Origin of the sequence: Agaribacterium haliotis (assembly GCF_002312815.1) — a bacterium.
Lineage (GTDB): Bacteria > Pseudomonadota > Gammaproteobacteria > Pseudomonadales > Cellvibrionaceae > Agaribacterium > Agaribacterium haliotis.
In genome coordinates, this window is the sequence record NZ_NKQJ01000010.1 from 1 (window position 1) to 57,671 (window position 57,671).

Genomic DNA, 57,671 nt, shown 5'->3' on the forward strand with positions numbered 1-57,671 from the left:
GGGGGGGATTTTAATACCACAGCCAAGATCACCCCGGCCAAAGCAAATAACGCCAGCGAGGCGGAGCCGGCCCACCAGTTTTGCCAGCCATTTGATAGTTTTAACAGCATTGTCGCTGCGACTTCAGCAATAATCGCCAAGCTCAACAAAAAATACAGCATGTGCTCTCCCTGCGCATTATTTATATATTAAACAAGCCTGAAATAAGGCCTGCATCTGCAAACCACCTTAAATTGATGTGTCGGTAGGTACAAGCGCAAACAAGGTAAGAGGCGCCAATGATTTCAAGGCCAGCGCCCTGCCTGCCCCTCCCTCTGGCATTAAAAATTGACTAACATATAAGTGCCGCAGGGCTGTTTTTCAGCAGCGCTAGCAGCTTCCCAGCACAAGCTAATATCAGAGCCCTTTATTACTCATACAACAAACGAGGCAAAGCAACGTCCAGATGCGCAGCATTATCGCTCTAGTTCTTATTTGTTTTAGTGTACTTAGCCAAAGCGCTCGCGCCGAGCGCTTGCAGATCGCCATGAAAGTCTACGACGGCGCCGAACGGCAGGTCTTTTCCGAGCTGATGTATGAATTTCGTCAGCAGCACCCCGGCGTAGAGATCGATATTGTTTTTTCCGCCGGCGACGCCTATCACCAGCAAATCAACGACTGGCTTGAAGGCCAAAGCGGCCCCGACTTGATGTTCTGGTACGGCGGCAGCCGCATCAAGTACCCGGCCAAGCTCGGTCAGCTAAAAAAGCTCGACAGCATTTATCAGCAGCATCAACTCGCACAAAATTTTAGCGCCTTTACTCGCGACGCCGTGAGCTACAAAGGCCAGTATTACGGGGTGCCAATCGCGTATTACCACTGGGCTTTTTATTATCGGCCCTCGCAATTTGCCAAACAGCAGTTAAGCCCACCTGCAACCTGGGCGGAATTTTTGCAGCAGTGTCGCGTGCTGCGCACACGGGGCATCGACCTGGTTGCCCTCGGCAGCAAACAGCACTGGATTACCCACGCCTGGTTTGACTACATCAACTTGCGCTTAAACGGCATCGACTTCTACCGCAACTTACTTGCAGGCAAAATTACCTACAGCGACCAGCGAGTAAAAGACGCTCTGGCAACGTGGTATCAAGCCATCGACGCCGGTTGCTTTAACAGCAACCACGAGAAACTCGGTTACGAACGCGCCTTTCCCCGTATCTACCACGGTTTGAGCATGATGAACCTGATTGGTATTCGCCCCAAAGATCGCTTGCCGAGCAGCGTCGGTGACGACCTGGCCATCGCCCGCTTCCCGCAGATCAACCCGGCCCTGCCCTGGTACGAGCTCACGCCCGTCGATGCCTTTATTGTGCCGAACTACGCTAAGATGAGTGCCGGCCTTAACGCACTGCTGCTCTATATCAGCAGTGATAGTTTTCAGCAGCGCTTTAACTATTCGATATCCAAAGTACCGGCCGCCCTAAAAGCTCAGCAACACGTTGGTAGTTTTGCCAGGCAGAGCGAAATTTTTGTCAGCGAAGCTGCCGATAGAATTCAGTTTCTCGACCGCGATAGCAACCCGCTGTTTGCCGAACAGGTACCGGACATCTTGCACGCATTTATGAAACACGGCGATATCAATAAAACCACTTCGGAACTCGAAGCGGCGCGGCGCAGATATTTTGGTGCCCTGCCCGCGGGAGACTTACAGCTCGAGTCACTCAAATAATATTGAGCGCCAAGAACACTAAAACTTGCGCCAAATAAGCAGCGATTCGAGGCGATAAAGGCAATTAACGGAACTGGTTGGCGCCGGAAAAATAATCAAAACCGGCAGCTTTTAAGTGAGCAAGCAGTTTATCTTGGTCAAGATCATAATAACTAACAAGCGAGTCGAGGCTGCCAAATTCGTCTCGCAACTTCATATTAATCATGCTCATGAGCATGGTCGTATCCATATCGTAAATTTTGGCAGGGTCTAACATAACTATCTCTCTTCACTACAACATTTGAGGTCAATACATCCAGGCTTAATAGCAGCCGCTGCGCAGCGGCGATAGCTAAAGCCGAGGCAAACAAATTCTCATCAGTGCTTAATCTCGGCCTTCTCTTCGGTCTCAGAGCTGTTTTGAGCGGCCAAATCGCGATAGTGCTGCGCCAAGCTGTGTTTACCATAACACGGCGCAAGCATGTCCATCGCCAACACAGTAAGAAAAAATTCGATCGGCCCATAGTTTTTTGAACTCAGCAACGAGCGCGATAAAAACAAAATTAAACGGCGCAGCCAATCGGGAAGGTGACTAATGCGCACCGGCTTTCCCAGCGCCTCAAACGCAAGCCGCGCAACCTCGTTTTGGCTCATAATGCCCGGGCCGCCGATATTGATATTTTTTTCTGTGCCGCTTAATGCATCAACACAAAGCTCGGCTAAATCTGCGCCGTGAATTGGGTTGCTTTTATACTCACCATCGCCAAAAAGATAGACCCGACCGCGCTTGGCCATCGCAAAAAACTCTTCCATATCGGAGAAAAAACCATTGGGTCGAATCACACAGTGCTGTATATCGGAACCTTGCAAAGCTTCAACAAAGGCTTCTTTCGCCTGAAATATTTTTAGCTGCTTGAGTTTTTCACCGTTCAGCGCAGAAACATAAATAAACTTTTTAACCCCGGCGCGCTCGGCTTCGCGCAGTAGGTTGAGATTGGCCATATAGTCAACCTGCATATAGCTCAGGCCATCTTTTTGCCGGGTGATGCCGACACAGGAAATGACAACGTCTATGCCATCACAGCAGCCGGCGATGCTTTGAGCTTCAGTCAGCTCTGCCTCAATCACATCACTGGGCCTGAGCTGAAGCTGTTCGACTTTTGCGCAATTTCGCAATACCACACGATAATAGAGCGCTCGTTTTTGTAATTCCCTGGCGATGTGACTGCCTAAATAACCACTCGCCCCCGCTAACAATATACGATCCATATACCTGTCCTTGCAGCCTTTAGCGTTCAAGCCTTAGCCCTAGCGTAAAGATAAAATCCATCGCCGCCACAGTGGCGCCGCCAAACAAAAAAAATAATTTTCAATCGCGCAGGACAATATACGGCAAGCTTGTGACAACAGCACGGCCTAGGCGCTGCAAAACACAAAAAGCTGGCGCAAAAATCATGCAGCCAAAATCAGGGCCACTAAAAAAGAAACGAAACGTAAATAAAGACAAGCCAGATCTGTCTACAAAAGACCGGCAAAAAAAAGCTCCTTTGCGTCACACGCAAAGGAGCTTTTAAGAGCATTTGATCGACTACTGTTCGCCGTAAAGGCTCAGATCGAGCGCTTCAAGTTGTTGAAGCAGGATTTGCCTATCGGCGTGCCACAGATTCACATGGCCAACTTTCCTATTTGGCCTGAGGCTTTTGTTGTAGGCGTGCACCTGCATATTACCTTGCATCAACCAACTGACCTCAACGTCTTTGCCGAGTAAATTCACCATGCCGGCATAACAGGCGGGTTTACAGTGGCCGGGTTTGGCTCCGGTAATGGCCAGTAAATGGTTCTCAAACTGCGAGCACACACCGGCGCCCTGGGTCCAGTGGCCACTGTTATGCACACGCGGCGCCAACTCATTGACCAATAAGCGCCCATCGACAACAAAAAACTCGATCGCCAACACACCAACGTAATCGAGACTTTCCATTAGCTTAAGCGCAGCATTTTTAGCTTGCAGCTGCAGGCGATCGTCATCCATCTGCGCCGGCGCAATAGAGCGCAACAAAATACCGTCGCGGTGCAGGTTTTCGGTAAGTGGATAATACGCACACATGCCCGAAGACGAGCGCACAGCGATAATCGACAGCTCTCGGCTAAAGCTGACAAAGGCCTCGACGATAATATCAAAGTTCAACTCGGTCTCAGCTAAAAAAGCCTCGAGCTGATCGGCGCTTTTAATACGCCACTGGCCGCGGCCGTCATAACCCTCTTCACACGACTTTAACAGTACCGGATAACCGAGCTCGGCCACCGCTTGACGCAGGCCGTCGGCATCGTTGGCCAGGCGATACGGCGCTGTTTCGATGCCAAGATCGCTCAGGTAGTTTTTTTCGCGGCCGCGGTGCTGACTGACAGCAACGGCATCGGGGTTTGGGTGCACCTGACAAAAAGGCTGCAAGCTGCGAAGCAACGCAGTATCGACATGCTCGCGCTCTACCGTGACAACTTCCGGCTTGCCAAGCGCGTCGTAAAGCGCTTCGCCGCGAAGCCCCGGCGTCAGCTCAACCACACTGCCGAGCCCGTCAACGCAGGCGCTGTTCTCACCCGGGTCAGCGATAAAAGAAAAGCGCATGCCCACACGCCAACCGGCCAGGGCGAGCATACGAGCCAACTGCCCGCAGCCAACAATCGCTACATGCATTATTCGACCTCCGTCGGTACCGAGGCCGTTTGTTTTTGTCGCCACTGTTGCAGGCGCTGACTTAAGGCTTCATCTTTTAAGGCCAGCATTTGTGCGGCTAATAAGCCTGCATTGTAAGCACCGGCATTGCCGACAGCCTGGCAGGCAACGGCAACACCGCGAGGCATTTGCACCATGGACATCAAGCTGTCCATACCGTTGAAGTGCTTGCTCGGCACAGGTACAGCAATCACCGGCAGGTGGGTCATCGCCGCCGCCATACCGGCGAGGTGAGCTGAGCCGCCGGCACCGGCAATAATCACCTCAATACCGTGCTCGTGCGCGCTTGAAGCAAACTCGTGTAAACGATCCGGCGTGCGGTGGGCAGAGACCACTTTTGTCTCAAACTCGACACCGAGCTCTGTCAATACCCGGGTGGCCTCTTGCATGGTTGGCCAATCGGATTGAGAACCCATAATGATGCTTACAGAGGGAGAAGTCATAGTTGTTCCAATAAAATTATTTCAAGCCAGCTCAAAGCGCCGGGATTTTACAATATAATGCGGCGTTGATCGCCATTATTTTCAATTGAATCGTTTGCATACGGCAGCAATGCAAGTCTGGCCCAGCCAAACAGCAGCAAACAAGCGTCAAACCAGAGCTGGCGACACAGGCCGAATTTTCGCTCAATCAAAGCAATACTTCAATTTTGCCTACAAAACACACAGCGCCTAAGGACTAGACTCAGCGTTTTTGCTCAAATCTTGCTGCTGGGCTAAAACCACCCTGATGCAACAAGCCAGATGGAATTACCTGGGGCAGTTAGGCTTGGCTTGTATGGCTTGGCTTAGGTAGGTAGGTAGGTAGGCAAGAGCAAATTTCATACAGATGCGGTGCAAGTGGCACCGGCTCAGGCCCGCGCGGTGAATCAGCTTAAAGCGGGCACGTACACGGCCCCACTGACTCAACGTCGTATCGCAGGGCCGGTGCCAAGGGCGCTAATAATATTTTAAATCACTGGCTTTTCCGCGAAATACCCAGTAGGCGTAAACGGTGTAAAGCAAGATGCAAGGCACCACGACGACCGCGCCATATAAAATAAAGCGCAGTGATTCGGGGGCACTTGCCGCCTGCCATATATCGAGTTTTCCGGGCACGATATACGGAAAAAAGCTGTAAGCAATGCCACTAAAACACAGTAAAAAAATCAACGCGCAGCTCAGCAAAGGTCGCCAACAGTGGCTGTCGGCCAGAACTGTCTTGTTACGCAGCAGCTTTTCATTGTAGGCAAACAGCGCAAAACACAACAGCGGCACAGGCAACATATAAAGCGCCTCGGGAAAATCAAACCAGCGCTGAAAAACATCTTGATTCACCAAAGGGTTGGTCAGCGACACCAACAGCACACCGGCCAAACAAAAGCGCCCTGCTAACCGGGCCCAGCGCCTGGCTTGCTGCTGCAGTTGCCCTTGTGTTTTATAGAGCAGCCACGCGGCGCCAATATAACTGTAGGCGGCGCAAACCCCTGTGGCACTCAACACGGCAAACAACTGGGATTTAATATCGTAGCTAAAGCCAACAATATACAAACCGAGCATATACCCCTGGCTTAGCGCCGTAAGCAGAGATCCAAATTTAAAGCAGCGATCCCACAGGCTTTGATGGGCAATAGCGGCCTTTGCGCGAAAGTCAAAGGCAACACCGCGCAAAATTAGCGCAATCAACATCACCGCCACGGGCAAATAAAAATGGTGCAAAATTTCACTGTGAGCAAGTGGAAACGCAATTAACAATAAACCGACCGCCAACACCAACCACGTTTCATTGGCATCCCAAAACGGCCCGATTGAAGCGATCATACGATCGCGTTCATCACTGTGTTGATCCCCCAGCGGCAGTAAAATCCCCACCCCCAGATCGTAACCGTCAAGTATTGCGTAGACCAAAATAGCCAGCCCCATCAGGCCGACAAAAACTATAGGCAGCGTATAAGCATCCATCAGTTGAGCTCCGTCTTAGCGGTATTCATTAGCTTTGTCTGGTTTTTATTTGACGCATGCGCCAACGCGTGTTTTGAGCCGGGTGCCTGCAAGCGCGAACCCGATGCTGGCTGTGGTGAAATATCTTGTTGTTCGTACTCTTCAACGTCAACCGCGCGCCTGGCCATCAACCTCAAGGTGTGCAAATACGCCGCAAGCAATACCACATAGACCAGTGCGTACGCGGTTAATGACAAAGCGATATGCGCACTTGGCACCGTGGTCACTGCATCTTTGGTTTTTAGAATCCCTGTCACCAGCCAGGGTTGGCGCCCTACCTCACTGACATACCAACCTGCAAGCGTCGCAAGCCAGCCACTGAAGGTCGCTGCGACATACGCTTTTAATAACCAGCGCGGGAAATGTCGCTTGCGCAAAATAAGCAAAGCGCCAATCCAACTTAAAGCAAGCATAAGCAGGCCGACGCCAACCATAATACGAAAAGACCAAAACGTCGCCATCACCGGCGGGTGCAGGCCCTCGAACTCGTTGAGGCCCAAAATCGTGCCGTTGCTGTCGTGCGTTAAAATTAAGCTTGCCATTTTGGGCACAGACACAGCGTAGTCATTGCGCTTTTCTTTTTCGTTGGGCAGCGCAAACAATAATAGCGGCGCGCCCTGTTCCGTATGCCACACCGCTTCAACCGCGGCAATCTTTGCCGGCTGGTGCTCAAAACTATTCAGACCGTGTGCATCGCCGACGTAGATCTGCAGCGGCGTTAAAATGGCCGCCGCCATCACTGCGGTTTTTAAAGCCAGCCTGGGCGCATGTTTTTTATCGCCTTTTAACAGGCGGTAGGCGGAAATACCGGCAACAAAAAATGACGCCGTTAAACCCGAGGCTATCAGCATATGGGTAAAACGATAGGGAAAGGACGGGTTAAAAATAATTTCCATCCAATCTTTTGCATACACAACACCGTCGCGAATTTCGTGCCCAGCGGGTGTTTGCATCCACGAGTTTAAAGCTAAAATCCAGAAGGCACTTAAGGTTGTGCCAACGGCAACAATCAGTGTCGCCAGCGTGTGCACAGCATTGGGCACACGATTAAAGCCAAATAACATAATACCGAGAAACGTGGCCTCAAGAAAAAACGCCGTCAACACTTCGTAGCCAAGTAAAGGCCCGGCAATGTTGCCAACGGTCTCCATAAAACCGGGCCAGTTGGTGCCAAACTGGAACGACATAGTAATGCCACTGACAACCCCAAGGGCAAAGCTCAGAGCAAAAATTTTCACCCAGAAACGGTAGGCGCGCATCCATACCTGTTGGCCACTTAAGTTAAAGCGCAACTTAAAATAAAATAAGATCCAGCAAAGTGCGATAGTAATGCTCGGGAATAAAATGTGGAAACTGATATTCAGAGCAAATTGAATTCGAGATAGGTCGAGCGCGTCCATATACATCCTCTAAGTTTTGCTGCTGCCAAGTGCTTTATCTTTTAGTTCAATTAATTTTCCCAAACCTGAGCCCAGCGTCATTAGGCTCTGTAATTGCTTTTGACTCAAGCCGCTAACGGCGTTACTCCAGTCATTTGCCAACTCTAGAAGCTCGTAGATTTCTGCCATTTTTTCGTGGGCAAAAGCATCGTTCAGATCCTGACTCGGCTCGATCAATTGCGAGCGCAGCAGGCTCAGCGTCGGCACCAATTCGCGGCGACTGCGCTCTTCAAATACCATGCGCGCCATATCCCAAATTGAGCCGGCCGCCTGGTAGTAGTCTTTTCGGTCTCCGGCCACCTTGTGCACTTTGATCAAACGCCAGCTTTGCAGCTCTTTAATGCCCATGCTGACGTTACCACGGCTGATGCCCAGCTTTTGTGACACCTCGTCGGCACTGCTCGGCTCGGGGCTAATCACAATCAGAGCCAACATCTGGCCAACCGTACGGTTAAAACCCCAGCGACTGCCCATTTCACCAAAGTGGGTAACAAAGGCCTGGGCGTGAGAACTCAGCTGCATAAAAAAACCTGCGAAATCAAAACAAAAAACTTTCTGAACTTTCAGTAATTATTGAAACCATGCCAAGAAACTTGATCTGCGTCAATAAAAATTTGTGCCTCACATCACACAGGCAAGTGCCACAATAGTACTTCGCCCCCGATTTCGGGCATGATGCGCAAACCGCTTTTTTCCAAGCTCAGGTTCAATGGATGGCCCTCGATGCGCAGTTTGGTGCTCAACACAACACAGACCCTCTACTCACCAGCCCAAGTAACAACAATAAGGCTGGCGACTCAATGACATTAAGCCCAAAACAGACGCTAAAACGCTGCGTTGTTTTTGCCGCATTTGTGTGTGTGCTTGTGGCCAGCTGTGAGCTTCTTGCCTCCCACCGTCAACAACAACTGCCGCTCGCGGCTGCCAAGCATGTTGTTGATGCCTATAAGCGCCTTAGCAAAGGTAAAAAATGTTACGAAATTCAGCCAAAGCTCAATAACAACTACCACCGCGGCGCGCTCGAAATTGCCTTGATATGTAAAGCGTTGGCACTTGGCGGCATAAAAGTTGAACCGGAATTACAGGCGCGCCCAAACTACGCTCGGGCATTAAAATCCGTCGAACAGGGCCAGGCGCTGATGGCCGCCGAATCGATATGGAGTAAAGACATTAATCGCGAAGTGCTGTTTTATTCGCGCACAGTGATTCCGCGCAATAGTTTTGAAAAAGGCCTTTACGTACTCGAGCAACACCCGGCGTTAACAAACAGCGAAAGCGGCGCGGATATCTATCACCTTCGCGGCCTTACCGTGCAAAGCTGGCGGCTGGACTGGGAGGCCTTAAGCGCCATCACCCAATTCCCACAAAGCACCATTCGCTACGACGCGCGCTTGAATATGCTCAAGGCTCAGCGCGCCGATTTTAGCCCGATGAGTTTTTCCAACAATGAAGACCTGCACGTCAACATTGACGGCAATGTCTTAAGGCCGATAGACGGCGTAAAAATTGTGCTGCGCGAAAGCCGCCGCTTTGTTATTTCTGCCAAATACAAAAACGCGCAAACGATACAAAAAGCCTTAAACAAAGGCTTAACAAAACTCGAAAAAAGCGGCGAGCTGAACCACTACCTTCGCGCGATGAAAATTTACAACCCGGCGACCGCCAGCTGGCGAATATTAAATTAAAACCGGCCTAAGAATCTCAGCTCCGCCCCGGGCCCGAACAAGCCCTTTAACAGCGCCTTTTTGCAAACCGGGCGCGAGCTAACGGTTTAGACGACACGCGCTTTCTGCTATGGTTTTGATGTCGCTCCAGCAATCGATATTAATAATTCCAACGATGGCGATTCAGACACCAAGTACTATGCAACGCTGCGCCGCCTTTACGCTGGTCGAGCTCAGCGCAACACTCGTAATTATCGGCATCCTTGCGGCAGCGATCGTGCCCAAATTTATCGACTTAAGTGACGAAGCTGACAACGCTCATATCGACACCATCGTTGCGGCAATGAAGGCTGGCGAGCAGCAAGTACTGGCCTCGTATTATATTCAAGGCGCCCCCGGCCTCGGCCAAAACGGCGCCACCGTTGTCAGCATCGACAATATTCCGGTTCGTTTTAACAACGGCCAGATACGCACAACGGAGAGTTCTGACCACGTCCCCGCTGGCACCCAGAACCGCAACTCGGCCTACTCGCGGCTATTTTTCCTATTTCTAGAACAAGCACCGGGGCCGCTGGTTAACCGCAACAGCGCGGCAACAGGCTGGGTAATGCTCGGCAATAACAATCGCTGCGCGGCCGGCCAGAACCCGAGACGCTGCTGGGAATATCGCAAAAACGGCAATCGTCTTGCGCGCATCACCTATTATCCGCGAGAGCGCAGCTTTGTCCGCGATTAAAGCCAACTGCAAACAGCAGCTTTCAAACCCAGCGCCGCAAAGCATGCGAGCCAGCCGAGCACAACCCTGCCTTAGCGCTTTATCAACCCACTCAAAGCGCCCTCGAAAACAGCGGTGATAACAGCTCGTATTGTAAGAGCTCAACCGGACTAACGTGAGCAAAGCCAGAAAAACAGAGCGGGCAGGATAAGGCCAGAGCCAAGCGCCACGGGCCTGTCAGGCCGTTTATCTGAAAACAGTTATAAAACCCGCGCCCATAAGTAAATGTGTGACTTAGTGCCAAAACGACCACTATCAATACATTATTCTTGCCGCACGCCAGTTCATGGCAGACAAATCTTAGTGCGCAATTCTTACTTTCGTGGCAAGGGGGGAACATGAAGTTCGAGCACCGGCTAATCCAGCCGTATTTTTTTTCCAATCTGAGCAAGCTTTCAGCAGCGCTGCTTACCGCTAGCGTCTTGACGGCTTGTGGCGGAGCAGCTGTCGGCACCGACACGCCGCCGGGCTCTACCGCATCGCCCAGTCCCGATGCACAACCCAGCTCAAACCCGGGCTTTCCATCGCCTGCGCCGAGCATGAACCCCGGCCAGCCAAGCCCTGGCCCAAGCATGAATCCAGGTTTGCCCAGCCCCATGCCGAGCATGGACCCGGGTCTGCCGAGCCCTGCACCAAGTATGGATCCAGGCCAACCGAGCCCCGCTCCGAGCATGAACCCGGGCCAGCCAAGCCCGGCACCGAGCACGGCGCCTACTTATACCCTTGTGTACGCCATTAATGCCGGCGCCAACCAAGCTTCCAGCTTTGACGGCATGGCCTACGCCGCCGACAGCTACTACAACGGTGGCCAGACCTCAACAACCGACAAGCGCATTGAAGACAGCGACCAACAGGCTGTTCACCAGAGCGAGCGCTGGGGCGAAAACTTCTCTTACGCCCTGCCTCTCGGTGGCGGCACCTACGAAGTCACCCTGCAGTTTGCCGAGATTTACTGGAACAACCCCGGCGAGCGTGTGATGAACGTCGACATCGAAGGCCAGCGCGTTATTTCGGGCCTCGACCTTGTCGCCCAAGCCGGTAGTCTAAGTGCGTACGACCAGGTCATCACCAAGGTTCCGGTCAGCGACGGCACACTCGATCTCGCATTCTCGGCCAGCACCGACGCGGCAAAACTTTCAGGCATTGTGGTGCGCAAGATGGGCTCCGGCTCTGTGCCCTCACCACAGCCTTCAGTTGCGCCATCTGCGGCCCCATCTAGCGCACCGAGCCCGACACCGTCTCAGGCTCCATCGATAGCGCCGTCACCACTGCCGTCGATGCAGCCATCAATGGCCCCGTCGCCAGTGCCATCTATGCAGCCGTCCATGGCCCCGTCACCAACGCCGTCGCAGCCGCCCTCAGGTGAGCTGGCCGACTACTTAGCTGGTGAAGAGGTTTACAAAGCGAGCTGTGCATTCTGTCACGGCGGCCTTGAAGACTCTGAAAAGCGCGGTGCGACAAAAGCGCGTATCGAGTTCGGTATTCAGGCCGTACCTCAAATGCAGAACATCTCGCTGAGCGATGAACAGCTTCGCGTTCTGGTGTTTGCATTAAACAACGACAAGCCCGCAGGCCCGGTCGATCCAGATCCTGAGCCACCCGAGCCAATTGATGGCGCCGAAGCCTACACTCAGTACGGCTGTACCGCGTGTCACGGCAATGACGGCCTGCAGGAATCGCAACCTATTATCTTTGCAAACTACAGCTACGAGACCTTTGTTAAGAAGATTGCCGACGACATGCCACCTAAGGATCCGGGCTCGTGTGTTGGCGAATGCGCCGAAGCCGTTGCTCAACACATCTGGGCGCTGCGACCGCAGATTTCCTGTGATACCGAGCACGTGCTGCCCCGTCGCCTGCGTCAGCTGACCAAGTTTGAATACGTCAACACCATCAACGACCTGTTCTCGCGCAACGATGCGGCCTCGCTGGCCTCAGGCGTTGGCTCCGATACCACCGTTAAAGGTTTTGACACCAACGCCGACGCCAACCGCATCACCTCGATTCGTATGGATGCGTACTGGAATGCCGCCGAGAAAATTGCCGGGGCCGCGAACTTCAGCCCTTGGTTAAACACTCAAAACTGCAGTCAGAACGGCGTTGGCGCCTGTTTTGTTGAGAAATTTGGCCGCAGCGCTTTCCGTCGCGACTTAAGTTCCGAAGAGCAAAGCCAGTACACCGACCTGTTTAACGAAGGCAGCAACGATACTGAGGGTGCTCAAACCGTAGCTCAGGCCATGCTGGTATCGCCGAACTTCCTCTACCGCACCGAACTTGGCAACGGCGGCAACCTGACTCAGTACGAAATTGCCAACCTGCTCAGCTACACCTTCTGGGGCTCTATGCCGGATGCCGCGCTGCTCGAAAAAGCTAAGAACAACGGCTTGAGCAATACCGCGGCGCTGCGCAGTGAAGTTGAGCGCCTGATTGCCGACGACAAAGCCAAGAAGCAGTTTGTGCACTTTGGCCGCCAGTGGCTCGAGCTTGAAACAGTGCAAGGCCTCGACCGCGACGCCAACCACTTCCCAGGCTTTACCGATCAAGTGGCCGAAGCGATGGACGCCGAAGTGGATATGTTCCTCGCTGAAATCATGCTTGCCGACGGCTACAACATGGGCGACTTCTTCGAGAGCGACTTTGTTTACGCAAACCAGGCGCTGGCCAACTTCTACGGCCTGAGCGGCGCCAATGGCAACAGCATGCAGAAGATCGCCAGCAACAACCAGCGCGGTGGCCTGCTCTCACTCGGCGCCCTGCTCGCCCGCAACGCCAAGTTTGACGACACCCACCCAATCAAGCGCGGCTTGGTTGTGCGCCGAAACTTACTGTGTCAGGAGTTCGGTATTCCACCTGCAGTAATCGGTGAAGTTGAGCCATTTGACCCGAATAAACCGACGCGCGAGCGCTTTGCAGCGCACACGGCAAACGAAGCCTGTGCCTCGTGTCACCAGTTTATCGACGAAATTGGCTTTGCTTTCGAAAACTACGACGCCATCGGCAAGTTCCGCAACACCGAAGGCAACAACCTGGCGATTGATGCCTCTGGCAACATCAGCGGCCTCGAGCGTATGACCGATTCCGATACTCACAGCTTTATGAACCTGCAAGACCTCAACGGCATTCTCGCCGACGAAGGCCTGAACGCCACCTCACACTGCCTGGTCGAAACCTTCCAGCGCATGTCTCAAGGTGTCGGTTCACCGGACTCGTGTACCACAGACAATATCGCTATGAAGTGGACCTCTGGCTCACTGAAAGATCTGTGGGTTGAAATTGTTGCTTCTCAATCCTTTACCAAACGTCAATAGGAGGCCTGTCGATGAAACGTAGATCATTATTAAAAGCCATTGCCGCAGGCTCTGTTACCGCCGCTCACCCGTTGTCGTGCCTGTTGGCACGCAACGCCATGGCTGCCGAAGGCGACGCACCCGTTCGCACCATCTTTTTGTTCCACCCCAACGGTGCCGTACCCGATGTGTTTTTCCCGGCCGCAGGCAGCAGCGCGCTGCCGGCGATGTCGGCGCCACTGCAGTCGGTCTATGAAAACCTGGTCTTTCTCGACGGCATCGGTTATGCCGGCGCGGCCAACACCCACGAAGGTGGCGCAGCGAAGTGCTTAACCGGGCGCATGACCTTCGACGACAGAGAGTCTTCGATCGAAGTGTTGATGGGTAAAGAAGACTGGGCCAACCGCGCAAGCACTGGTATCAGTATCCCGTCGGTACAGATGGGTGTCGGCACCATGTGGGGCAACGACGACAACAAACGCATTAGTTTTGACGGCGCCACGTCGCTCGACTCGGCCTGTGACCCGCGCTTGGTTTACCCGCTGCTGTTTGGCTCTGCCCAAGCACCGGGCACCATGCCTCCAGCTGGTGGCGGCCTTGAAAGCAAAATGCTCTCTGCTGCACGCGAAGATTTAAACCGTCTCGAAAGCTCCATGGGCAGCATCGAGCGCGAGCGCATGCAGCAGCACAGCGACGCCCTGTCCGTGCTCGAAGCCAAGTTTGCTTCAGCTGGCGGCGGTGGCGGTGGCGGCATGGCCTGTATGGGCCCGGATATCAGCGCTTCGCCTGAATCTGATCGCGCCGACACCGACGAACTGCTGTCGCAGACCGACGTGCTTGATCTTGCCTCAGACCTGCAACAGGACATCGCCATCGCCGCTTTGTCCTGCGGTATTACCCGCACAATGGCCTTCAGCTACGGTGTATCTGTATCTCCAGTGAAAGTACCGGGGGCCAACCTCGGCGATCACGATGCTTCTCACCAGAACGCCGAAACCCACACTACCAGTAAGATCTGGTGGATGGGCCAGGTTGCCAAATTTATTGAAAAGCTGAAGAACACCCCGGAAGGCAATGGCTCGCTGTTCGATAACACCATCATTGTCACGGTTTCCGACTTGGGCCACGGCAACTACCACGACCACTACCGCATCCCGATGTTTTTAGCCAGCGGCAAAAACAACAACCTCGGTTTGGTCACCGGCCGCTCGTTGGACTTCCGCCCTTACGGCACTGAAAAGCAAATCGGCGATGGTCAGCAGCACCCGACCATCAACCACACCGACGTACTGGACACCATCCGCCAGGTCGCCGGTTATACAAGCTTTACAATGCCAAACAAAGAAGGCGATATTATGGCTGCTTGGCGCGGCGGCGACGCGCCGACCTAAGCCAAAAACCTTAATATCAAACAAGGCGCTCAGTAGTTACTGCGCGCCTTTTTTTTGCCCGCTCACAAGGGCTACTCCCCCCCCTAAAAACGACAACACAACAACAAAAAAGTACACGCCAGCTCAATAAACGCTAAAACACGGGCAAGAACAAGCGTGGCAATAAGTTAAATTTTATTGTTAAAAACCGGGTTTACAGACTCGTACATATCCATCAACTTAGCGGGTGCAAGCTCACCGGGATTAGCCGGGCCAAGCAAACTAAAAAGCTCTTGCATATGCGCATCGAGTGCGGCTTGATTTTGCCAGTGCTCACACAAGATAAACTCTGTTTTACAATCGCGACTTTGATAAAACTCGTAGTGTGTGCAGCCAGCTTTGGTGGTGTTGTCTTGCAAAAAATCAAGCAGCTTCACAAATGCATCCAGTTTTGACGGCTTCACGCGGGCGTGAATCAAAATATTTAACTCGGCCTCTGGCATGTTTTTCTCCTTTTCACTCTTTATTTTTCACTTTTCCTGCTCAATGCCCGGCGGCCACACACGACTAGCCTATTCCTACTGGTCTATCTTTACTGGTCTATTTTGATTCGTCTGTTTTATTAGCCTGTTTTTATTAACCTGCTTCTACTTGGCCTATCTCTAGCGGAGCCCTTCAGGATAAACTGAGCGAAATAATTTAATACGGCAAGCTTATGGCGCGCTTTAGCACCGCTTTTATCAGCATTAAATGTCTGTGCCTGGCAGTACTTATTCTGGCAAGCCCAATAAACCGCGCCTCAGAGTTACAGCCACGCTACGATCAGGCAATAAAATCCCTCTACGAGCAACTCGGCTTGGTTGGTATTGTTAGCTTGTTGAGCATCGATGGCGATATCCAGGCACAAGCGAGTTACGGTTCAACAAGTGTGCTATTTGGTGAGCCGCTTACAGCCGATATGTCATTTCACATTGGCTCTATCACTAAAAGTTTTACCGCAACACTGATGGCCAAACTTGTCGAACAGGGCCAACTCAACTGGCAGGATACACTTGGTGAGTTGTTTGCCGATGACAACATACTGCCGGCCTGGAAAGCGGTCACTGTTGCGCAATTACTCCAGCATCGCGGCGGTGTTCGAGCCAACCTAAATGTTATCGATATGCTGCGCTACAGCTATTACAGTGGTGACGCGGCTGCAACGCGCGAGCACAAGGCACTTGCTTACTTAAAAGAGCAGGCGCCCGAATATCCACCCGGCTCAACCATGCTCTATTCCAATTTGGGTTATATGATCGCAAGTGTCATTATTCAGCGCACAAGTGGCTTGAGCTGGGAACAGGCCATGCAAAAACATGTGTTCAACGCACTGCAACTCAATAGCGCAGGTTTTGGCCCACCCAAATCGACTAAAACACAAGCCCAGCCTCTAGGCCACAATCGCAACATGGGCATCGCCTTTCCCGATAGAAATAAAGTGCCGAGCATTATCGCCGCGGCCGGCGACATACATATGAACATTGCTGATCTTTGGCGCTATGGCGAGGCTCACCGCCTCGGCGCCGATGGCAAAAGCGCTTTATTAAAGCGGCAAAGTTTTCAAACACTGCATCAGCCCAGCGCCGATCACTACGCCATGGGCTGGGTGCTCGAAGATACACAAGACCGGCCCTTTTATTGGCACAACGGCTCGGACACACGCTGGTACGCACTGCTGCTTATCGTCCCTAAAATAGGCGCCAGCTATATTTTTGTCAGCAATGATGGCCTGTTAATGCGTAAACAAGCTGCGCTTTGGGAAATCATTAACCGCTTTAATCGACAGCTAGCCGAAGCTCATAATCAATAAGCGCAGCTTAGATTTCAACTAACCTGGACAGCGCTCAGAAAGACCGGCTTGTATTACTTTCATCTTTCCTTGTTTCTTTCTCCTTTCCCTTGTCCCAAGCCCTTAACTCTTACCCATCTTCTCTCAGTGCAACACAAGCAACCGGGCTTTTTCAGGTCACGACAGACCTATATCTTTGTTTCGCCAAACAAGCGCATGCAGCCAAAACCAAACAATACGCAAAAGCGCCAATACTGAACTAGTCTAAGTCAGGATGCATAACAATACGCTATAACGAGCTCATCGAAGATTTCCAGTGTTTGCTGCATCTGCTTAGCCTAACAACCCTTTGGAATCAGTATGCGCGACTTCAAAAACTATTTGTTAAACGGCCTCTTGATTGCCGCTCCAGCTCTGGCACATGCATCAGACTCAAGCCCTCACCCACTGGAGCTTAACTATGACAAAGGTTATTTAGTCTTTAGCTCACCGGATAAGTCGTATCAAATGAAGATCGACGGCCGCATTATGCTTGATACGGGTGCCGTGCAAGCAGAGAAAAACAACCTCAAAAGTGATTCGGAAATACGGCGAGCGCGCCTTGCATTTAAGACCGTATATGACAATACCTGGGCCGGGGAGTTTGATATCGATTTTGCCGGCAATGAGTCAAAAATAAAAGATATGTGGGTAGCCTATATCGCCATCCCCAATACCACTATCAAAATCGGCAACCACAAACCGCATTTCAGTCTCGCTGAATCAACCACCTCGCGCTGGTACCCACTTATGGAAACTCCGATGGTTTCCGATAGTTTTGGTGTCGGCAGAAGAATTGGCCTAAGTGCGAGCAACTGGAATAAAAGATATTTTATAGGTTTATCTGTGTTTGGCGACGACATCGGTGTCAGTAGTGCAGACGAAGATCAATCAGAAACCTTTGGTTATGCCAGCCGCGGTCTCTTTCGCCCACTATTAAGTGACGACGCTCGACGTTTTACCCATATCGGCTACAACTACCTGCATTATTCGCCACAGTCAGATGAAGATCGAGAGATAAAATTCAAGGCCGGCCTTGAAAACGAAGTCGCCGATTATAAATTCTTAGACACCGGTAAAATCGACAACGTCAAAGACATAAGCACCTACGGGCTTGAAATTGCCGGACAATTTGATCGCTGGATGTTCAGCGGCGAGTACCTTAATACAAGTGTCAGCAGAGACGAAGGTTCAGCAGACTACGAAAGCAGCGGTTTTTATCTTGAGAGCAGCTATTTTTTAACCGGCGATGGCCGTAGTTATAACTTGAGTGATGGTGAATTTGGCCCAGTTATACCAAGCTCTGAACACGGCGATTTAGAACTCATTCTGCGCTATAGCACGCTTGATTTAAGTGATGACAGCGCCGATATATATGGCGGTGCATCGGACAACGTCACCCTAGGGCTCAACTGGTACGCGCATAAAAACGTGGTCTTCAGGCTGAACTATATTCACGCGGCTATGGATGACAATGCCGACGACGACGGAGACCTAATCGGTGGTGATACTGTTGAAACCTACGCCATGCGTATTCAATATTTATTCTAGGTAGCGCTCTTATGCCTAAACTTCGATCGATAGGCTTGGCATTAGTGCTAAGTCCCAGCTTTGTTTTCGCCAGTGTTGAATTTCGTTTTGTCGATAAAGGCTCAACACCTAACTATCAATACAAGCAAAAAACGCATCAAGATTTAAGCGCCGCCGCCTACTACAACAAGCACGTGTTACTTGGTTTCGACGGGGGCAAGAACAGCGAGTTCCCCGAAATAAGGCTGAGCCAATACAGCCAAATCAATCAACCGGCAATAAAAATACAACGGCAAATGTCTCAACAAGATATCGAAGGCGCGACGTATGTCGACGGTGTATTTCTTATAAGTTCAAGCCTGAGTCAGGCTAACGAAGATACCTCAGAGTATCGCTTGTTGACGGGCATAGAATTTAATTCGGACTGGAGCATTCGCAAAGAACACAAGATGCCCATGCGCGACTTGATTTTATCAGCGCTGAATCAGCAACTAAAAGATCCGCATTGGTACGCCAGAATTGCTCCTTCGTTTGGCAAGTTAGGCGGCTTAAACGTAGAAGGCTTATCGGTATCACACAAGAACCCCAAACGAGTCATCTTTGGTTTACGCTCCCCCCTTTCCGGCGCAAGCTTTGGCGCACCCACATTTGGAGATGAATTCTCATTGTTTGAAGGCGATGCAATACTCGTGGAAGTAAGCTCGCCGTTGACATACCCGGCCGTCACGGATGTTATCACCCTACCCTTGAACGGCCACGGCATAAGAGGCATGGAGTATATCGACGCAATTAAAGGCTATTTGATTATCGGTGGCCCGGTACCCAAACAGACTCAGTTCAGTCTCTGGTTTTATCAGCCAGAAACCAAGACTCTAGAAAAGCTAAACATTAAACACTTTGAAAAACTGTGCAGGCCCGAAGCAGTATTAAGCAACCCAGACCTTAGAGAAATAATTATTTTAAGTGAGTCATCCGGAAAGGCCTGCCAAGGTTCAAGTATCAACTACATTAAATTGGCATATTAACGCTTTTAGATCTATGCGCGGCTTAAAATACAAATTCATATCCCGCCTGCTGCCAGTAGTTATCTTAGGCTTGATGGTCACCGGTTGGATGGTGACGAGCATCAGTCTAAATACCAACCGGGAAATAACTCAGCAAAAGAATGCCAGCAATAGTGCATTTTTGTTAATGAATATTACGCATTGGCGCCAATTTCATGAAAAGCTATTGCTGTCGCTCTCGGAAGATGCGCAAATTAACGAGGTGCTCACCCTACCGGAGGCAGCGACTGAACTTAATGCCCGCTGGTCAAGCTTAAAAGCTCAATTAAATTTAAGAAACATTGCTTTACTCAACGCCAACGGTACAGCAATTGCCGCCAGCAATAAAAACAGAGTCGGCCAATCCTATGCGTCAATGGAATATTTTCATGCTGCACGCACTGCAAATACCGTAGTGATATCAAGGCCAAGATATAGCCGCGTAGACGGTAAGCCGCTAGTCACTTTCGCCAAACGGCATGAACAAAGCAACGGAGTTATTTTTATCAGCGTGCCATTGGGTGATTTTTACAATGACTACGTCGACGTCTCCACTTATGATCGCTCAGCCAAAGCCTTTATTCTCACAGCAGACTGTAAGCTTTTGGCTCACTCTTCAATCGGAGCAGCGCCGCCAAAAGATCTGGTACTGACGCCGCTGTGTAATAGCGAAGGTAATATCGAGTTTAGCGAGAACGGTATTGTTTATCAGGGGGGCGTTTCCCAAGACCCCGCCACAGGCTGGTATATTGTTAGCGCAACAGACAAACAGTTATCCGAACAAAATCGCGCTGAAGTAATTAAAACCGGCCTGCAAATTGGCTTGTTGGTAACCATTATCGTGTGCACCGTTGTTTACCAGCTGGTCAGTTCAATCACCCTCTATATATCTTCCATTGTTAGAGCAATCAAAGACCTCTCCCGAGGAGACCTGTCACTTGCTAATGTCGAGAAAGACGAATGGGAGAAACTAAACAGCCGCAACGATGAGCTGGGAATGATTGGTTCTGCGCTGAACACACTTATCTACGAACAAAAAAAGCTCGTGACACTGGCTCAACGTGTTGCCGATGGAGATCTAACACACGAGATTACCCCTGCGAGCAGCGCCGATATTCTGGGCCAAGCCCTTGCCAGCATGCAACATAACTTAACAAACTTGGTCACAGCTCAGCAAACAATTGTGTTGGATATTAGTCAGGCAATTGAGTCCATCCATGCCAGCGGCACCCAACTGTCTCAGGGTACACTGAGTCAACACCACTCTATCTCTGCTATCAACGATGTGCTACAAAACTTTCAAACAAAGACGCTCAACATCGCAAGCTCGGCCAAGAACGTCAAGAATAAAGCAAACGGCGTGCTTGATGAAGCTGAGGGCGGAAAACAGCGTATGAAAGCGTTGATAAGCGCGCTCGAGGCTATCAATCAGTCCGGTAGCGATATCTCAGTGACAATGAAAGAAATCTCTGCCATCGCTGAACAAACAAATCTTATCGCACTAAACGCAGCCATTGAGGCAGCCAGAGCAGGCGAACACGGCCGGGGTTTTGCTGTGGTGGCCGATGAGGTGCGAGGGCTCGCTGCGAGAAGTGGGCTAGCGGCAGAAAAAAGCACAATGCTGATTGCCTCCACATTAGACAAAATGGCAGCTGGTAATCAGGCCTCAGATAAAACCGAACGCTCGCTCTTATCGATAGTCGACAATATTAACGTCACCGCAGACGATCTTAGTGAAATATCCCTAGGCGTGAGCGAACAAGCGACAGCGAGCAACGACCTTGCCAGCAGCTTGGCACAAATCAAATCGGTCACTGAATCAAATACCGAAATAGCAGAACAGGTCTCGCTACAGTGTGAACAGTTAGTTGAACTTGCCAAGAAATTAAAAGACGCCAGCCAAAGCTTCACCACCAACAAAACAGCGAAAGCGAATAAACCTTAGCTTTAGTTGTAGTTGTAATTGTAGTAGCGCCGTTAGCGTGACAAAACAGTGTGGCGCCCAAGTGCGCACAAATACAAATACAAGCGCCACACTGTTTCTTATTTAGGGCTCTTTTGATGCGCAGTATTTGTCAAAGGCTTCTGCAGTATTTTCAAAACCAACTTTACTGGCCAGCTCCCACGGGCGCTCACACTTGCCGGTGCGCTCGCACCAGCTAAAACCGGCCGAGCCAATACAGCCGTGCTCGTCTCTGTCGCCACCGACCATTTTAGCCTCATCCTGGCCCTTGTCTTTGTCAGCACAGCCCACTAAACCCGCCGCCATAAGCACTACTCCAAACAAAATCGTTTTCATCCTGATACTCCGTCAAATCCGTGAAAATACCTGCAATACCAACCACGTTTTAACAAGGTCAATATTCGGGCAGTCAGTATACATCATTGTAAGACCGGGCTTATTACAAACACCAGATTGCCCTCCATCAGTACAAAAGCCTAGATAACACTCGAGGCCAGCTTTATTCACCAGCTTTGTTCACCCAGGCACCACAACAAGCCCTTGGCCTGTGTATTTAGCACCGGCGCTTTTCTACAACTGTTACTGTGCTTAAGATTTACTGTGTTAGCGGCCAAGCATGGCTTAGCTACGCTTTGAATAGCGGCGTTTAAAGCGCTTAAGTTTGTACTTGAACGATTTTGCGTAGAAACTTAGTTTGTTATAGTGCATGGCTTTCTGAGCAGCTTTCTGAACCATTTGCTGAGCATCGCTCTGATCAGTTTGCGCCTCGAGCCGCGACAAGCAAGTAATCAAAGATTCGATTCGGTTGATATAGGTATGCTCGGCTTTAACTAGCTGCATCAAATCGACAATATCGGCGATTTTATTGTCAGTCAGCAACCAAGCTTCAGCTTTATCGACCATGACAGACACGTTTGAGTCATATATGGTTTTTTGATTAAGCACGCGGTGTACCGACATATTGTTTGTCACGCCCATTGCGCCGTAACTAATATTCTTAAAAATCCGACAGGGAATGTAGTTGCCAATATCATCTGTATTGTAAAGCTGCTTATAGCCTTGAATCGCAGGAGCAAGCTCGCTAGATCGAATAATCGCCTGGTTCTCTTCAAGGTCAACATTTCTTTTTTCAGACACCAACGCAGCCCAGGAAGTAACGGTATCAGGGTCTTTGATCAACGAGCCAAACTGATGAACGTGCTTACCCTTGTTCGCAACGGCACTAACAAAATCGTGAAATGCATCTTGGTTAGACTCCCATATAGAGCCAACAAAACTGTAGTTGTAGCGTTTCTCGTCGCTTGAGCTTTTTACCAGTTCAATATTTTTGTCAATTTCCTCGGGCAATAGGTCTGTACCCCAGGTAAGTATTGCGTTCTTTTCTTCGGCAGAATAAAAATGCGCATACTCGTTTTTTATGGCTAAGTAGCCATCTTTGGGCAAGCCTCGATATACCTCGTAGGTAATGGCGTGCATATTATCTAAGGCTTTTTGGTATTTATCAGGCTGCATGACTGCAGGCTTGTGATTGTGCACCAAATAAAAACTATTACTCAGCACAGGCAATCGAACATCCACTTTGCCTTTGTTGACGTTAGTCAGAATCAATGCATTTTCAAAAAAAGAAACCGGCTTAGTGTGTTCGTTGTCAAGCCAAACAAGCTCAAATTCGCGATCTAACATGTACGCTAAAGCGCGATAAAATGCGTTGTGGATCCAGTGGTGAGTGTGATCTTCTGGCTTACAATAACCGTAAACGATCACTTTACTCAGCTTCTTCAAACGCAGGAAGTTATTTAACGTCGACACAGCCTCGCCCTAACACAAAAAACGGATACAAAAACAAACTAACAACAAACTAAAACAACAAACAAAGCAGGCGCAAACATACGTGTCACCGAGTACCGGCTTTTTTCGGCGCCTAAATCAAAGGCGCCATTGTACATTAAGCCCACTCAAGTGTTTACAGACGACGCTTTTTCCGGCCAAAAACCTCGAACATTTAACTGCAGCCAAGCCCAGCTTAACCAGCGCAACAGCGAAAATGCCAACCATAGGGACCAAGCCAGCATCGCCACACGATAGGCCCACAGCGGCAATGAAAACACCCAAACATCTGAAAAAGCAGCCGCCGAGCGATCTTCGTACCAATTTAAATGCTGAGCGTAGCTGTTGGCATACGAGTTATTGCCACTTATCAGCATATCCGGGCTGGAAAGCAGCCCCATTGGAATGGTTGCCAACAGTAAGCACAGGCTAAGCGCCGCAAAACACAAAAGCGCAAGCTGCATCAATTTAAATTGTGTCGCGCTTAACTGTGTTTTTAACCGGCCCCTGGCTCCCAAAACCAGTAAACAAGCTGCAACCACCGCCGGCGTATATAAATTTGTACTGCAGATACCTAACCCCAATAAAAACCACTGCCAAAAACCCAGCGGCGTTAAGGCCAAGCGCGCCAAGATCCAGGAAAATAAAAGCAGTGATAAAACAATGCCCCAAAATAATACCACCGGGCCAATGCTCGGCCCGCCGAGCGCCAATACCCAGCGATCGCCGGGTAAAACAAGCTCGGTGTACAAATTGCTTAAGGCAAGCGGCATAGAAAAACTCGGGCTTTTACTAAGCGTGCCAATGCCGTCGTCAGAGCGCCATTTAAGCTCGATATTCTGCGCCCCTGGTGTTAACGAGAGATCAACCTTACCACTGCTATTAAGCAGCGGTTGCGCTCGCCCATCAATGCTAAGCGATTCAAGCACGGCGGCCTTGGGCAAGGTAAACGGCAGCACCACAGCGCGACTTGTGCGCGCAGAAAAATTCAGCTCAGTGTGGCTTGCGCGCTGCCCTAAGCGGTGCACAAGCTTAGCTTGCTCGATGGTCAAACTCTGCCCGGGTGCGGCCGCAGCGCGCTGAATACGAATATCCACACGCTCACCGGGCCACGGCCGCCAACTGGGCGTGTGCAGTAAAGCACTCGACTGTTTCAACGCGGCAATACCGGTAAAATCGACATGCCACACCGGTGATGCCGACAGCGTCCACAATTCGGAACTGTGGGTATTTTGCGCTGCAATTAAACTAAGCTGCTCGGTTTTTTCTAAAACACTGTCCCAACTGACACTTCGCTGTCTCGCCCCAAGCAGCACCTTCACACCAGCGGCATCGCGCTCGAGCTCAGTGACCGGGGATTCACCCTGAACAAGCGGCACCGTGATCGCCACCGCCGCATCGCGCGGTGCAATACGGCGAACGGTTGTTTTCATGCGCCACTGAAGCCCCAATAACAGCTCGCGCTTAATTTCCACAAAAGGCTCAATTGGGTCGGGCAATAACAACTCGCGCGCAACGCTATTTTTATTGAGACGCTGCAACTGCACAGTGCCACTTGCCGCAAAACGCTTGTTGACGCCACTTAATTGCCAGCCCTGAAGCTGGCTGCGCACATTGTGCAAAGGCCGAGAAAAATTAAGTGAGACCTGGTCGCGCTCGAGCTTTCCATGTAAAAAAATGCGGTGGCGACCGCGCTCTAAGGGAACATACAGTTGCCCCTGCGTCGAAAACTGTAATACAGCCGCTTGACCGTTGTGCTCAACACGCGTTGGCAGCCATTGCGTACGCCATGCCGGCAGTGCTAAAACAACGTGAGCCTGCGCATCAACAAACAGCTGCACACTCAGCACGTCGTCTTCTACATTGAGTTCAACCGCCTGTATCGATAGGCAATTGTCTAAACAATCTGGTTTGGCAATTAAACGCCGCTGGTACTCCGTCAGTAGTTTTTCACTGAGCAGGGTTTCGCCCACACTGATATTGTTTGCCGGCGGCTCTGGCGCAAGTGCTTTTGCCATCGACTGCGGCGCGTACAAACTCACAGCTACAATCAGTACGGCAATAAACAGCATCACAGGATTTAACTGCGCGGAAACACCCGGGTTATTATTTTTGTTGTTTGGGTCACTGTTTAAATCACCGTAATCTGCACGCTTGTTTTCCTTATCGCCTGTCGCAGCCGGCGCTGACGCCAGGCTTAAAAACTGCCAGCGCCCGCCTTTGAAAAAAGCGCTGTTACGCAAGAACAAAAATGCCAAAAGCATGCTCATCACAGCAGACAGCAAATAGCCCAGTCGATTTAACCACGGCGGCGCCAATACAAACGACATACGCTCAGCGCTAGTGATGGGGCCGCTCCAGTTTAGCCTTACTCGCTGCCAGCGCCACTGAGGCAAGCCCGGCCCGGTCTGCACCGCGGTATCCAGGTCGTACTGCTGGCTGACATTGCCCGCGCTATTATAAGGCGCAGGCCGAGTTTTTTCGCGCCCCTGCGCAATAGAATAGGCCTGCTCGGCAACGTCACTAAGTGCTGCGGCCGGCAGCGCACTGCGAGACTTCGCCGCCAGTGGCTTGTTAACATCTTGATAATTCATCGACGCCAAGTGGGGGTACACACTAAGGCGCAGCTGCTGCACAGCAAACGGCAATAACAAAATAATCAGCGCTAAGAATGAGAGCGCCTGGTAGCGCCTTAACCACAGCGCCAACTTAGCTTTGGCAAGCTCGGCAAGGGCAATGGCAGCCAGTAAATTTAACCAAATAAGAACGGGCGCGTGCTGGCGCTGAAAAATAAGTAAAAGCGTCACCAGCGCAAAACCCGCGGTGCGCCAACCCATCAAACGATAAACGGCAACAACAATCAAAGATAAAACAAAGATATTCCAAAGGCTCCAGCTCGACAGCCAGGAATCGCGAACCTTGTCGACCCCTGTGCTGGCAATTAACGACCACGCCGGCGGTAGATGTAACTCGGCCGAAACCGCATCAAAATCACTCAGCCAACCCGACACAGGCAAAGGGCCTTTTGCCGGCATGCGCGCAACACTCTGAAGTGAAACATCGCTGTGTCGCAACTCCAGCCCTTGGGTTTTACCGTCTTGCGAACGGGTGATTAACTGCGCCTGACCATCGACACGCACACTGCCAAGTTGCAGCTCGGGGCTCGAATCCAGGCGCCAGCTCTGTTTGAGCTGCCCTTGAATCGCATCGCTAACGGTAAATGCCGCACCGTCAAAATCCAGATACAACTTGCGCTTTAAATTCAGCTCATCGGCATCGGGCAACGAGGCGCCGCGATGCAACTCGGTTAAGGTTAACGTCTCGCCTGCTTGCAGCCTAAAACTTGGGAACTGTTTCCACGCTTCAGGTAACAGCGTTTGGCTCGGGTCAACGGCCGCAGCACCAGCTAATTGCACACTGCGCAGCGACCTATCTGCTACAAAAGCCCACAGCTCCGTTTCTGGCCAAAGCTCACTATTTTGTCGATAGCTAACACGACTAAGTGGCCCCACATGGCGAGCCTCAACGCTGAGCTGCCAGCGACCGGGTTTAACTTGCACACGCAAATCGCCGTTTTTCTCCAGGCGCGCAGGTAATTGACTGTTGAGCTTTAACGCAACAAAATTATCTAAAAGGACTTGCCCAAGCCGAAGTTCGCGAGCCTGACCACTGATATTTAACTGCAAGCGAGTTGTCAGGCGGGCGGGGTTGCCATCGTCCAACTTGCGAAATACCTGAATATCTTCGCTGTTGCGCTCCGATGTCAGGCCCGATTGTTGGCGGCGCAACCACAGCGCACCGTCGGCATCGATATCGGCTGGCACAGCCTTATTGTCAACAAATAAATGCACCAAACCACTGTTATTTGGCAGCGCCAGATTGGCTGGCATCGACGGCCAATTAATACGCCCGCGAATAACAAATGCGCCGTCGACTTGCACCTCTGGGCGACCTGATTTCGCTCGCACAGGTAGTGCTTTAGAAGATTGTGTTGCGCTAACGCGCACAAGCTGCTCGGGCCAGGCCTGCTCATCGCCTGGCAACAGCAGCCACTGTGGCGCAAAAGCCTGCCCTCTCACTGTAAAATCCAGGCCGCGTTGATCCGCCCTAAGTTCCGTTTCAGAAACCCAAAGACAGCTTCGTTCACCGCCTTCAAAACCCGCGCGCTCGCCGGCAATACTGATATAGGGGCAGTGGACATCGTCGTGATCAAAAAGCAACCAGTCGCGCCACTGCTCGAGTTCCGGCGGCGCCAAAACCTTAGGTGTGGCAATGGCCAGATGACTGATGCAAACAAAATAAGACGTAACAAATAGGCGAAAAAGCACGTGCTTCCCTCAATCGTTGCCAGGCCCCAGCGCAGATCAACAGCCGGAGCATATTTAATGCACAACTATGGGCCAAATAACGCAAATGCTCAACTGGCCAATGCGGGTTGAGCATTTGCTATTTAGAGCAGTGGCCGGGGAAGATTAAATAGCGGAGCCTAAATGCTTCTTAGGCAAACAAACACGGCGCAAGTACAACAATTAAAACCACTGCTATTTAAGATGCTTTGCCAAAAACGTATCGATCGCTTGAAGTTTCTGCAGCTGATGCTGCTCGCTTGTGTGCCAGTGTTCGCCGCCTTTAATTTTAATTAACTCAACATCATTCTTATTTCGCTTGAGCTTTTTATACAGTTTCTTACTGTGTTTGATTGGCACGACGGTGTCTTTGTCGCCGTGGATTAACAACAACGGTGCACGAATCTGATCGGCGAGGTGATAGGGACTCACCAATTTGGCTTCTTTCTTCTTATTTAAAATTGCTTTGTTAATGCCACTAAACATGTATTCGCCGCGATCGGCTATAAACTGTTTCATATCCAATACGCCGGCTACGGAAACACCGCAACGATATAACTCCGGTGTTTTTGCTAACCCCATAGCCGCGGCATAACCACCAAAACTCTCACCGACAATACAAATCTTATCGGGGTCAGCAATACCCTGCTCTATCAACCACCTTACGCCATCGGTTATGTCGTCTTGTATCGCCAGGCCCCACTGCTGATACCCTGCTTGCTCGTGGTCTGCGCCATATCCGGTTGATCCGCGAAACTGAGGTTGGAAAACAGCGTATCCACGATCGGCAAAAAATTGGACGTAGGGGTCAAAACCCCAGACGTCGTGAGACCAAGGGCCGCCATGAGGGAATACAATTGTCGGTACTTTTTTCCCTCGCGAGGAATGTGGCATCGTCAGGAACGCAGGGATCGTTAAACCATCGCGCGCGGAATAACTTAACTCCTCCATTTTAGAAAAAAGCTTTCCCTCAAGTTCAGGATAAGGCGAGGGAAAACGGGTATAAAGTCCTGTTCTTTCGTTGTAATAGAAGTACGCAGGCACCTTGGTATCGCTGTGCAGGTAAACAATAAACTGACTATCATCGTCGTTCGAGGAGACGATACTGACCGTATAGCCTGGCAAGGCCTTTTCAAACTTTGAGATCACTTCCTCATGCTTGGAATTTATATAAGGCCCAATCAACTTCGATTTATTTAAATCAAACTGATACAAACGGCTTTTATCATCTGAGCTTTTCTCATCTTCACTCGTAGACCGAACAAGCAAAATATTATTGTCGCGTTCGTGAAAAGCCACAGGGACGTAACGTTTGTTATCAAAATAGTTTGCTCGTTGAAAAACCTTAAAGTTTTCGCCCTTATCCCTGTAGTAAATCAACTGATCTGTATCACCCGTCAACCCTTTATAAGCGACACCTACACGAATGTTACCGTCATTATCTGCAATCCAATCGTATATGCCCTTAATATTACGCTGAACCCGCTGCTTTTTACCGGTATATACATTAACTCTATCAACCTCCGGAGCTAAATACTGTGCTTTTTCATCCTCATCTACCGCAACAAGGATATGGTCATTGTCCTTAGGTAAACGATGAATAAAATTGGAATGCTGCTTCGGGCGCCCCCATGAGTCTGAGTCAGCACTGATAAACTTATGGTCGAGCGCTTTATCGGCCGGGATTAAAATAAAGCGCGTCACATTTAGTAAATTACCGTACCAACGCACTGTCGTGCGTATATCAGCCAGCAGTACGTCTTCATTTACCCACTTATAGTCTTGAAAATAAAGATGCTCTGATTTAGACATCAGACGCACAGGTTTAAGCAAGGGGTCTCGATCAGGGTCAAGGTCAAAAAGATAGAGATACTCCTGTCCATCTTCAACCATAACTGCGGACAACTTGCTTGATTTTGGCGACATTACCGGCTCGGCAAAAGCGGGCAGCCGAGAAAAGTGCTCAACGGGTATTTCTGCCCAGCATCGCAAACAAACAAGTATTAAGCTAAAAGAGATAAATGTACGCATATGCAACTGACACATAAATTATTATTAACAAATTAGCTGCGGAGCATAGCAGGATATAGGCACAAACAGTGCATACATACAAAGCTTCTTGTGTAAATACGAATAAGACAGTATCAACCAGAAACTCTATAGGTGAATTCACCGAACTAAAGTCAAAAGACCAATTGAAGCTTGATGGCTACTTGCTAGCAAGCAGCAGACTTATTTTGAGTTGCTCGAATAAATCGTAAGAATTGGAAATTTATGAATACCAAATGAAACGGTAATTGTTTGGCTTTCACGGCCTTTAAACTCTAAACCAAACTGCTCCGGAGCCAGGCGCTTGCCATTGGCAAATAGAGCCATAAGGTGGTCTTGATCGAGCTTGCGATTTCCCGACGACAAGTTTTCGAGTGTAATAACGCTCCAGCGTTCGCCGAGCTCGTTGCTCATCAGCACGTAGTTTAAAATCTTAAAATCACCGTTCTTAGGCTTTAACTTATCGTCGTTGGGAAATGCGTAGTTACTATTAGGGATGGATCGATCCGGTGTGAGCGCCGCAGAAACCTCCGCCGAGGCATAAGACGATAAGCAAAACAAAATAAACAGTAGGCATCTAAACATCACACGACTCTCACTGAATTAGCACGCTCTGATCACCAGTTCAACACTTGTTGTGGCGCTGAGTTGAATACGCAGCTAAGTCTACGTCGAAAAGTACTGAGAATAAAGTGCAGTGCCGAACAGCGCCAATCGTGACAACACGGCTACAGATCCTGAAGCACTTCACTAAAGGTCCACAACTCCCAAGTTTCAGGAAAGGCATCTTTTTGTTGCTGATCGGAGATGATCGCACGTTTCATTCGAGGCCAGGCAAGCAGCGCTTGGGCGCCGCCAATATCACAGTAAATATCCGCCGGCTCGAACTGCTTAAAGGTGTCGAGCAAAGGCTGCCAACTTGGCGGGAAGTGAAAGGCGATCTGCCCCCAAGAAAACTTGAGCCACTCAGTTGTCGCAGCATCAATATTGTTAACTTGCTTATAGGTCGCTTTCCAATCCGCATAACGCCTGGCATACGCTTCAATTAAGGTACTGTCGCGAACGATGGCAACCGGTTCAGCCTTATCAGTACAGCACAGGCAGCACGGTTGCTCTAAGCCCAGCAGCGCCGCCGCATCGTTGACAAAATACGCCGAATCAGCTTCAAGCGGCCACTGGCAATGCACACATACACAGGCGTCGACATTGCCACCGGTATCAAAGTCGCAAAGCTCCCTGCCCTGGTGCCAAAGTTTAAAACTTTGCTCTGGAAAATAATCAGCTGAGCGCCAGCGAACAAAGTCAAGAAAGTTAAATTGCTCTTGCAACTGCGCTTGCTGATTTTGGTTGAGTGCGCGATACCCGCGATAATTGCTTTCAAACAAACAGTGGTGACAAAGCTCAAAACTGAGCTCGCTGGGCCATTTTTTCAGCGCTGATTGACAACTGGCGATGTGCACATAACGAGATTGGTCACTTAGGGCTTCGCAGCAAGGCCCGAGGTGCACCTGATGATAAAACTGTGTTCTGAGATCGCCATCATCTAACTCTGCAACATCGACAGCAAAAACAAATACCGGCTGATTTTTGTAGCTCCAAAAGGCACCGCGCCTATCCAGTGCCCAAAGCGGCAGCTCCAGCCCGGAACGAAGCTCGGTTTCAAGCTTAGAAGCCGGCAGATACGCGTCGCTAATACGAGTATCAACTTCTTTGTGAACAACGCCAGGCTCGGCGCTAAGCGCACTTTGCTCAAACTGATTAACCAGTGAAGCAAGCTCGTCAAAATGCGCCAACCAAACAGTCACGACGTTTAATCCTCAAGAATGGAGCGAATCCGGGATTCAGAATTAGTCATTACACGAAACACAACACGCTTTGAACGCTCGACATCCTCATTGCCATTGGCATCGACAATTAAATGTGATGAAGAGTAGCCAACCGCAGCGACGTGTTCGATTATCCAGGAGCGGTAGGCAGCGACGGCATCCAGATAAAAAAGATATTCCAGTACTGAACTTGCACGCTCTTGTGACAGCGCCAAGTTTTTAAAATAACTATCGCTAGGGGCGAAATCGCTCCAGCTTGAACTGGTGTGACCTTCAATATTTATACCGGTGATTGACTCCCGATAAGGCGCCAGCGCTTTTAAATAGCGGGCAAAAAACTGCTGAAACACATCGCGATAAATACCACTAATCTGCGCCTGCCCAGTTTCAAACATAGCATCTGCACCCTGAAATGTAAGCGTCAGTGTTTGTTCATCCAGGTAGGCGCCCCAACGCACAAAATCATGTTGAAACTCGCTGTTTAGAGAGTGGTAGATCGCCTGTTGAGTCTCGGCGTAGGACTCAGCAATTTCACGAACTTTTTCGCGCTCGATATTTGCAGAGCGCATCATAAACATGGCGATGCATAAAAACACCATCATCAAACCCGCCATCAGGTCTGACACGCTGATCCAGTCGGCTCCCGAATCCGCGGAATGATCCGCCCGGCTAGATGCAAACATTAGACGACCTCGACCGACTTATCTAACACCCGTTTCATCTGCGCAATCAACTGGTGATAATCGCGAGTAAACTGGCCACTAATGGCCGCCAGCGACTGGCCCATCGCGGCCATCACCGCGTCGATTTCACTGGCCATACGCGTTTCAATCATCGACTGCTGATCGCTGACGTTAAGCTCAATCTTGGATAAACTTGTCGAGATAACCGCGCTCAGCTGCTCAACCATGCTCTCGTGCAAATGCAGCTGCTTACTGGTAATAGCCTGCACCGCCGATTGATGCACCGTTGCACCTTTTTCAATAAATTCCTGCATTAAGCCTGCATCAATATCACCAATATCGGCAAATGCAGAACCAACCTGAGACAGGTGCACACTTAAATTTTGACTCTGTTTCGACAGCGAAGCCAAGGCGCCGTCAATGGTGTCATCGGTAACCTTGGCCAGTTGTTCGAGGTTAGAGCTAAACAGTTCTATCTTGGAGTTCATTTCAGGAATCATATCGATTGCCTGCATGCTCTGATTACTGTAATCAAGCAGTTTTTCGTTTAACTCACTAAACTGTAAATTTGAACGATGCACCAGCTCAAACAGGCTTTCCATATTGTTAAAATAGCCCTCAAACTTGTTATTCAGGGCATGCAGTTTATTGGCGATTTCCAGCATAGTGCTTGCGTTGGCAAGGTTTGTTTCGGAAAGTTGCGCCGTATTCTTTTCAAGCCCGGCAAATTCTTGTGCACACCGGGTCATTGACTGCTCAAGCGAAGCAAAGCTCTGGGAAAAAGCCTGCAAGTTTTGACCAAACTCGGTTTCGATGCGCTTATTGAAGTTGTCTACGACCAGGGCTAGCTTCGCTACAATAGACTCACTAAGTTCGCCGATAAATTGATCCTGCTTTTCGGCGCTGCGTTTGACTGAAAGATCGATGTTATTCAGTGCAGCCAAAAACTGCTCAGAGCTAACCGGCTTGCGCCGATCCTCAGCAGAAACCAGCACATGCTTGATAAATAAGTTTAAAACAACAGAAAGTGTTAAGCCGACAACACTGGTAATAAAAGCAACTTTCAAGCCCTCTAACAAATTGACGATGCTGGCGTCCATTTGCGTGGTACTGAAGTGCATCAAACCAACCAAAATACCGAAGAAGGTGCCGAGTATACCGAGCGAGGTCAACAGTGCCGGGGCGCCATTTACAAACGCTGGCGCCAGAGAAAAAAATTTGAGAATAATTGCCAGGCTAAAAACTGCCAGCATCAACAATAAAAAAGCATCCGTCACAGCGCCAGCGCTGAGATCACTAAGAAAAGCATACAACAATTGGGACATAAAGCATCAGCACGTAATTACTTCGCGATTTCACTGCAGGCGCTATCCATATGCCACTCAGAGATCGCCCAGGGCGATCTCTGGTATTGATTAAAGCAGCTAGATTAAGGTTTGTTTGCCGTAGCAGGCTTGGTTGAGTTAGGGCTTACTGATCCGGGGGTCGGCGCCGCCGCTGTTTTGTTGGAATCCTGCTGAGCCGAAGTATTGGCCTTAACAGCGTGATCAACCTTTAACTTCTCTTTAAATTTCTCGTAGCGCGCTTTTTGTTCCTGCTCGTCGTCAACCATATCGATGGTACCGCGGAACTTACCGCCATCTTCAAGTTTGATACGCGGGGAAATTAAATTCCCTTGTACTTTGGCTGTTTTACAAATCTCGATTAATTCATCGGCAAATACATCGCCATCTAACTTGCCATTAATAAGCACATTCTGGGCGTGAATATTGGCAGATACTTCGCCGCCAGTACCTATGGAGAGGTTTTGACCACCCATAATAATTGATCCATCAACCTGCCCTTCAATATGTAGGTCTTCCGTACCTTCAAGTTCCCCCCTGAACTTGATGTTTTTCCCTATGTATGAAGATGACTCAGAGCCATCTGCATTCATGCCACTCAAAAATGACTTGCCTTTACTCTCTTGATTGTTTTTGGGTTCAACGGGGCTGACCATATAGCAAACTCTTTACTGCCTTTAAATAAGAACTTACTAATCACCTAGCAACTTAAGGATCAACTAAGAAATTAGCATGGGAGTGGCGCAACAGAAGGGTTGCGCGGCTACAAACAATATCACAGTACGTAATTTTGCTGGCGCGAATTACCAACAATGATAACCGGTTAACAAAGATCAGAAACAACTTGGCACTTACGAAGACAAGAGGATTGCGGCGCCGGTTAATTTAACTTAATAAATTAGCCGCGGAGTTTATTTAACAAACCGAGCGCCGTATTAAATAAACAAAAGATTAAAAATAGACTGCATCGTTAAGGTGAGCGCTCACTGAGCCGACCCTAAACTTCAATATGAGCCAAATGCTCAGTCTCACCGATAGCTTGAGTCAACCACAACTGCATTGACGGGTGGGCAAGTAAACTTTGCTGGTATCTGCCAGCGGTGCCCGAAAGTTTAACGCCGTAGCTGTGAAAGCGAAAAACAACCGGTGCAAAAAAACAATCGGCAATGCCAAAGCAGCCAAACAGCCTAAGCTGCTCACTTTGATCAGCGCTGACATAGTTGTTCCACAACTGCTCTATACGCTGTACTTCGGCGCGCACCGCCGGGGAAAGTTGCGCGCTTTTAGTCAGCCTGCAATTCATAGGTAGCTCAGAGCGAAGTGCAGCAAAGCCCGAGTGCATCTCGGCGACAAGCGATCGGGCCTGCGCTCTATCAGCTGCCGATTTAGGCCAGCCGCGCCCGGACAAATAGTTTTCGGAAATATATTCGCAGATCGCAAGCGAATCCCAGATAGTGAGCCCCCGATCAAGCAATACCGGAACCTTGGCGCTATCGGAGTATTGAGATAAGCGCTCGCGAATACCGTGCTGCGCTAAAGACTCGTTCACTTCTTCAAAATCAAGTGCGTGAGCGTGCAGCAATAACCACGGTCGCAGCGACCAGGAGGAATAGTTTTTATTGCCAATAACAAGTTTCATAACACTCCCATGACAGCACCGTGACGCCCCCATAACAGCACCGTTCCAGTCCTGCGCACGAAGCTTTCAAGTGAATTAAACTCCGGCGGACTCCATGCCGTATTGGATCGCCACCTTAATCAAAAACCCGAGTATACCAAGCCCCAAACCAATAAAAATAATGATGGTGCCAAACTTGCCCGCATTGGTTTTTTTGGCTAGATCCCACATGATAAAAATCATAAAAGTAATCAGTGCGCCAACGCCAACAGCAGTGCCCCACTCATTAATCCAGTCATTTAATGCTGACACAGCAACCTCTTAAATCGCTTTCGCCAGTTCTTGCACGGTGTGCACCATGGCTTTAATACCGTTGCCGCGTGTTGGGCTTAAGTGCTTGATCAGCGCCAGCGCTTCAAAGTAGCTTTCAATATCAAAATCAATCACCTGAGCGGGCGTTTTATTATTGTAAGCGGCCATAACCAATGCCAGCAGACCTTTAACAATAAATGCATCGCTGTCAACGGCAAAAAATAGTTTGCCATCACGCAGCTCGCTGGCCACCCAGACCTGGCTTTGACAGCCGCGCACGATGCGCTCATCGGTCTTTAAAGCGTTCTCCATCGGCGGCAAACTTTTACCAAGGTCAATAATATACTTATAACGCTCTTCCCAGCTTTCAAAAAAACTAAGCGTATCGAGTATATCTTCGGTGGTGATATCGTCGCCAAAAGGCATTGTCGGCAGCGTCATAAAACTCTCATCATTAAATAAATCAGGGCAATTAGAAAAACATGCCCGTTTCTAGTTGCGCCTCTTCACTCATCATATCGCGGTGCCACGGGGGATCAAAAACCAGCTCAACGTCGACGTGCTTGACGTTGGGCACCATGCTCACGCGGTGTTTTACATCCCCTACCAGTACCGGGCCCATACCACAGCCCGGTGCGGTGAGCGTCATTTCGATCGTCACCGTAGCGTTGTGCTGGCAAACTTTTAGCGAGTAGATTAAACCAAGCGCGCGCAAATTAACCGGAATTTCAGGGTCGTAAACCGTTTCCAGCGCCTGCCAAATTTGCTGCTCGTGAATACGGCCATCGCCCGGGTCTTCAAATTCGAGTTGGTATTTTTCCAGGCCGAGCGCATCGGCATCGGTGCCGTCGACACGCAACATATTGCCTTGGTAAACAACCGTATAGTTGCCACCGAGGCTCTGAGTGATGGTAACAAAAGTATTGGCAGGAATGGTCATTGCATCACCAACAGGTACTAAGCGCGCCGGCACATCTCGCACGGTGCTGACCATACGTTGTTCAGCCATATTAATTCTCACCCTCTACTTTGGCTTCGATATTGAAGCTTTCACCACAGCCACATTCGTCTTTGACATTGGGGTTTTGCATAACAAGGTTTAAGTTCAACCCCTGCTGGCGCACATCGATTTCAGTGCCCTGAATGGCGCTTAGGTACTGGCTGTCGATATAAAACTCAACACCATTGGCCAGGCTGCTGTTTAAATCGCCCTGCTCGGCTTGATCAACTTCATCAATTTGATATTTGTAGCCGGTACAACCGGCCTGCTTCAGGCTCAGGCGGATCGCCGACTTGCCGGAGCGCGCTAACTGCTTGGCAAAATGCTGCTGCGCAGCGGCGGTGACATGCACCACATCCGCCTGCTGAAACTCAAAGTTTTCTACACTCATTTTTTTACACCCACCTTGCTGACCACGACCTAACGCAAGAAACTTAAAACTTTGTCTAGCGCGGCAAATAATGCGTCTACATCAGCCTTGCTGTTGTAAATGCTAAACGAAGCGCGCACCGTGCCGGGAATATTAAAATTCTGCATCAACGGCTGCACACAGTGATGACCAGTGCGCACGGCAACGCCCTGCTGGTCAAGCAGTGTACCTATGTCAGCAGGATGCGTACCTTTGACAATAAAACTAAATACAGATGCACAGTGCTGAGCTTCACCGACGCGGACCAGGCCGTCTATCGCCTTACTTTTTTCGATGCAATAAGCCAACAGCTCACTTTCATGGGCAAGCAGCTCACGCCGGTCAAACTGCTTTAAATAATTAAAGGCCGCACCAAGGGCAATCACACCGGCGATATCGGGCGTGCCAGCTTCAAATTTGTAGGGCAACTGGTTAAAGGTCGTACCATCAAAACTAACCGTTTCAATCATTTCACCACCGCCCTGCCACGGCGGCATAGACTCAAGCAAAGCCTTTTTACCCCAGAGCCCACCGATACCGGTTGGCCCAAAAACTTTGTGGCCGCTAAACGCGTAAAAATCGCAGTCGAGCGCCTGCACATCGACATCAAAATGGGCCAAACCCTGGGCGCCATCAATTAAGACCAAGGCGCCGACTTCGTGCGCCAACGCAATCATTTGCTCAATGGGGTTAATCGAACCCAAAGCGTTACTGACATGGGCAACACTGACAAATTTCACCTTGTCACTGAGCATGGCTTGATAAGCTTCAAGGTCGAGCTCACCCTTAGCGGAGACGGGAATCGCTTTAAGTTTTGCGCCAACGGCTTCACAAATTAACTGCCACGGAACGATATTACTGTGGTGCTCGAGCGCACTGACCAGTACTTCATCGCCGGCCTTTAAGTTTGCCCGCCCCCAACTGTAGGCAACCAGATTAATCGCCTCGGTTGTGCCACGCGTCCAGATTAGCTGTTTTGCCTCAGGACTATTAATGGCACTGGCCACGCTCGCCCGCGCGTTTTCAAATGCTGCTGTTGCCCTATCGGCCAGCGCGTGCGCACCGCGATGCACATTGCTGTTATCGCACTGATAGTAATGCACCAGGGCATCAATAACCGCCTGTGGCTTTTGGCTGGTTGCGGCATTGTCGAGATAGACCAGCGCGTGGCCGTTGACCGCCTGATTTAAAATAGGAAATTCAGCGCGGACTTCATCGACATTAAAGCGCCGTTGTTTTTGGCTTAGTTCAGCGTTCACTCGTTACTCATTAGTTCCAACGGAACTTACAACAGATGTTTAGTTAGCGCGGGATCGCGGGAAAACAAGCCCGTTAGTTTTGACCTCGCCCAGGCAAGTAGTTGCTCATCGGCAATTTCTTCAAGCAGCTCATTAATAAACGCAAAACTCAGCAGTACTCTTGCCTCTTTTTCACTGATGCCGCGCGTGCGCAGATAGTGAAGGCCAAGGTCATCGAGCTGCGCAACGGTTGCGCCGTGAGCACAGCGCACATCATCGGCGTAGATCTCAAGCTCGGGTTTGGTATCGACTTCAGCTTTATTGCTGGTCAGCAAATTCTTGTTGCTTAAATACGCTTCGGTTTTTTGCGCATCGGGATGAATATGAATACGGCCGTTAAACACCGCCCGCGCCTCGTCGGCAACAATGCCGCGAAACACTTCATTAGTTTGGCAGTGAGGCACCGCGTGCTCAATACAACTGTGCACATCGACATGCTGTTTATTCTGCGGCAGATAAACACCGTTAATCTCAGCCTCGGCGTTTTCACCTCGATAAGTCACACTAACATCAAGGCGCTTAAGCTCACTGCCCAAGGTCAAATAAAAACTGTTTAAGCGTGCACTGCGCTCAAGGCTCGCGTGTACGGCGCCGATATGCAATGCCGTTTCTTGCTCATCCTGCAGGCGATAGTGGCGCAAGCTTGCGTTCTCAGCGAGCACACATTCGCTCACCGAGTTAACAAAACTATTTTGTGCCGTCGCCGTCGTGCAAAACTGCTCAACCAAGGTCAGCTGAGCGCTCTTTTCAAGCACAAGCAACAAACGCTGATTGACAGCAAAATCCTGCTCGCACTGAGTACTAATATTAACGATATGTACAGGCTTTTTGGCTGCGGTATTGGCACTGACATGCAGCAACACGCCACCATCGATCATTTGGTTATTTAACGCGGCAAAACGATGATCGGCCAGCTCAAAACAACTATTGAGTTTGCTTTTTATCAGCGCTTGCTGAACCTCACTAGCATCGTCAAAAGTCAGCAGCTCAACACCGGCTTCGGCGTCCAGCAAACTAAGGTCTTTACGGTACACGCCGTTGACAAAAACCAAACGCTGGGCCTCGTAAGCGGGCAGATGGGTCAGCGCTTCAAGCTCGGCGCCGGAAAACGTTTCTCCGGCACGCCTGGCCGCAGCCAGCGCTTCAGGCTTAAAAAAGTCGCGCTTTTTAAGGCCGGCGACGCTGGTGTATTTCCAGTCTTCGCTCTTGCGTGTCGGCAGTTCAAAACCGCTCCACAGCGCTTTGCCCTGTGCTTTGATATCGGCAAGAAAGGCCGGGCCGTCTATTTCCGCCTGCTGCGACGAAATTAAAAAGTCCGCCATTACACCGCTCCGCCGTCAAGCCAGGCGTAACCTTTGGCCTCAAGCTCGAGGGCCAGGCTTTTATCGCCACTTTTCACGATTTTACCGTCGGCCAGCACATGCACAAAGTCTGGCTCGATGTAGTCGAGCAAGCGCTGGTAATGGGTGACCACAATAAATGATCGCTCGGCCGAACGCAGGCTGTTTACGCCATCGGCAACCACTTGTAGCGCGTCGATATCGAGGCCGGAATCGGTTTCATCGAGAATCGCCAGAGACGGCTCGAGCAGCATCATCTGCATAATTTCGTTGCGCTTTTTCTCACCGCCGGAAAAACCTTCGTTGACACCGCGCTTTAAAAAAGCCTGGTCGAGATTAACGGCCTTACAGGCGCTGCGCGCTTGTTTCATAAAGTTCACGGCATCGAGTGCTTCAAGGCCGCGGTGCTCACGCACGGCGTCGACAGCAGCTTTTAAAAACTCCATATTGCTGACGCCGGGAATTTCTACCGGGTATTGAAACGCGAGAAATAAACCTTCGCGAGCGCGCTCTTCGGTTTCCATTTCACACAGGTCTTTGCCGTGAAATTCAACGCTGCCAGAGGTCACTTCATAACCTTCGCGGCCACTTAAAACATGGCCGAGGGTACTCTTACCCGCGCCATTGGGGCCCATAATTGCGTGCACTTCACCGGGTTTGATCTCTAAATTCAAACCTTTGAGAATATCTTTTTCTTCAACTTTGGCTTCTAAGCCTTTAATGCTAAGCACAGTTTTCTCCAACCTTCACCCGTTGTAGCAAGCGCGCCACATGCAGCTGCCTGCTAAACCCTCGCAATATAATGCCCGCACACTTAAAAACTAAATTGAGTGTTTGAACATGCTCACCGCGAGCGTTTTAAATTAATTAACCATCGATAACACAATAGCCGGCACAATTTAATCGGCGCCGACTGTGTACACTTAACCAACCGACCCTTCGAGACTGACCTCTAACAATTTACCGGCCTCAACAGCAAATTCCATCGGCAACTCTTTAAACACTTCTTTACAGAACCCGTTAACAATCATTGACACGGCTTTTTCCGTATCGATGCCGCGCTGCAAACACAGGTAGAGCTGATCGTCACTGACTTTTGATGTTGTCGCTTCGTGCTCAACCACCGCACTTGGGTTTTTGCTCTCTATATACGGAAAGGTATGTGCCGCACACTTGTCACCAATTAACAGCGAGTCGCACTGGGTATAGTTGCGCGCCCCTTCGGCTTTAGGGTTCATGCGCACAAGGCCGCGATAGGCGTTAGAACTTTTACCCGCGCTAATACCTTTAGAAATAATGGTCGACTTAGTATTTTTACCCAAGTGAATCATCTTTGTGCCGGTATCGGCTTGCTGATAATTATTGGTCAGTGCCACCGAATAAAATTCACCAACACTGTTATCGCCTTTTAATACGCAGCTTGGGTACTTCCAGGTCACCGCCGAGCCAGTTTCAACTTGTGTCCAGCTGATGCGGGCGTTGTTGTGGGCCACACCGCGTTTGGTAACAAAGTTATAAATACCGCCTTTACCTTCGGCGTCACCGGGGTACCAGTTCTGTACCGTGCTGTATTTAATATTGGCATTGTCGAGCGCAACCAGTTCAACCACCGCCGCGTGCAGCTGATTTTCATCGCGCATCGGCGCGGTGCAACCTTCGAGGTAACTCACCGTTGACGCTTCGTCGGCAATAATTAAGGTGCGCTCAAACTGGCCGGTATTACTTTCGTTAATACGAAAATAGGTCGACAACTCCATCGGGCAGCGCACCCCTTTAGGGATATATACAAAACTACCGTCGGAAAATACCGCGCAGTTAAGTGCGGCAAAATAATTGTCTTTGACCGGCACCACCGAACCTAAGTATTTTTTAACCAGCTCAGGGTACTCGTGCACAGCCTCGGAAATCGGGCAAAAAATTACCCCGGCATCTTTTAGTTTCTCGCGAAAGGTGGTCGCCACCGATACCGAGTCAAAGACCGCATCGACTGCAACGCCGGCGAGCATCTCCTGCTCGTGCAGCGGGATACCGAGTTTGTTGTACGTTTCAATCAACTCCGGGTCGACCTCATCCAAACTTTTGGGTTTGTCTTCCAGGCTCTTAGGCGCCGAGTAATAAGAGATCTCTTGATAGTCGATTTTCGGGTAGTTAACGTGGGCCCAGTCGGGCTCGTCCATCTCTTTCCACGCAGCAAACGCCGCCAAGCGCCATTCGAGCATCCACTCGGGCTCGCCTTTTTTTGCAGAGATAAAACGAATCGTATCTTCGTTTAGGCCCGGCGCCAGCGTTTCACTTTCAATATCGGAGACAAAACCTGCGGCGTAGTCTTTTGATATCGCTTCATCGATTTGTTCTTGAGACATAATACTCGTCTATGGTTGGTACAGCAGCAAAGCTGGTTTGCTTAAGCCAGTTAAGCGGCTAAAGAGCTGTAGACACGCCGAAGCACGGCCACAGCCTGTTTAATATCATCGAGCCGGGTAAAGCGGCCAAAACTCAAACGGATGGAACTGAGCGCATCGGCCTCACTTAAGCCCATCGCAGCGAGCACATAAGACGGCGCCATGGTTGCCGACATACACGCAGAACCGCTGCTGACAGCAAGCTCTCGCAAACTCAGCAACAGCACCTCGCCTTCCACACCTTTAAAACACAGATTGACGATACCGGGCACACTGTGCTCAAAGCTGCCGTTGTGGCTGATGCCCTCGCAGCCTTCGAGCCCTTCAAATAATTCCTCGCGCAAACCTTGCAGGCGCTGCTTTTCGCTTGGCAAACGCGCTCTGGCAAGCTCGGCAGCTTTGCCCATGCCGACGATCTGGTGCGTTGCCAGGGTGCCCGAGCGCATACCGCGCTCGTGGCCGCCGCCGTGCATCTGCGCACTTAGTTCAAGTTCAGGGCAGCGCCGAACATACAGTGCGCCCTGCCCTTTAGGGCCGTACATTTTGTGCGCCGAGATCGACATTAAATCGATGTTCAGCGCTTTGACGTCAACGTCAATTTTGGCCACGCTCTGCGCGGCATCAACATGCAAAAAGATACCCTGCTCGCGGGTCCAGGCACCAAGCTCGGCAATATCGTTGAGCGCACCGGTTTCATTGTTGGCGTGCATCAGTGACACCAGTGCCGTGTTCTCGCGCTGCGCCGCTTTGATCGTATCAATGCTGACGCGGCCGTCGCACTCGGGCGATACATAGCTGACTTCACAGCCTAACGCTTCGAGCTCGGCGCAAACATCCAACACACTTTTGTGTTCGATGCTCGAGGTAATAATGTGCGCGCCCTGCAGCGCCTTTTTTTCGACCAAACCTTTAAGCGCGAGATTGCTCGCCTCGGTTGCACCACTGGTCCAAACAATTTCTCTCGGGTCGGCATTAATCAAACCGGCCAGCTCTGCGCGAGCGTGCTCAACCGCTTCTTCAGCTTTCCAGCCAAACAGGTGCGAGCGCGACGCGGGATTGGCAAAGTTGCCATCAAGGGTTAAACAGGCAGACATCGATTTGGCAACGGCGGGATCGACAGGCGTCGTCGCGGCATAGTCAAAGTATATTGGCTGCTTTAAACTCATAGTTTCACTACTTAAGCGGAGCCGTTCAGGCTCTCGACACGAATTTTTTCCACGGGGCCAAGACCTATGCCCTCGTTGCGGTTCTGCCGCTCGGCGACATCGCGAACGGCCTGTTTTTCGATCAGCGAAGCGAGGCTAATACTACTTAAAAATGTGTGGATCTGGGCGCTAAGGTCAGACCACAAATAGTGGGTCAGGCAAACATCGCCATTTTGGCAGTCGCCCTTGCCGCTGCAGTTGGTCGCATCAATGCTCTCGTTGACGGCATCGATAATCTGCGCCACAAAGATCTCTGCGGCCTCGCGGTTTAAACGATAGCCACCGCCGGGCCCGCGAACGCTCTTAACCAAGCTATTTTGGCGAAGTTTGGCAAACAACTGCTCAAGGTAAGACAAACTTATATGCTGACGCTTGCTGATATCGGCCAGGCTCACCGGCCCTTGATTGGCGTGAAGCGCCAAATCCAGCATCGCTGTCACCGCATAGCGGCCCTTGGTTGTTAAACGCATGTCGTTATTCCTCGCAGCATGTGCGCGGATTATCGTAAAACCCGAGTAAAACAGTCAAGTATATATCCGACTATTTTACTCAGGTAAATAACCCCTTTTTATGCAGGGTTATTTGCTTTGTAGCGTTTCAATTTCAGCTTCGAGTTTTTCGATGCGGTTGCTGCTGTGGTAAATGCCATTTTGTATCGACGTCAGCATACCGCGCAGGATGCTCAGCTCCATCTCATCGAGGCGAATGCGATTAAACATGCGCCTAAGGCGTGTCACCGTCTGCCGCGGGTTGTCTTTATCGAGAAACTGCAGCTTGCTTAAAGTTTCTTCGAGGTGCTCGTAATAGCGTTCCAACGCTTCATTATTGGCCGGCGGCTGGTCCCAATCGTTAAAACGCAGCGGCTGGCCATCTTCCGGTGCCAGCGCGCTCATGCGTATCTCGTAGGTAATCACCTGGATCGCCGCGGCAATATTGAGAGAGCTGTATTCAGGGTTCGCCGGGATGTGCACGTGGTAGTGACACTTTTGCAGCTCTTCGTTCGTTAAACCGCGATCTTCGCGGCCAAACAAAATGGCCGTTTTGTGTTGTTTAGCCTCCTGCCATATGCGATCAGCGCATTCGCGCGGGGTTTGCAAAGGCCACGGGATGCGGCGCTCGCGCGCGCTGGTACCAATCACCAAAGAACAATCGGCGATGGCCTCGTCGAGGCTTGAGGCCACCTCAACCTGGTCGAGCACATCGACCGCATTCGCCGCGCGCCAGGTAGCTTTGGCCGTTGGGTACTCTTTTGGATCAACCAACACTAACTTGCTAAGGCCCATATTTTTTAAAGCGCGAGCAGCCGCACCGATATTGCCGGGGTGAGTGGTATTGATCATCACGATCTTAATATTGTCGAGAGTCGCTTTTAAGTCAGACATTGGCGCCTTGAATTTAGCTCTGATTGGGGTAAATAGGCCGCGCATTCTACTCTGCTTAGCGCTTGACGTCATGTGCCCGACGACTACTAAAGCGCGCTAAAAACAGACCGTCTCAATATCGCAGCAGCAGCTGGTATCGCTCGCGGCACCGCCTATAAATGCGCTCGTTAAACGCCAAGCGCACAGATGCGAGTGTGCTAAGATCGGCTTTTCTTCCAGCCGTTAAGGGATTAACCCATGCCGCGTCTTCGCTTGCCCCGCGCCGCCTATCTTTCTTTTACCGCTCTTTGCATAAGTTGTGTATTTTTTTTAAGCGCATGTGAGCAACAGGCCAAAGCAAGCCTGCCGACACAAAAGGTCTTGCTCGCCGACGTCAGCGAGCAGCAATTTAACCCGCAGTCGAGTTATGTTGGCCAGGTTAAAGCCATCAGTGATATTGCCGTGCGGCCAAAAGTCAGCGGTTATATTAAAGAAATTGCATTTAAAGAAGGCCAGCTTGTCGAGCTTGGCCAGCTGCTGTTTCGCATTGATGCGCGGCCCTTTCAGTCTGAACTCAACCAGGCAAACGCCCAGCTAAGTAGCAGCGAGGCAAATTTTATCGCCGCCAAGGCTGCGTTTGATCGCGGCCAGCAGCTGGTCGCCGACAACTACATCAGCCAAAACGAACTCGATGAATTACAAGCGCGCTATTTAGGCACGAAGGCCTCGGTCGACAGCGCCCAGGCCGCCGTCAATAACGCCAAGCTCAACCTCGACTACACACGCATTACTGCGGCGTTTGCCGGGCGTATCGGCCGCACACCTTATGCCGTCGGCGACCTGGTCAGCCCCACCGATCAGGCGCTGGCCAACTTGACCTCCATCGACCCGATACGCATTGAATTTAGCATCAGCGAAAAACTCTTTACCCACGGGCAAAAACTCAAAGAGCGCCATCAACACAGCGGTAAAGTCTCTGACATGTTTAATGTCTGGGTCGATTTAGATCACGATTTTCGCTACCCCGAACCCGGCGCCATCAGCTACATCGCCAATCGTGTCGACACCAATACCGGCACAGTGCTGGTGCGCGCCGAACTGCCCAACGCCAGCGGCTTTTTGCGCCCCGGCATGCACGCCACCGCGGTGCTTGAAACCAAAATGAGCATCGCCGGTTTATTTGTCCCCAGGGTGGCAGTTCAAGCCGATCAACAGGGGAACTTTGTGTTTGTTGTCGATCAAGACAAGGTCGCCAGCAAACGCTACATCGAACTGGGCGACACCCAGCTTAACGACCTGATTCACGTTGAAGACGGGCTCGAGCTCGGCGAGCGGGTTGTCAGCAAAGGCCTGCAGCGCTTGCGCTCGGGCCAGACCGTCGACATTGAACAGGCGCAGCCCTACCAGCCGAGCGCAAATGCCGACAGCGCTGGAGTAAAACCGTGATCAGCGAAATATTTATACGCCGCCCCAAGCTCGCACTGGTGGTTTCGCTGGTGCTGACCCTGATGGGCGCAATTGCCTACGTAAGCCTGCCGGTGGCCGAATACCCGCCCATTAGCCCGCCGACCATCAGTGTATCGGGCAACTATGCCGGCGCCTCGTCGCAGGTTGTCGAAGAGACCGTCGCGCGGCCGATCGAAGATAAGGTCAACGGCGTCGAGGGCATGATTTACATGAGCTCAAAAAGCTCAAATGACGGCAGTTATCGCCTCGACGTCACCTTTGATGTTGGCGAAGATCCGGACATGGCGCTGGTGCGTGTGCAAAACCGGGTCAAACTGGCCGAGCCCATGCTGCCCGCGGAGGTGACGGCCTCGGGCCTTAAAATCGATAAAAAGTCGCCCGATATTTTAATGATCGTCAGTTTTTTTTCGCCGCAAGAAAATCTTTCTTACACGACGATTTCTAACTATTTAAAGATCAATGTGCAACCGAGCTTAAAGCGCATTCACGGCATATCCGACGCAAGCATTATCGGCGCCGCCGACTACAGCATGCGCCTGTGGCTGGACCCGGTAAAAATGGCCGGCCTCGGTTTAACGACTCAAGATCTTGTCAACGCACTCAGAGAACAAAACGTACAAGTCGCCGCCGGTAAAATCGGCGCACCGCCGTTTAATCGCGAACTGCAAATGGAATACAGCCTAAGCACAAAAGGCAGGCTTTCAAGCGCCGAGGAGTTTGGCGAAATTGTGCTGCGCACCGGCGACAATCAGAGCATTATTTATTTGCGCGACGTCGCCCGAGTTGAACTGGGCCAGGCCGACTACAGCATCGTCAGCAACCTAAATAATAAACCCGCCATCAATATGTCGATGTACCTGGCGCCCGGTGCCAACGCGCTTGAAGTGGCCGAAGCGGTAAAACAAGCCATTCAACAAGAGGCCGGTTTTTTCCCCGAGGGCATGGACTACCTTATCAGCTACGATACCACCGCCTACATTAGTGAAAGTATAGAGTCGGTGCAGCTTACTTTGCTGCAGGCAATCGTGCTGGTAATCATTGTAATTTTTATTTTTCTCGGCAGTTGGCGCGCCGCGCTGGTACCGGCGCTGGCCATCCCGGTATCGCTGGTCGCAAGTTTTATTGTGCTGCAGGCGATGGGCATGAGCATTAATACCGTCAGCCTATTTGGCCTGATTCTGGCAATCGGCATTGTTGTCGACGACGGCATTCTTGTGGTTGAAAACACCGACCGCATACTCAAGCAACACCCCGAGCTCAGCAATGTCGATGCAACTTTACAAAGCATGCGCGAAGTCACCGGCCCGGTAATCGCCACAACCCTGGTGCTGCTTGCGGTATTTATCCCGGTAGCGTTACTGCCTGGCATTACCGGGCAAATGTACCGCCAGTTTGCCGTGACCATTTGTGTGGCCGTATGTTTTTCAAGCTTAAATGCCCTGAGCCTCAGCCCGGCTCTGTGTTCACTGTTATTAAAACGCAATGAAAAAATACCGGCGTGGTATCGCTGGTTTAATCATAAATTTGATGCGTTAACCGGCTCTTATTCCAGCGGTGTCGCACTGTGTTTAAAACGAAGCGCGCGCATCAGCGCAGTATTTATGGTCATGATTGCAGCACTTGCCTGGCTCGGTTTGACGCTGCCAACAGCCTTTGTACCGCCCGAAGACAAAGGCGTGATCCTTGTCGACGTGCAGCTGCCCGACTCGGCCAGTTTAAACCGCACCGACCAGACGGTGCAGGCCGTCACCCAAATGCTGCTCGACGATGAAAACGTGCGTTATGTCACCAGCTTCGCCGGTTACGGTATTTTATCTGGCGCCGCAGAGAGCAACTCCGGGGCTTTATTTGTCTCACTAAAACCCTGGGCCGAGCGCGAAGGTTTAGTTAACAGCTCATTTGCGGTTACCCAAAAAACCAACGGCCGCGCTTTTGTTGGTTTTCCCGAAGCGCAAGTTTACGCGTTAAACCCGCCTGCGGTACCGGGCATGGGTGTCTCGGGTGGGCTGGAGATGGTGATGCAGAGCACCGAAGGTCAGAGCCCGGAAGAACTGGCCAAAGCCATTCAAACATTTATTGACAGCATTCAGGAAAATCCGCGTATCGCCAATGCCTTTACCAGCTTTCGCGCCTCAAGCCCGCAGTACTATCTCGATATCGACCGGGTTCGGGCAAAAAAACTCGGCGTGAATTTGCAAGATTTATTTTTAACTTTGCAAACACAACTTGGCTCTTTATATGTCAACGACTTTAATATTTACGGCCAAAACTACCGCGTGATGATGCAGGCCGATGCGCCCTATCGCATGAGCCTGAACGATTTACAAAATATTTATATACGCAGTGTCGACGGCCAACCTATTCCGCTGGCAACACTGATGAGCGTGCGCCAAATTACCGGCCCGAAAACCGTCGAGCGCTACAACAGTTTTTCAAGCGCGGTGATTCGTATCAACCCCGGCCCGGGCATGAGCACCGGTGAAGGCATTAGTTATCTGCAGCAGCTTGCGTTAACGGATTTGCCCGCCGGTTATAAATACGAGTGGACGGGCCTGACTTATCAGGAAATTAAAGCCGGCAGTGTTGCCGGATTGGCGTTTTTAATGGCGGCGGTATTTGTGTATTTATTTTTAGTTGGCCAGTACGAGAGCTGGTCGATTCCCGGCGCAATTTTGCTGGTGGTGCCGATTGCCATACTCGGCGCAATGGGCACACTGGCCCTGCTCGGCTTAAGCTTAAATCTCTACGCTCAGGTTGGCCTGGTTTTGTTACTCGGCCTTGCGGCAAAAAATGCGATTCTGGTTGTCGAGTTTGCCAAAAACCTTCGCGAACAAGGCAAGAGTATTTTTGACGCCGCCAACGATGCCGCCCGCCTGCGTTTTCGCGCCGTGTGCATGACCGCGATTTCGTTTATCCTCGGTATTATTCCACTACTTGTTGCCAGCGGCGCCGGCATGGTCAGCCAGCGCTCTGTAGGCTATACCGTTTTTGGCGGCATGCTCGCGGCACTGTTAATCGGCACGTTTTTTACACCGGTGTTTTATTCTTTGATTCAACAACTGCGTGAAAAGATTAAGGGACAAGCGACAAGCGCCGACGCGTAAAATATCGCGCCAGCGTGTGCCGATAAACCCGCGCTATACGACCGCCAGCGATGGCGAAAATGCAGTTAATGTATTAACACATGGATGTGTACAGTAGTGCGTATGCAGGAGCAAAATGCCGAGAAGCAATTAACTGCCGTTCATCCTGAACATATGCGCTCTTGTTCATCCTTGAACCCGCGCTATACCGTTAATCCTGAACATAAAGCCCCGCGAGCGGGGCTAATGGGAGAGAGCTAAGGCTTAATTACGGGCGCTTAATCGGTGAGCTGAACTCAAAGGTTTGCAGGCCGACGGTGGAAATTTTACCGTCACTTTCATCAAAAACGATGCTGACGGTATTTTTACCCTGCTGCAGCAAGCTGTAGTCAACCGGGATTTCTAGCACACCAAAAAAGACACTGCGCGCCCGGTACTCGCGCCCAAAACGATCGTGTTTCTGATCGTAGCCGCGAAAATCTGCCGGCACCTCGACTGGTTGGCCATTGACATGCACGTTTGGCTGCAAGCTCTGATCGTGATGGCGGGCAACACCTAAGCGCAAAATCGCTTCGCCACTTGCACCTTTGTTTACACCGTCAATAACAAACTCAAGCGGCTGAGCGCCGACTATGTCGCGCACCATGTCTTTGGCAAAATGCTTTTCTTCAAGCGAGCTTTCACTGATAAGCACATCGCTGTTGTATTCAACAACAATAACAGCGGTCGCTTCGGCACCGAGTGTAATGGCAGCTGGCAATACCGAACCGTAATTGTGCTCGACATACTTGGTGGACGAGTCGGCCGCCTGATAGGCCTGGCGCACGGTTACCTTGCGCACACCGCTGGCACCGGCAAAATTTAAATTTAAATCCGTATCTTTAAACTGCAGGCTGTTGGCAATGAAATACGCAGTGTTACCGTCAATATAGGCATCGACCTGGATATCCGGGTCGGCCGCCCAGGTGTCAACACGAGTGCCTTTAACATCGCACCACAAGTCGTAAAAATGCACTACGTCGGAATAAACCCAATCGCTTGAGCCGTCGTTATCGCGTTCATTTTCACGAATCATCAAACGCCACGGGTAGTTCGTTACCCGCCCCCACGGGGTAATAAATTTTGCCCAGTTGCCGTCGGCTTTCACCGGCACAAACGGAATCGCAACGCCGATGCGATCGGGCCTTTGCATAAATTGCATCATCATTGAGCTGTGCGCCTTCACCTGGAACCAGTCGCGCTCGGGGTTCCAGCCGCGGCCAAAGTCACCCTGCATCTGGGTGCCGTATTCGGAAATAACGATGGGTTTGCGATAGCCCCACTCGGCATCCATATAGGCGTCGAGCATGTCGAGTATCGCTTCGGCATAGGCGCCTTTTCGGTACTGTTCAAAAAATTCGCCTTTGGCACTAAATGGAATATTCGGAAAGTCGTAAAGGTGGATCGACACAAAATCAATGCTGTCGCCGGCAATTTCTAAGAAACGCTTGTCCCACTGATTCCACTGCCCAAAACTGACGGCGTCCCACTGGCCAAATTTAAATTCACCGCTGTCGTCAATATAATAGGGGTCGGCTTCAAAGTCGGGGAAGGCCGCTGTATAACCACCGACTTTAGCTTCGTCGGCCCACTTGTGGAATTCATCGGCCGCACCTTTGTGCACACGGAAAATCTCTTCAACATCGCTCACCGGTTTGTGATCACTGTAAACGGCGTTGCGCACAAGCTCAAAAATCGGCTCATTTAAGATTTCAACAAACTTCGGTTTATTTTGACCTTTATCGCTCGAGCCAAAGGGGCGGTAAAAATTATTGACATAGGTGCCGAGAAAATGCCCCGTGGCACTGCCTAAAGGCTCTTCGGCCGTATCTGTGGTCGACAGTGCAAAGCTGTTGGTTGTCTCCTGGCCATCGGGGTAAATCGGCCTGACTTGCGCGCCTATTACGGCGTTTTGTGAGCGCCATTCGAAACCGTTGTCAACATAGGCATTGCGTACGCCGAGACCGCGCCCCTGCATATGGTTTGTGCTGACCCAGCCTGGCTTATTGGCATCTTGTGCAGCGCTCATTAGCTCAATTTGTAAATCGCCGGTATCGCGGCCGAAATACACATCGCGCCCATCAAGAAAATCGTGCATCAATTGATCGCCAAGTTTATTTGCATCACCGCCACCTTGTTGGTGGCCACTAATCCAGTCTCTGTCTGCAGGGTAACTGTGCATGGTGATATAACGACTGCGATCAAAGCTGTCTTCGCCGCCAACACTGTGGCGGGTATTTAAGTTAATTTGCACATCGACGCCGCCGGCAAGGTGTTGCTCTTTTACCGTTGCATTTAATTCTTGCTCGACAATGCGCGGATCTTTTTGCCCCATATACATCACCGACAGATAATCCGCGCTCCACTGCCAGGCGGCAGTACCGACACTTTCAATACGAAGGGTGTGGCCACCGCTCGATGCAATGTGCATCACCGGCGCCAAATCTATCCATTTAAACGGCGCCCAACCGCCGGTGCCATCAAAAAATACGGTCGCCACTTCTTCGCCATCGAGACTTAATTTTGCCCCGAGTGTTTCACCGTCGGCGGTATAGGGCCTAGCTACCTCCAATTTAACTTTGTAATAACCCGGCACATCAAAATTAATATCGTACTCGGCCCATTCGCCAAGGGTATGCATATTGATGCCGCCGTTTTGGCCAAAAGGCTGGCCCCAACCATCGACACCATCGTCATCAATGGTCTGCGCGCCGCGACCGCTTCGATCAAAATAACCGGTCGGCATAAAATGTTTGCGGTTGGCAGGTTTTGCGGAAAAGTCCGTACCAAAATAATCGAGCGGCGTATCAACAAAACCCTCGGCGCAATCCAGGCACACAGATGGCAACGGGCTGGCGCCTGGGCTGGGAGAGACCACCGGGCTAGGCGAGACAAGCGGGCTGGGCGTTACCACCGGGCTGGGCGAAGCACTTGGCGAGACACTCGGAGCGGGGCTTGACGACGGGCTGGGTAACGGGCTTGGGCTTGGGCTTGGCAGAGCGCCCTGCTCAATTAACTCAAACGATTCGATATTCCACTGCCAATCGCTGCTGCCGGACGCCAGTAAACGCAGCTCGTAACTGCCGCCGTTTAACAAAAACGATGGCGCTTCTACGGCACTGAAATTATCCCAGCCCAATGCCGGCACAGCGGCCGTGCTCAGTGTTTGCCACACGTTATCTCGCTTGATCTGCAGGCTGATTTCCACACCCGAGTTAACACTCGTGCCGAGCTGAAACACCGGTTTATAAGTTCCGGCCGGAATATTTAATACGTAGTCAATATAATCGCCGCGATTAATCCAGTTAAGCGCGCTCAGCCCGTTAACGTTATAGGTGCTGACCGGCTGAGCCTGGCCATCTGGCCAGGTGCCACCGACTGAAACATAATCTTCGGCTTCAAAAAACAGGCTCGGAATCGCAGGTGAGGGGCTCGGCGATGCACTGGGCATTGCACTCGCTGACGGGCTTGGTGTAGGGCTAGGCGACGGCGCAGCAAGCAGACTTAGTTCAAACGCGTCCATATTCCACTGCCAATCGTGGCTGCCCGAGCCCTGCAGGCGAATGTTATTTTGGCCCTTGTGTAAATTCACAGCATAAGTTGCCGGCAACAAATTAAATTGATCCCAGTGCCCCATTGGTACATCACTTGAACCAACACTTTGCCACGTTCCAAGCTGCTCAATAAAAAATTCAATTTGCGCGCCCGAAGCAACAGACGTACCGACAAAATAATCAATCGCATATTCACCTGCCGAGGCAACGTCGACAGTAAACTCAACATAATCGCCGCGATTGACGTAATTAATTGCACTGGCGCCATTGACACTGTAAATACTAACCGGGCTTGTTTGACCGTCGGCATAACTGCCGCCCTGAGCGGTAAACGATTCGGCTTCAATAAGGTAGTTCTGAGCGATGCTCGGCAGTGCGCACGCAGAGGCGACAACAGCCAGCGCCAACGACAGTTGGCTGGACAGGCGTTTTTTCATAATAAACCTACGAGATCAATTTGGTTTTTATTTTTATTTTTTGCGCACGCGATAACAGCGAAAATAAACACGTACTGTAGCGCTAGTAAAAAAGTCTGAAGTGTTTAAGCAAACAAAAACTAAGAGCTTGCGCCACAGTTTGACGCTAGCCTAGAAAAAGCCGAACTAATATTGCCCTGTGGTTCAAAAATATCAGCCAGCTTTGCTATTTTCCAAAATGGGTAAACCAACGTAGAACACAGCGACAAAAACGATAGCCACATGCACAAGAAAAACGCGCTTGGCCCCGGGGCTAAACGGCCATCGCTTTTGCATGAATTTAGACAGCCAACATATAGTCAAAATCAACTAATAACTAAGTGCGAGACAAAAAATTACTGTTTTTTGCAGTAAAGCCGCCAGGTACCAAGCATCTTCAGCGCTCGCTCTTAGCCAAGGTACTTAGAATCAACAGGCCCTAGCTCGTCGCGGTAAAGAGCAAAACCCTGCCACACGGCGCCGGTCACTGGCGCACCGCTTGGCGCGTCCAGCCCATAGCCGCAAAGCCGCGTCACTGCTATAATCCGCGCCCGATCTTTCCCAATATGTAGCAGAGTTGAAGTCTATGGAACCCATGCTGAATGTGGCACTCAAAGCGGCACGCAAGGCCGGCGAGGTGCTCGAGCACGCCTTTGAGCGCGTCGACCTGATTGAAATAGAAGAAAAAGGTCGCAATGACTTTGTCAGCGAAGTAGACCGAGCCTCCGAAAAGGAAGTGATCTACCACTTAAAAAAGGCCTATCCCGACCACAAGTTTGTCGGCGAAGAAAGCGGCGTCAGCGGCAATAAAGACAGCGAATTTGAATGGATCATCGACCCGCTCGACGGCACCACAAACTTCCTGCACGCCATCCCCCACTTTGCGGTTAGCATCGCCTGCCGCTACAAGGGCCAAATCGAGCACGCTGTTGTGCTCGACCCGATCAAGCGCGAAGAATTCACCGCCAGCCGCGGCCGCGGCGCCACACTCAATGGCCGTCGCATTCGCGTCAGCAACCGCCAGGGCTTAGATGGCGCCTTAATCGGCACCGGCGTGCCGTTTAACGGCTACGCGCTCGAACATATCGACGCCTACAGCGAGTGCATGAAAGAGGTCGCCGGTAAAACCGCAGGCATCCGCCGCCCGGGCTCAGCCGCACTGGATCTTGCATATGTTGCCGCCGGCCGCTTTGACGGTTTTTGGGAAATGAACTTGCAAGACTGGGACATTGCCGGAGGTTTATTGCTGGCCAAAGAAGCCGGGGCGATGGTTAGCGACTTTAAAGGCGGCAACAGCATGTTAGGCAGCGGCAACGTTGTCTGCGCCACCCCCAAGTTATTCAAACCACTACTGCAAATCGTTGGCCGCCATATGGGCCATATCTAAATTGGGGCTGCTCGGGGCTTAAAATTAAGCCCCTCTCACACGACTGCGCCCACTTACGTTAGTTGCTCCTACTTATATCCCCCAACCCACTTATATCCCCCAACCCGCTTACATCACTAAACTCCGTTACGCTCAATTAAGCATCGCCACAAGCGCTAACCGAACTGGTTCAAAGCTTAAACGACGTGCCGGTAAGCGCTTCTGATACAGACCAAAGTTTTTCAGCGGCATGGATATCAAGCGCCTGCCTGGCGATATTTGCCGGCCCCGCCGGGCCGGTCATCTCCATAAAGCCCTGAGGTCCATAATAAGCGCCGCCTTTGGCCTGCGCCGAAAACGCAGCCTGCAGTACCGGCAAGGCCCCCTTCTCAGCCGACTGCATAATAAAAGGCAGTACCGTGTATTTTAAACAGCGCATCAACATCGGTGACATATGCCGGCTTAAATCGGTATCTGCGCCACCCGGGTGCGCGGCGTTGCTAAGTATTTTTTTGCCGGACTTTTTTATTTTCCTATCGAGCTCAAGTGCATACATCAAACAGGCGAGCTTGCTTTGCCCATAAGCAGCCATCTTTGAATACGCCTGCTCGCTGTTTAGATCGGCGAAATTTAATTTAGCCTTTGTATGCGCCTTGCTGCTAAGCCAGGTAATACGCGAATCCGGCGAATCGGGAAAACATTCAAACAACAGCGCGCTCAATAAAAAATGAGCAAAACAATTGACCGCCATCTGGCTTTCAAAGCCGTCACAGGTTTTTTGATAAGGTGGGAACATCAAACCCGCGTTGTTGATCAAGACATCCAAGCGGCTGTAGCGCGCTTTAAAACGCGCCGCGGCATCGCGCACGGATGTCATTGAGCTTAAATCGACAGGTAAAATAGCGATATCGGCATCGGGCAACGCTGCAACAATGCGAGACTTCGCAGCTTCGGCCTTGTGCTGATTGCGACAGGCCATAAGCACCGTCATTTTTTTGCCAGCCAAGGCCCGTGCAAGCTCAAAACCCAAACCGGTATTTGCCCCGGTAATCAGCGCGATGCGCCCGCGCTGCTCAGAGATATCCTTTAGTTCAAAGCTCATGTGGACTGAGCACTGCCAGGGCCCTGCCACGCCAAATAGATTAAAAACAATAAAGCCAGCGCTTGCAGTGATGCAAACATCAAATCATCCATATCAGCCGAACCATTGCTAAGCACAATGCCCAACAGTGCAATCAGCGCGGCAACAATATTCAACCAGCGATTAAGTTGATCGGGCAACAACCGGGAGAGAAACATCATTACAAGCGGAATTTGCAACACGATGCCGGCAACAAGCAATAACTCGTCGCTCATTTGGGTGCCGTTGACCACACCCGTTAACAGTTGCTCAATAAAACCTGGGCGAAAAAATTCGTGAATATCACGAAATAACATGTTTAATAGATAAAACAGCCACAGGCCCGACAATAAACTGCGCCAGTGTAATTGAGCGTTCGAAGGATTTTGCTGCATAAGTATTCCCCGAGAATAAGCGTTATGCATACAACGTATGGCCGGCAACTTTGATTGCAGCAGCATAAAGCATCACGCCAACAAGGTATTAAATACCCGTATCAGCTCTGACAATTGCAACGGTTTGGTCAGATAGTGTAAAAATCCAGCCTCGCGCCCTTTTTGCACATCGTGCTCCATCGCATTGGCCGACAGTGCGATCACCGGAATGTTTGAAGTGACATCGTCGCGTTTCATTATGTCGAGGGTTTCGAAGCCGCTCATGCCCGGCAAATTAATATCCATAATAATTAAGTCTGGCACGCTGGTACGCGCCTCAAACAGGCCACTAAAGCCATCCGGCACAACCGTCAGTTCAATCTGCGGGTAGTGTTTTAAAATACGCTGCATCAAACGCTGATTGGGTGTGCTGTCTTCAACGTAGAGCACTCGCCTAGTGCCCTCAAAATTAAGTTTAAACGCGCTGTCGCCACTGGGCTCGTCGTCGCCTTGCTCGTCGCCTTGCTCATCGTGTTCAGGCTTTTTAAGCGGCAGCTGAAACCAAAACGTCGAGCCTTCACCCTCCACCGAATTAAAACCAATGACGCCGCCCATTTGCTCAATCAGACTTTTGGAAATCACCAGGCCAACACCGGTGCCCTCGATACTCGAGTTGTCGGCACCGAGGCGATTAAAGGGCTGAAACAACTGGCTGTGTAGTTCATCGGCGATGCCTTTGCCGGTATCAACCACCCGAAACTGCATCAGCTGAGAAGCAATAATGCGGGTGCTGACCCTGACCTTGCCGCCGTGGCGGTTGTATTTAACGGCGTTGCTGAGCAAATTCAACAGCACTTGATTTAAACGCCGCCTGTCGGTCCAGACCTTGGGTTCATCGACGGCGGCATCTTTGACTTCAATGCTGATACGGCGCGCATCGGCCTGGTTTTGCACCAGCGCCACACAGTCGCGAATGGCGCGCTGGGCATCGACACTCTCCTGACAGATTTGCATGCGCCCACTTTCAATGCGCGCCAAATCCAGTACTTCGCCAACCAGGCTCAGCAGGTGCTCGCCGGCGCGCTTGATCTCGTCGAGGTTGTCGCGCTGATCGGCGGTCAAATTGGTATCGAGCTCAAACAATTGAGTAAAGCCGAGAATAGCATTGAGCGGAGTGCGCAACTCGTGGCTCATGCTCGACAGGAACTCACTCTTGGCCATATTGGCGCGCTCGGCGGCGTCCTTGGCTTTGATCACCCGCTCTTCGGCCTGCTTGAGCTCGGTAATATCCATATTGGTGCCACTCATGCGCCACGGCCGCCCCGCTTCGTCGTAGTGCATCTGCCCGCGCGCGCGTATCCAGCGCCACTGCTCGTCCGCCCCGAGGATGCGATATTTCACATCAAAGGCGTTCTTTTTCATAAAGTGGTCATTGAGGGTTTTATCAAACAGCTCAAGATCATCCGGGTGGATGCGTTCGCGCCAGACCTCGAGCCGGTCACCACCGGGGTTGAGCTTGTCATCGCCGTCGACAAAACCGAGCTGCTCCCAACAGCGTGAACTGAAATGAAAACCACCGTGGTCGGCCGTCCACTCCCAGACACCGTCATTGGACGCTTTGAGAATACGCGAATAGCGCCCTTCGGAAACAATCAGCGCCTCTTCTACCTCTTTTTGTCGGCTGATATCAAAAATCAAACCCGAGGTGTACGTCACCCGCCCTTCGAGGTTGCGAATTGCATCGCAGCGCACTTCGGCCCATATAAACCGGCCGGCTTTATCGCGTATACGAAAAACCGCCTCACCGGGGCCGTGGTCTTTAATATGGCGCATAATGGTACTGCGCAGGCGCTCTC

Annotated in this window: 46 protein-coding genes (1 of these 46 running past the window's edge); 12 read left to right on the forward strand and 34 right to left on the reverse strand. The window is 50.8% G+C overall.

Going from position 1 to position 57,671, the window contains the following annotated elements; all coding sequences use genetic code 11:
- On the reverse strand, positions 1-161 hold a 161-nt coding region (locus CFK45_RS18905; protein WP_414630754.1), incomplete at its 3' end, for an SMR family transporter.
- Between the two features lie 284 nt (positions 162-445).
- On the opposite strand from CFK45_RS18905, the gene CFK45_RS12335 reads away from it, so the two are divergent.
- Complete coding sequence (locus CFK45_RS12335) at positions 446-1,708, forward strand: ABC transporter substrate-binding protein (protein ID WP_096086753.1); 1,263 nt, start codon at positions 446-448, stop codon at positions 1,706-1,708.
- A 64-nt stretch (positions 1,709-1,772) separates the two neighbouring features.
- On the opposite strand, the gene CFK45_RS12340 is transcribed toward CFK45_RS12335, so the two are convergent.
- The 7 genes from CFK45_RS12340 to CFK45_RS12370 all read right to left on the reverse strand — a co-directional run bounded on the left by CFK45_RS12340 (position 1,773) and on the right by CFK45_RS12370 (position 8,361).
- Entirely contained in the window at positions 1,773-1,964 is a 192-nt protein-coding gene (locus CFK45_RS12340; protein WP_204378471.1) for a DUF4250 domain-containing protein, read from the reverse strand.
- 101 nt (positions 1,965-2,065) lie between these two features.
- Positions 2,066-2,956, reverse strand: a complete 891-nt coding sequence (locus tag CFK45_RS12345; protein ID WP_096086754.1) for an SDR family oxidoreductase — start codon at positions 2,954-2,956, stop codon at positions 2,066-2,068.
- Positions 2,957-3,275: 319 nt separating this feature from the next.
- Positions 3,276-4,382 (reverse strand): 5-(carboxyamino)imidazole ribonucleotide synthase, encoded by a 1,107-nt coding sequence (locus CFK45_RS12350; protein WP_096086755.1) that lies wholly within the window; start codon positions 4,380-4,382, stop codon positions 3,276-3,278.
- A complete protein-coding gene (purE, locus tag CFK45_RS12355; RefSeq protein WP_096086756.1) occupies positions 4,382-4,864 on the reverse strand; it encodes a 5-(carboxyamino)imidazole ribonucleotide mutase in 483 nt (160 codons plus the stop codon). The genes CFK45_RS12350 and purE overlap by 1 nt, the downstream gene beginning before the upstream one ends.
- A 495-nt stretch (positions 4,865-5,359) precedes the next feature.
- Positions 5,360-6,364, reverse strand: coding sequence for a cytochrome d ubiquinol oxidase subunit II (cydB, locus tag CFK45_RS12360; RefSeq protein WP_096086757.1), 1,005 nt, complete (start codon positions 6,362-6,364; stop codon positions 5,360-5,362).
- Complete coding sequence (locus CFK45_RS12365; RefSeq protein ID WP_096086758.1) at positions 6,361-7,800, reverse strand: cytochrome ubiquinol oxidase subunit I; 1,440 nt, start codon at positions 7,798-7,800, stop codon at positions 6,361-6,363. The genes cydB and CFK45_RS12365 overlap by 4 nt, the downstream gene beginning before the upstream one ends.
- A 9-nt stretch (positions 7,801-7,809) precedes the next feature.
- Positions 7,810-8,361, reverse strand: a complete 552-nt coding sequence (locus CFK45_RS12370) for a GbsR/MarR family transcriptional regulator (RefSeq protein WP_096086759.1) — start codon at positions 8,359-8,361, stop codon at positions 7,810-7,812.
- A gap of 191 nt (positions 8,362-8,552) precedes the next feature.
- Between CFK45_RS12370 and CFK45_RS12375 the strand changes: the two genes are divergently transcribed.
- From CFK45_RS12375 to CFK45_RS12395, 4 genes are all read left to right on the forward strand, one after another.
- Positions 8,553-9,524 (forward strand): hypothetical protein, encoded by a 972-nt coding sequence (locus CFK45_RS12375; protein WP_096086760.1) that lies wholly within the window; start codon positions 8,553-8,555, stop codon positions 9,522-9,524.
- A 154-nt stretch (positions 9,525-9,678) separates the two neighbouring features.
- Entirely contained in the window at positions 9,679-10,239 is a 561-nt protein-coding gene (locus tag CFK45_RS12380) for a type II secretion system protein (protein ID WP_158224689.1), read from the forward strand.
- 377 nt (positions 10,240-10,616) lie between these two features.
- Complete coding sequence (locus CFK45_RS12390) at positions 10,617-13,586, forward strand: DUF1592 domain-containing protein (protein WP_096086763.1); 2,970 nt, start codon at positions 10,617-10,619, stop codon at positions 13,584-13,586.
- Between the two features lie 11 nt (positions 13,587-13,597).
- Positions 13,598-14,956, forward strand: a complete 1,359-nt coding sequence (locus tag CFK45_RS12395) for a DUF1552 domain-containing protein (protein WP_096086764.1) — start codon at positions 13,598-13,600, stop codon at positions 14,954-14,956.
- 167 nt (positions 14,957-15,123) lie between these two features.
- On the opposite strand, the gene CFK45_RS12400 is transcribed toward CFK45_RS12395, so the two are convergent.
- Positions 15,124-15,438, reverse strand: a complete 315-nt coding sequence (locus CFK45_RS12400; RefSeq protein ID WP_096086765.1) for a putative quinol monooxygenase — start codon at positions 15,436-15,438, stop codon at positions 15,124-15,126.
- Between the two features lie 212 nt (positions 15,439-15,650).
- Between CFK45_RS12400 and CFK45_RS12405 the strand changes: the two genes are divergently transcribed.
- The 4 genes from CFK45_RS12405 to CFK45_RS12420 all read left to right on the forward strand — a co-directional run bounded on the left by CFK45_RS12405 (position 15,651) and on the right by CFK45_RS12420 (position 21,320).
- Complete coding sequence (locus CFK45_RS12405) at positions 15,651-16,784, forward strand: serine hydrolase domain-containing protein (RefSeq protein ID WP_096086766.1); 1,134 nt, start codon at positions 15,651-15,653, stop codon at positions 16,782-16,784.
- A gap of 339 nt (positions 16,785-17,123) precedes the next feature.
- Positions 17,124-18,353: an OprO/OprP family phosphate-selective porin gene (locus tag CFK45_RS12410; protein WP_096086767.1), complete on the forward strand. Its 1,230-nt coding sequence runs from the start codon at positions 17,124-17,126 to the stop codon at positions 18,351-18,353.
- Positions 18,354-18,364: 11 nt separating this feature from the next.
- On the forward strand, positions 18,365-19,357 hold the full coding sequence (locus tag CFK45_RS12415) for a hypothetical protein (protein WP_143247573.1): 993 nt from the start codon (positions 18,365-18,367) through the stop codon (positions 19,355-19,357).
- 13 nt (positions 19,358-19,370) lie between these two features.
- On the forward strand, positions 19,371-21,320 hold the full coding sequence (locus CFK45_RS12420; RefSeq protein WP_096086769.1) for a methyl-accepting chemotaxis protein: 1,950 nt from the start codon (positions 19,371-19,373) through the stop codon (positions 21,318-21,320).
- 102 nt (positions 21,321-21,422) lie between these two features.
- Here CFK45_RS12420 and CFK45_RS12425 read toward each other — a convergent pair whose 3' ends face one another.
- The 21 genes from CFK45_RS12425 to trmJ all read right to left on the reverse strand — a co-directional run bounded on the left by CFK45_RS12425 (position 21,423) and on the right by trmJ (position 44,378).
- Entirely contained in the window at positions 21,423-21,674 is a 252-nt protein-coding gene (locus tag CFK45_RS12425) for a hypothetical protein (RefSeq protein WP_096086770.1), read from the reverse strand.
- A 285-nt stretch (positions 21,675-21,959) separates the two neighbouring features.
- Positions 21,960-23,147 carry a hypothetical protein gene (locus tag CFK45_RS12430; RefSeq protein WP_143247574.1) on the reverse strand — a complete coding sequence of 396 codons (1,188 nt, stop codon included), beginning with the start codon at positions 23,145-23,147 and terminating at the stop codon, positions 21,960-21,962.
- Positions 23,148-23,293: 146 nt separating this feature from the next.
- Positions 23,294-27,493: a hypothetical protein gene (locus CFK45_RS12435; RefSeq protein ID WP_096086772.1), complete on the reverse strand. Its 4,200-nt coding sequence runs from the start codon at positions 27,491-27,493 to the stop codon at positions 23,294-23,296.
- A gap of 213 nt (positions 27,494-27,706) precedes the next feature.
- Entirely contained in the window at positions 27,707-29,542 is a 1,836-nt protein-coding gene (locus CFK45_RS12440; RefSeq protein ID WP_158224690.1) for an alpha/beta hydrolase family protein, read from the reverse strand.
- 201 nt (positions 29,543-29,743) lie between these two features.
- A complete protein-coding gene (locus CFK45_RS12445) occupies positions 29,744-30,145 on the reverse strand; it encodes a hypothetical protein (RefSeq protein ID WP_096086774.1) in 402 nt (133 codons plus the stop codon).
- A gap of 143 nt (positions 30,146-30,288) precedes the next feature.
- Positions 30,289-31,365, reverse strand: coding sequence for a hypothetical protein (locus CFK45_RS12450; protein WP_143247575.1), 1,077 nt, complete (start codon positions 31,363-31,365; stop codon positions 30,289-30,291).
- 5 nt (positions 31,366-31,370) lie between these two features.
- Complete coding sequence (locus CFK45_RS12455) at positions 31,371-32,069, reverse strand: OmpA/MotB family protein (RefSeq protein ID WP_096086776.1); 699 nt, start codon at positions 32,067-32,069, stop codon at positions 31,371-31,373.
- Positions 32,069-33,394, reverse strand: coding sequence for a MotA/TolQ/ExbB proton channel family protein (locus tag CFK45_RS12460; protein WP_143247576.1), 1,326 nt, complete (start codon positions 33,392-33,394; stop codon positions 32,069-32,071). The genes CFK45_RS12455 and CFK45_RS12460 overlap by 1 nt, the downstream gene beginning before the upstream one ends.
- Positions 33,395-33,498: 104 nt before the next feature.
- Entirely contained in the window at positions 33,499-34,068 is a 570-nt protein-coding gene (locus tag CFK45_RS12465) for a bactofilin family protein (RefSeq protein WP_096086778.1), read from the reverse strand.
- A gap of 341 nt (positions 34,069-34,409) precedes the next feature.
- On the reverse strand, positions 34,410-35,051 hold the full coding sequence (locus CFK45_RS12470; RefSeq protein WP_096086779.1) for a glutathione S-transferase family protein: 642 nt from the start codon (positions 35,049-35,051) through the stop codon (positions 34,410-34,412).
- 75 nt (positions 35,052-35,126) lie between these two features.
- On the reverse strand, positions 35,127-35,342 hold the full coding sequence (locus CFK45_RS12475) for a DUF2788 domain-containing protein (RefSeq protein ID WP_239923672.1): 216 nt from the start codon (positions 35,340-35,342) through the stop codon (positions 35,127-35,129).
- Between the two features lie 9 nt (positions 35,343-35,351).
- The gene (locus CFK45_RS12480; protein WP_096086780.1) at positions 35,352-35,783 is read right to left on the reverse strand and encodes a SufE family protein; all 432 of its coding nucleotides are present in this window, start codon (positions 35,781-35,783) and stop codon (positions 35,352-35,354) included.
- A 31-nt stretch (positions 35,784-35,814) separates the two neighbouring features.
- On the reverse strand, positions 35,815-36,351 hold the full coding sequence (sufT, locus tag CFK45_RS12485) for a putative Fe-S cluster assembly protein SufT (protein WP_096086781.1): 537 nt from the start codon (positions 36,349-36,351) through the stop codon (positions 35,815-35,817).
- Between the two features lies 1 nt (position 36,352).
- Complete coding sequence (locus tag CFK45_RS12490; RefSeq protein WP_096086782.1) at positions 36,353-36,733, reverse strand: HesB/IscA family protein; 381 nt, start codon at positions 36,731-36,733, stop codon at positions 36,353-36,355.
- A 29-nt stretch (positions 36,734-36,762) separates the two neighbouring features.
- A complete protein-coding gene (locus CFK45_RS12495) occupies positions 36,763-38,010 on the reverse strand; it encodes an aminotransferase class V-fold PLP-dependent enzyme (RefSeq protein WP_096086783.1) in 1,248 nt (415 codons plus the stop codon).
- 26 nt (positions 38,011-38,036) lie between these two features.
- Positions 38,037-39,371, reverse strand: coding sequence for a Fe-S cluster assembly protein SufD (gene sufD / locus CFK45_RS12500; RefSeq protein WP_096086784.1), 1,335 nt, complete (start codon positions 39,369-39,371; stop codon positions 38,037-38,039).
- On the reverse strand, positions 39,371-40,132 hold the full coding sequence (sufC, locus tag CFK45_RS12505) for a Fe-S cluster assembly ATPase SufC (protein ID WP_096086785.1): 762 nt from the start codon (positions 40,130-40,132) through the stop codon (positions 39,371-39,373). The genes sufD and sufC overlap by 1 nt, the downstream gene beginning before the upstream one ends.
- Positions 40,133-40,312: 180 nt before the next feature.
- A complete protein-coding gene (gene sufB / locus CFK45_RS12510; RefSeq protein WP_096086786.1) occupies positions 40,313-41,752 on the reverse strand; it encodes a Fe-S cluster assembly protein SufB in 1,440 nt (479 codons plus the stop codon).
- 50 nt (positions 41,753-41,802) lie between these two features.
- Entirely contained in the window at positions 41,803-42,957 is a 1,155-nt protein-coding gene (locus tag CFK45_RS12515) for an aminotransferase class V-fold PLP-dependent enzyme (RefSeq protein ID WP_096086787.1), read from the reverse strand.
- Positions 42,958-42,968: 11 nt separating this feature from the next.
- Positions 42,969-43,466 (reverse strand): Fe-S cluster assembly transcriptional regulator IscR, encoded by a 498-nt coding sequence (gene iscR, locus CFK45_RS12520; RefSeq protein WP_096086788.1) that lies wholly within the window; start codon positions 43,464-43,466, stop codon positions 42,969-42,971.
- A 108-nt stretch (positions 43,467-43,574) separates the two neighbouring features.
- The gene (gene trmJ, locus CFK45_RS12525) at positions 43,575-44,378 is read right to left on the reverse strand and encodes a tRNA (cytosine(32)/uridine(32)-2'-O)-methyltransferase TrmJ (protein WP_096086789.1); all 804 of its coding nucleotides are present in this window, start codon (positions 44,376-44,378) and stop codon (positions 43,575-43,577) included.
- Between the two features lie 237 nt (positions 44,379-44,615).
- Between trmJ and CFK45_RS12530 the strand changes: the two genes are divergently transcribed.
- Positions 44,616-45,803 carry an efflux RND transporter periplasmic adaptor subunit gene (locus CFK45_RS12530; RefSeq protein WP_096086790.1) on the forward strand — a complete coding sequence of 396 codons (1,188 nt, stop codon included), beginning with the start codon at positions 44,616-44,618 and terminating at the stop codon, positions 45,801-45,803.
- Positions 45,800-48,928 (forward strand): efflux RND transporter permease subunit, encoded by a 3,129-nt coding sequence (locus CFK45_RS12535; RefSeq protein WP_096086791.1) that lies wholly within the window; start codon positions 45,800-45,802, stop codon positions 48,926-48,928. Before CFK45_RS12530 ends, CFK45_RS12535 begins: the two co-directional genes overlap by 4 nt.
- Positions 48,929-49,175: 247 nt before the next feature.
- Here the strand turns inward: CFK45_RS12535 and CFK45_RS12540 are convergent, their stop codons facing one another.
- A complete protein-coding gene (locus CFK45_RS12540) occupies positions 49,176-52,937 on the reverse strand; it encodes a carbohydrate-binding protein (protein WP_096086792.1) in 3,762 nt (1,253 codons plus the stop codon).
- A gap of 604 nt (positions 52,938-53,541) precedes the next feature.
- Between CFK45_RS12540 and CFK45_RS12545 the strand changes: the two genes are divergently transcribed.
- Positions 53,542-54,342 (forward strand): inositol monophosphatase family protein, encoded by an 801-nt coding sequence (locus CFK45_RS12545; RefSeq protein ID WP_096086793.1) that lies wholly within the window; start codon positions 53,542-53,544, stop codon positions 54,340-54,342.
- A 169-nt stretch (positions 54,343-54,511) separates the two neighbouring features.
- Here CFK45_RS12545 and CFK45_RS12550 read toward each other — a convergent pair whose 3' ends face one another.
- From CFK45_RS12550 to CFK45_RS12560, 3 genes are all read right to left on the reverse strand, one after another.
- Positions 54,512-55,423 carry an oxidoreductase gene (locus tag CFK45_RS12550; protein WP_096086794.1) on the reverse strand — a complete coding sequence of 304 codons (912 nt, stop codon included), beginning with the start codon at positions 55,421-55,423 and terminating at the stop codon, positions 54,512-54,514.
- On the reverse strand, positions 55,420-55,836 hold the full coding sequence (locus CFK45_RS12555; RefSeq protein ID WP_096086795.1) for a DUF6326 family protein: 417 nt from the start codon (positions 55,834-55,836) through the stop codon (positions 55,420-55,422). The genes CFK45_RS12550 and CFK45_RS12555 overlap by 4 nt, the downstream gene beginning before the upstream one ends.
- Before the next feature lie 72 nt (positions 55,837-55,908).
- Positions 55,909-57,671, reverse strand: the 3' portion of a protein-coding gene (locus CFK45_RS12560) for a PAS domain-containing protein (protein WP_096086796.1). 259 nt of this gene lie beyond the right edge of the window; the window shows 1,763 of its 2,022 coding nt (coding positions 260-2,022); the start codon falls outside the window, past its right edge — the gene reads right to left on this strand; the stop codon is at positions 55,909-55,911.

What these genes read in the sequence shown, in the direction of transcription:
- CFK45_RS12335 (WP_096086753.1), top strand. Translation starts at nt 446, where the DNA reads ATGCGCAGCATTATCGCTCTAGTTCTTATTTGTTTTAGTGTACTTAGC.
- CFK45_RS12340 (WP_204378471.1), bottom strand. Translation starts at nt 1,964, where the DNA reads ATGTTAGACCCTGCCAAAATTTACGATATGGATACGACCATGCTCATG.
- CFK45_RS12345 (WP_096086754.1), bottom strand. Translation starts at nt 2,956, where the DNA reads ATGGATCGTATATTGTTAGCGGGGGCGAGTGGTTATTTAGGCAGTCAC.
- CFK45_RS12350 (WP_096086755.1), bottom strand. Translation starts at nt 4,382, where the DNA reads ATGCATGTAGCGATTGTTGGCTGCGGGCAGTTGGCTCGTATGCTCGCC.
- purE (WP_096086756.1), bottom strand. Translation starts at nt 4,864, where the DNA reads ATGACTTCTCCCTCTGTAAGCATCATTATGGGTTCTCAATCCGATTGG.
- CFK45_RS12365 (WP_096086758.1), bottom strand. Translation starts at nt 7,800, where the DNA reads ATGGACGCGCTCGACCTATCTCGAATTCAATTTGCTCTGAATATCAGT.
- CFK45_RS12370 (WP_096086759.1), bottom strand. Translation starts at nt 8,361, where the DNA reads ATGCAGCTGAGTTCTCACGCCCAGGCCTTTGTTACCCACTTTGGTGAA.
- CFK45_RS12375 (WP_096086760.1), top strand. Translation starts at nt 8,553, where the DNA reads ATGGCCCTCGATGCGCAGTTTGGTGCTCAACACAACACAGACCCTCTA.
- CFK45_RS12380 (WP_158224689.1), top strand. Translation starts at nt 9,679, where the DNA reads ATGGCGATTCAGACACCAAGTACTATGCAACGCTGCGCCGCCTTTACG.
- CFK45_RS12390 (WP_096086763.1), top strand. Translation starts at nt 10,617, where the DNA reads ATGAAGTTCGAGCACCGGCTAATCCAGCCGTATTTTTTTTCCAATCTG.
- CFK45_RS12395 (WP_096086764.1), top strand. Translation starts at nt 13,598, where the DNA reads ATGAAACGTAGATCATTATTAAAAGCCATTGCCGCAGGCTCTGTTACC.
- CFK45_RS12400 (WP_096086765.1), bottom strand. Translation starts at nt 15,438, where the DNA reads ATGCCAGAGGCCGAGTTAAATATTTTGATTCACGCCCGCGTGAAGCCG.
- CFK45_RS12405 (WP_096086766.1), top strand. Translation starts at nt 15,651, where the DNA reads ATGGCGCGCTTTAGCACCGCTTTTATCAGCATTAAATGTCTGTGCCTG.
- CFK45_RS12410 (WP_096086767.1), top strand. Translation starts at nt 17,124, where the DNA reads ATGCGCGACTTCAAAAACTATTTGTTAAACGGCCTCTTGATTGCCGCT.
- CFK45_RS12415 (WP_143247573.1), top strand. Translation starts at nt 18,365, where the DNA reads ATGCCTAAACTTCGATCGATAGGCTTGGCATTAGTGCTAAGTCCCAGC.
- CFK45_RS12420 (WP_096086769.1), top strand. Translation starts at nt 19,371, where the DNA reads ATGCGCGGCTTAAAATACAAATTCATATCCCGCCTGCTGCCAGTAGTT.
- CFK45_RS12425 (WP_096086770.1), bottom strand. Translation starts at nt 21,674, where the DNA reads ATGAAAACGATTTTGTTTGGAGTAGTGCTTATGGCGGCGGGTTTAGTG.
- CFK45_RS12440 (WP_158224690.1), bottom strand. Translation starts at nt 29,542, where the DNA reads ATGCGTACATTTATCTCTTTTAGCTTAATACTTGTTTGTTTGCGATGC.
- CFK45_RS12445 (WP_096086774.1), bottom strand. Translation starts at nt 30,145, where the DNA reads ATGTTTAGATGCCTACTGTTTATTTTGTTTTGCTTATCGTCTTATGCC.
- CFK45_RS12455 (WP_096086776.1), bottom strand. Translation starts at nt 32,069, where the DNA reads ATGTTTGCATCTAGCCGGGCGGATCATTCCGCGGATTCGGGAGCCGAC.
- CFK45_RS12460 (WP_143247576.1), bottom strand. Translation starts at nt 33,394, where the DNA reads ATGTCCCAATTGTTGTATGCTTTTCTTAGTGATCTCAGCGCTGGCGCT.
- CFK45_RS12465 (WP_096086778.1), bottom strand. Translation starts at nt 34,068, where the DNA reads ATGGTCAGCCCCGTTGAACCCAAAAACAATCAAGAGAGTAAAGGCAAG.
- CFK45_RS12470 (WP_096086779.1), bottom strand. Translation starts at nt 35,051, where the DNA reads ATGAAACTTGTTATTGGCAATAAAAACTATTCCTCCTGGTCGCTGCGA.
- CFK45_RS12480 (WP_096086780.1), bottom strand. Translation starts at nt 35,783, where the DNA reads ATGACGCTGCCGACAATGCCTTTTGGCGACGATATCACCACCGAAGAT.
- sufT (WP_096086781.1), bottom strand. Translation starts at nt 36,351, where the DNA reads ATGGCTGAACAACGTATGGTCAGCACCGTGCGAGATGTGCCGGCGCGC.
- CFK45_RS12490 (WP_096086782.1), bottom strand. Translation starts at nt 36,733, where the DNA reads ATGAGTGTAGAAAACTTTGAGTTTCAGCAGGCGGATGTGGTGCATGTC.
- sufD (WP_096086784.1), bottom strand. Translation starts at nt 39,371, where the DNA reads ATGGCGGACTTTTTAATTTCGTCGCAGCAGGCGGAAATAGACGGCCCG.
- sufB (WP_096086786.1), bottom strand. Translation starts at nt 41,752, where the DNA reads ATGTCTCAAGAACAAATCGATGAAGCGATATCAAAAGACTACGCCGCA.
- CFK45_RS12515 (WP_096086787.1), bottom strand. Translation starts at nt 42,957, where the DNA reads ATGAGTTTAAAGCAGCCAATATACTTTGACTATGCCGCGACGACGCCT.
- iscR (WP_096086788.1), bottom strand. Translation starts at nt 43,466, where the DNA reads ATGCGTTTAACAACCAAGGGCCGCTATGCGGTGACAGCGATGCTGGAT.
- trmJ (WP_096086789.1), bottom strand. Translation starts at nt 44,378, where the DNA reads ATGTCTGACTTAAAAGCGACTCTCGACAATATTAAGATCGTGATGATC.
- CFK45_RS12530 (WP_096086790.1), top strand. Translation starts at nt 44,616, where the DNA reads ATGCCGCGTCTTCGCTTGCCCCGCGCCGCCTATCTTTCTTTTACCGCT.
- CFK45_RS12540 (WP_096086792.1), bottom strand. Translation starts at nt 52,937, where the DNA reads ATGAAAAAACGCCTGTCCAGCCAACTGTCGTTGGCGCTGGCTGTTGTC.
- CFK45_RS12545 (WP_096086793.1), top strand. Translation starts at nt 53,542, where the DNA reads ATGGAACCCATGCTGAATGTGGCACTCAAAGCGGCACGCAAGGCCGGC.
- CFK45_RS12550 (WP_096086794.1), bottom strand. Translation starts at nt 55,423, where the DNA reads ATGAGCTTTGAACTAAAGGATATCTCTGAGCAGCGCGGGCGCATCGCG.
- CFK45_RS12555 (WP_096086795.1), bottom strand. Translation starts at nt 55,836, where the DNA reads ATGCAGCAAAATCCTTCGAACGCTCAATTACACTGGCGCAGTTTATTG.